The 55964-nt window shown below is 65.3% G+C and carries 51 protein-coding genes and 1 pseudogene (1 of these 52 running past the window's edge); 17 read left to right on the top strand and 35 right to left on the bottom strand.

The window, feature by feature from the left end; all coding sequences use genetic code 11:
- The 4 genes from FDW83_RS16815 to FDW83_RS16800 form a co-directional block, all read right to left on the bottom strand.
- Positions 1 to 1347, bottom strand: partial view of an amidohydrolase gene (locus FDW83_RS16815; protein ID WP_370281362.1) — the 5' portion only. The gene continues 327 nt to the left of window position 1, outside the view; only the first 1347 of its 1674 coding nucleotides appear in the window; it begins with the start codon at positions 1345 to 1347; its stop codon lies off the left edge, out of view.
- 32 nt (positions 1348 to 1379) lie between these two features.
- On the bottom strand, positions 1380 to 2603 hold the full coding sequence (locus tag FDW83_RS16810) for an MFS transporter (protein ID WP_138139233.1): 1224 nt from the start codon (positions 2601 to 2603) through the stop codon (positions 1380 to 1382).
- Positions 2604 to 2708: 105 nt separating this feature from the next.
- Positions 2709 to 3323: a TetR/AcrR family transcriptional regulator C-terminal domain-containing protein gene (locus FDW83_RS16805; RefSeq protein ID WP_138139232.1), complete on the bottom strand. Its 615-nt coding sequence runs from the start codon at positions 3321 to 3323 to the stop codon at positions 2709 to 2711.
- 41 nt (positions 3324 to 3364) lie between these two features.
- The gene (locus tag FDW83_RS16800; protein WP_138139231.1) at positions 3365 to 4078 is read right to left on the bottom strand and encodes an alpha/beta fold hydrolase; all 714 of its coding nucleotides are present in this window, start codon (positions 4076 to 4078) and stop codon (positions 3365 to 3367) included.
- Between the two features lie 220 nt (positions 4079 to 4298).
- Here FDW83_RS16800 and FDW83_RS16795 point away from each other — a divergent pair, with 220 nt between their 5' ends.
- Complete coding sequence (locus FDW83_RS16795) at positions 4299 to 5870, top strand: sodium-dependent transporter (RefSeq protein WP_138139230.1); 1572 nt, start codon at positions 4299 to 4301, stop codon at positions 5868 to 5870.
- Entirely contained in the window at positions 5867 to 6004 is a 138-nt protein-coding gene (locus tag FDW83_RS16790; protein ID WP_138139229.1) for a methionine/alanine import family NSS transporter small subunit, read from the top strand. Before FDW83_RS16795 ends, FDW83_RS16790 begins: the two co-directional genes overlap by 4 nt.
- Before the next feature lie 9 nt (positions 6005 to 6013).
- On the opposite strand, the gene FDW83_RS16785 is transcribed toward FDW83_RS16790, so the two are convergent.
- The 4 genes from FDW83_RS16785 to FDW83_RS16770 all read right to left on the bottom strand — a co-directional run bounded on the left by FDW83_RS16785 (position 6014) and on the right by FDW83_RS16770 (position 9292).
- Positions 6014 to 6214, bottom strand: a complete 201-nt coding sequence (locus tag FDW83_RS16785; RefSeq protein ID WP_138139228.1) for a hypothetical protein — start codon at positions 6212 to 6214, stop codon at positions 6014 to 6016.
- A gap of 322 nt (positions 6215 to 6536) precedes the next feature.
- Positions 6537 to 7577: a hemolysin family protein gene (locus tag FDW83_RS16780; protein WP_138139227.1), complete on the bottom strand. Its 1041-nt coding sequence runs from the start codon at positions 7575 to 7577 to the stop codon at positions 6537 to 6539.
- The gene (locus FDW83_RS16775) at positions 7570 to 8928 is read right to left on the bottom strand and encodes a hemolysin family protein (protein ID WP_138139226.1); all 1359 of its coding nucleotides are present in this window, start codon (positions 8926 to 8928) and stop codon (positions 7570 to 7572) included. The genes FDW83_RS16780 and FDW83_RS16775 overlap by 8 nt, the downstream gene beginning before the upstream one ends.
- A gap of 127 nt (positions 8929 to 9055) precedes the next feature.
- Entirely contained in the window at positions 9056 to 9292 is a 237-nt protein-coding gene (locus FDW83_RS16770) for a zinc-ribbon domain-containing protein (RefSeq protein ID WP_138139225.1), read from the bottom strand.
- Positions 9293 to 9444: 152 nt separating this feature from the next.
- Here FDW83_RS16770 and FDW83_RS16765 point away from each other — a divergent pair, with 152 nt between their 5' ends.
- Positions 9445 to 10596 (top strand): GGDEF domain-containing protein, encoded by a 1152-nt coding sequence (locus tag FDW83_RS16765; RefSeq protein WP_138139224.1) that lies wholly within the window; start codon positions 9445 to 9447, stop codon positions 10594 to 10596.
- A gap of 51 nt (positions 10597 to 10647) precedes the next feature.
- Here FDW83_RS16765 and FDW83_RS16760 read toward each other — a convergent pair whose 3' ends face one another.
- On the bottom strand, positions 10648 to 11664 hold the full coding sequence (locus tag FDW83_RS16760; RefSeq protein WP_138139223.1) for an SIS domain-containing protein: 1017 nt from the start codon (positions 11662 to 11664) through the stop codon (positions 10648 to 10650).
- Between the two features lie 43 nt (positions 11665 to 11707).
- Positions 11708 to 12544 carry an ABC transporter substrate-binding protein gene (locus tag FDW83_RS16755; RefSeq protein WP_240721027.1) on the bottom strand — a complete coding sequence of 279 codons (837 nt, stop codon included), beginning with the start codon at positions 12542 to 12544 and terminating at the stop codon, positions 11708 to 11710.
- A gap of 204 nt (positions 12545 to 12748) precedes the next feature.
- Between FDW83_RS16755 and FDW83_RS16750 the strand changes: the two genes are divergently transcribed.
- Both FDW83_RS16750 and FDW83_RS16745 read left to right on the top strand, forming a co-directional pair.
- A complete protein-coding gene (locus FDW83_RS16750; RefSeq protein ID WP_138139221.1) occupies positions 12749 to 13633 on the top strand; it encodes a PfkB family carbohydrate kinase in 885 nt (294 codons plus the stop codon).
- A gap of 91 nt (positions 13634 to 13724) precedes the next feature.
- Positions 13725 to 14819 (top strand): LacI family DNA-binding transcriptional regulator, encoded by a 1095-nt coding sequence (locus FDW83_RS16745; RefSeq protein ID WP_138139220.1) that lies wholly within the window; start codon positions 13725 to 13727, stop codon positions 14817 to 14819.
- A gap of 97 nt (positions 14820 to 14916) precedes the next feature.
- Here FDW83_RS16745 and FDW83_RS16740 read toward each other — a convergent pair whose 3' ends face one another.
- The 5 genes from FDW83_RS16740 to FDW83_RS16720 form a co-directional block, all read right to left on the bottom strand.
- Positions 14917 to 16095, bottom strand: coding sequence for an FAD-binding oxidoreductase (locus FDW83_RS16740; protein ID WP_138139219.1), 1179 nt, complete (start codon positions 16093 to 16095; stop codon positions 14917 to 14919).
- A gap of 80 nt (positions 16096 to 16175) precedes the next feature.
- Positions 16176 to 17219, bottom strand: a complete 1044-nt coding sequence (locus FDW83_RS16735; protein ID WP_138139218.1) for a Gfo/Idh/MocA family oxidoreductase — start codon at positions 17217 to 17219, stop codon at positions 16176 to 16178.
- Positions 17219 to 18001 (bottom strand): amino acid ABC transporter ATP-binding protein, encoded by a 783-nt coding sequence (locus FDW83_RS16730; RefSeq protein WP_138139217.1) that lies wholly within the window; start codon positions 17999 to 18001, stop codon positions 17219 to 17221. Before FDW83_RS16730 ends, FDW83_RS16735 begins: the two co-directional genes overlap by 1 nt.
- On the bottom strand, positions 17998 to 18786 hold the full coding sequence (locus tag FDW83_RS16725; RefSeq protein ID WP_138139216.1) for an amino acid ABC transporter permease: 789 nt from the start codon (positions 18784 to 18786) through the stop codon (positions 17998 to 18000). Before FDW83_RS16725 ends, FDW83_RS16730 begins: the two co-directional genes overlap by 4 nt.
- Positions 18787 to 18881: 95 nt before the next feature.
- On the bottom strand, positions 18882 to 19715 hold the full coding sequence (locus FDW83_RS16720) for an ABC transporter substrate-binding protein (protein ID WP_240721030.1): 834 nt from the start codon (positions 19713 to 19715) through the stop codon (positions 18882 to 18884).
- A gap of 213 nt (positions 19716 to 19928) precedes the next feature.
- Here FDW83_RS16720 and FDW83_RS16715 point away from each other — a divergent pair, with 213 nt between their 5' ends.
- Positions 19929 to 21074 (top strand): LacI family DNA-binding transcriptional regulator, encoded by a 1146-nt coding sequence (locus tag FDW83_RS16715; protein ID WP_138139214.1) that lies wholly within the window; start codon positions 19929 to 19931, stop codon positions 21072 to 21074.
- Positions 21075 to 21077: 3 nt separating this feature from the next.
- Here FDW83_RS16715 and FDW83_RS16710 read toward each other — a convergent pair whose 3' ends face one another.
- Positions 21078 to 22544, bottom strand: a complete 1467-nt coding sequence (locus tag FDW83_RS16710; protein ID WP_138139213.1) for a SulP family inorganic anion transporter — start codon at positions 22542 to 22544, stop codon at positions 21078 to 21080.
- A 312-nt stretch (positions 22545 to 22856) separates the two neighbouring features.
- On the opposite strand from FDW83_RS16710, the gene mptB reads away from it, so the two are divergent.
- Positions 22857 to 24521 carry a polyprenol phosphomannose-dependent alpha 1,6 mannosyltransferase MptB gene (mptB, locus tag FDW83_RS16705; RefSeq protein ID WP_240721026.1) on the top strand — a complete coding sequence of 555 codons (1665 nt, stop codon included), beginning with the start codon at positions 22857 to 22859 and terminating at the stop codon, positions 24519 to 24521.
- Here the strand turns inward: mptB and FDW83_RS16700 are convergent.
- Both FDW83_RS16700 and FDW83_RS16695 read right to left on the bottom strand, forming a co-directional pair.
- Positions 24518 to 25741, bottom strand: coding sequence for a glycosyltransferase 87 family protein (locus FDW83_RS16700; RefSeq protein WP_171027596.1), 1224 nt, complete (start codon positions 25739 to 25741; stop codon positions 24518 to 24520). The genes mptB and FDW83_RS16700 overlap by 4 nt on opposite strands.
- A gap of 61 nt (positions 25742 to 25802) precedes the next feature.
- Positions 25803 to 27110, bottom strand: coding sequence for a glycosyltransferase family 87 protein (locus tag FDW83_RS16695; RefSeq protein WP_138139249.1), 1308 nt, complete (start codon positions 27108 to 27110; stop codon positions 25803 to 25805).
- 337 nt (positions 27111 to 27447) lie between these two features.
- Here FDW83_RS16695 and FDW83_RS16690 point away from each other — a divergent pair, with 337 nt between their 5' ends.
- A complete protein-coding gene (locus FDW83_RS16690) occupies positions 27448 to 27651 on the top strand; it encodes a hypothetical protein (RefSeq protein ID WP_138139211.1) in 204 nt (67 codons plus the stop codon).
- A 25-nt stretch (positions 27652 to 27676) separates the two neighbouring features.
- Here FDW83_RS16690 and FDW83_RS16685 read toward each other — a convergent pair whose 3' ends face one another.
- Entirely contained in the window at positions 27677 to 27931 is a 255-nt protein-coding gene (locus FDW83_RS16685) for a DUF3072 domain-containing protein (protein WP_138139210.1), read from the bottom strand.
- A gap of 257 nt (positions 27932 to 28188) precedes the next feature.
- Here FDW83_RS16685 and FDW83_RS16680 point away from each other — a divergent pair, with 257 nt between their 5' ends.
- The 3 genes from FDW83_RS16680 (at position 28189) to FDW83_RS16670 (ending at position 31508) form a co-directional block, all read left to right on the top strand.
- On the top strand, positions 28189 to 29541 hold the full coding sequence (locus tag FDW83_RS16680) for an MFS transporter (protein ID WP_138139209.1): 1353 nt from the start codon (positions 28189 to 28191) through the stop codon (positions 29539 to 29541).
- 126 nt (positions 29542 to 29667) lie between these two features.
- The gene (locus FDW83_RS16675; protein ID WP_171027595.1) at positions 29668 to 30333 is read left to right on the top strand and encodes a GntR family transcriptional regulator; all 666 of its coding nucleotides are present in this window, start codon (positions 29668 to 29670) and stop codon (positions 30331 to 30333) included.
- The gene (locus FDW83_RS16670) at positions 30330 to 31508 is read left to right on the top strand and encodes an MFS transporter (RefSeq protein ID WP_138139207.1); all 1179 of its coding nucleotides are present in this window, start codon (positions 30330 to 30332) and stop codon (positions 31506 to 31508) included. The genes FDW83_RS16675 and FDW83_RS16670 overlap by 4 nt, the downstream gene beginning before the upstream one ends.
- Positions 31509 to 31518: 10 nt before the next feature.
- Here FDW83_RS16670 and FDW83_RS16665 read toward each other — a convergent pair.
- From FDW83_RS16665 to FDW83_RS16645, 5 genes and pseudogenes are all read right to left on the bottom strand, one after another.
- A pseudogene (locus FDW83_RS16665) lies at positions 31519 to 32357 on the bottom strand (tellurium resistance protein TerC).
- Positions 32358 to 32524: 167 nt separating this feature from the next.
- Positions 32525 to 33130, bottom strand: coding sequence for an MOSC domain-containing protein (locus FDW83_RS16660; protein ID WP_138139206.1), 606 nt, complete (start codon positions 33128 to 33130; stop codon positions 32525 to 32527).
- Positions 33123 to 35513, bottom strand: a complete 2391-nt coding sequence (locus FDW83_RS16655) for an excinuclease ABC subunit UvrA (protein WP_138139205.1) — start codon at positions 35511 to 35513, stop codon at positions 33123 to 33125. The genes FDW83_RS16660 and FDW83_RS16655 overlap by 8 nt, the downstream gene beginning before the upstream one ends.
- A 71-nt stretch (positions 35514 to 35584) precedes the next feature.
- Positions 35585 to 36004, bottom strand: a complete 420-nt coding sequence (locus tag FDW83_RS16650; protein WP_138139204.1) for a VOC family protein — start codon at positions 36002 to 36004, stop codon at positions 35585 to 35587.
- Complete coding sequence (locus FDW83_RS16645; protein WP_138139203.1) at positions 36001 to 36447, bottom strand: helix-turn-helix transcriptional regulator; 447 nt, start codon at positions 36445 to 36447, stop codon at positions 36001 to 36003. The genes FDW83_RS16650 and FDW83_RS16645 overlap by 4 nt, the downstream gene beginning before the upstream one ends.
- Before the next feature lie 219 nt (positions 36448 to 36666).
- Between FDW83_RS16645 and FDW83_RS16640 the strand changes: the two genes are divergently transcribed.
- From FDW83_RS16640 to FDW83_RS16630, 3 genes are all read left to right on the top strand, one after another.
- On the top strand, positions 36667 to 37092 hold the full coding sequence (locus FDW83_RS16640) for a YgjV family protein (RefSeq protein WP_138139202.1): 426 nt from the start codon (positions 36667 to 36669) through the stop codon (positions 37090 to 37092).
- Positions 37093 to 37352: 260 nt separating this feature from the next.
- Entirely contained in the window at positions 37353 to 39767 is a 2415-nt protein-coding gene (ppsA, locus tag FDW83_RS16635; protein WP_138139201.1) for a phosphoenolpyruvate synthase, read from the top strand.
- Complete coding sequence (locus tag FDW83_RS16630; protein ID WP_240721025.1) at positions 39768 to 40616, top strand: pyruvate, water dikinase regulatory protein; 849 nt, start codon at positions 39768 to 39770, stop codon at positions 40614 to 40616.
- A 9-nt stretch (positions 40617 to 40625) separates the two neighbouring features.
- Here the strand turns inward: FDW83_RS16630 and FDW83_RS16625 are convergent, their stop codons facing one another.
- From FDW83_RS16625 to FDW83_RS16575, 11 genes are read right to left on the bottom strand one after another with little or no spacing between them, the layout of a single operon-like run.
- Positions 40626 to 41615 carry a 3-hydroxyacyl-CoA dehydrogenase family protein gene (locus FDW83_RS16625; RefSeq protein WP_138139200.1) on the bottom strand — a complete coding sequence of 330 codons (990 nt, stop codon included), beginning with the start codon at positions 41613 to 41615 and terminating at the stop codon, positions 40626 to 40628.
- 2 nt (positions 41616 to 41617) lie between these two features.
- Positions 41618 to 42112, bottom strand: a complete 495-nt coding sequence (locus FDW83_RS16620) for a ribose-5-phosphate isomerase (RefSeq protein WP_138139199.1) — start codon at positions 42110 to 42112, stop codon at positions 41618 to 41620.
- Complete coding sequence (locus tag FDW83_RS16615) at positions 42109 to 43887, bottom strand: dihydroxyacetone kinase family protein (RefSeq protein WP_138139198.1); 1779 nt, start codon at positions 43885 to 43887, stop codon at positions 42109 to 42111. The genes FDW83_RS16620 and FDW83_RS16615 overlap by 4 nt, the downstream gene beginning before the upstream one ends.
- A 52-nt stretch (positions 43888 to 43939) precedes the next feature.
- Positions 43940 to 44941, bottom strand: a complete 1002-nt coding sequence (locus tag FDW83_RS16610; RefSeq protein WP_138139197.1) for a sugar phosphate isomerase/epimerase — start codon at positions 44939 to 44941, stop codon at positions 43940 to 43942.
- 2 nt (positions 44942 to 44943) lie between these two features.
- Positions 44944 to 46068: a Gfo/Idh/MocA family protein gene (locus tag FDW83_RS16605; protein WP_138139196.1), complete on the bottom strand. Its 1125-nt coding sequence runs from the start codon at positions 46066 to 46068 to the stop codon at positions 44944 to 44946.
- Positions 46053 to 46751 (bottom strand): ThuA domain-containing protein, encoded by a 699-nt coding sequence (locus FDW83_RS16600; protein ID WP_138139195.1) that lies wholly within the window; start codon positions 46749 to 46751, stop codon positions 46053 to 46055. Before FDW83_RS16600 ends, FDW83_RS16605 begins: the two co-directional genes overlap by 16 nt.
- A 52-nt stretch (positions 46752 to 46803) precedes the next feature.
- Positions 46804 to 47808: a sugar phosphate isomerase/epimerase gene (locus FDW83_RS16595; protein ID WP_138139194.1), complete on the bottom strand. Its 1005-nt coding sequence runs from the start codon at positions 47806 to 47808 to the stop codon at positions 46804 to 46806.
- A 38-nt stretch (positions 47809 to 47846) separates the two neighbouring features.
- Complete coding sequence (locus FDW83_RS16590; RefSeq protein WP_138139193.1) at positions 47847 to 49037, bottom strand: Gfo/Idh/MocA family protein; 1191 nt, start codon at positions 49035 to 49037, stop codon at positions 47847 to 47849.
- Positions 49038 to 49074: 37 nt separating this feature from the next.
- The gene (locus tag FDW83_RS16585) at positions 49075 to 49980 is read right to left on the bottom strand and encodes a carbohydrate ABC transporter permease (protein WP_138139192.1); all 906 of its coding nucleotides are present in this window, start codon (positions 49978 to 49980) and stop codon (positions 49075 to 49077) included.
- Between the two features lies 1 nt (position 49981).
- Positions 49982 to 50920 (bottom strand): carbohydrate ABC transporter permease, encoded by a 939-nt coding sequence (locus FDW83_RS16580; protein ID WP_138139191.1) that lies wholly within the window; start codon positions 50918 to 50920, stop codon positions 49982 to 49984.
- Entirely contained in the window at positions 50917 to 52245 is a 1329-nt protein-coding gene (locus tag FDW83_RS16575; RefSeq protein WP_138139190.1) for an extracellular solute-binding protein, read from the bottom strand. Before FDW83_RS16575 ends, FDW83_RS16580 begins: the two co-directional genes overlap by 4 nt.
- A gap of 237 nt (positions 52246 to 52482) precedes the next feature.
- On the opposite strand from FDW83_RS16575, the gene FDW83_RS16570 reads away from it, so the two are divergent.
- The 3 genes from FDW83_RS16570 to FDW83_RS16560 are packed head-to-tail and all read left to right on the top strand — an operon-like array spanning position 52483 to position 55900.
- The gene (locus FDW83_RS16570; protein WP_138139189.1) at positions 52483 to 53532 is read left to right on the top strand and encodes a LacI family DNA-binding transcriptional regulator; all 1050 of its coding nucleotides are present in this window, start codon (positions 52483 to 52485) and stop codon (positions 53530 to 53532) included.
- An 8-nt stretch (positions 53533 to 53540) separates the two neighbouring features.
- Positions 53541 to 54740 (top strand): mandelate racemase/muconate lactonizing enzyme family protein, encoded by a 1200-nt coding sequence (locus FDW83_RS16565; RefSeq protein WP_138139188.1) that lies wholly within the window; start codon positions 53541 to 53543, stop codon positions 54738 to 54740.
- Positions 54737 to 55900: a fumarylacetoacetate hydrolase family protein gene (locus tag FDW83_RS16560; protein ID WP_138139187.1), complete on the top strand. Its 1164-nt coding sequence runs from the start codon at positions 54737 to 54739 to the stop codon at positions 55898 to 55900. Before FDW83_RS16565 ends, FDW83_RS16560 begins: the two co-directional genes overlap by 4 nt.
- Positions 55901 to 55964 lie beyond the last annotated feature (64 nt).

The raw sequence follows: 55964 nt of genomic DNA, 5'->3' as shown, positions 1-55964 counted from the left end.
GTACATGTTGGGCAGGGGCTGGTGCGGCGCCGTCGGCGCGTCGGTGCTCAGGGCCAGGGTGGCGCCCGCGTTCGTGAACTCGGTCCAGGGGAAGGCGCGCTCGCAGCGGTGGTCGCCGAGGACGCTCCGCCAGTTTTCCTGGATGGCCGGGTCCGCGTGGACCGGCTGCATGGACGCCACAACACCCAGGGCCGCAAGCCGCTTGACGTTCGCCTCGGTCACGGTCTCCAGGTGCTCGATGCGGTGCCGGCGGTCGCGGGGGCCGTTGCGGCGGTACGCCTCTTCAAGCGCGTCGAGGGCGATGTCCGAGGCCTCGTCCCCGATGGCGTGCAGGGCTATCTGGAGGCCGGCGGCATCGGCTGCGGCCACCACGGGGATCAGGGATTCGCGGTCCCAGATGGGCTCGGCGCTGCTGCCGTCGGCATAGGGTTCCTTCATGGCCGCGGTGCAGCTGTCGATGACGCCGTCCACCACCAGCTTGATGCCGCAGATCTGCAGCCAGTCATTGTGCAAATCGGCCGCGAGCCACGCCGCCTTGGCCACCTGAACCAGGTTGTCGGCCTCCGACTCGTGCCGCGCCACCAGCAGGTGGCCCTTGACCCGGATGGGAAGTGTGCCGTTCCGGCGCTCCAGGGCGCGGCGGAACGCGGCGAGGTCGTCGTCCTGCACGGCCATGTCCACCGCGCTGGTGACGCCGACGGCCAGGTAGTTGGCGAACGCCTCCTCCAGCTGGGCGTCCCGGTCCTCGTCCGTGGCGTGCGCGGCAAGGGCCGGCCAGATGATCTGCTGGGCGGCCGTTTCGTAGAGCATTCCGTCCGCTTCGCCGGTGTCCGGGTCGCGGCCGATCCGTCCGCCGATCGGGTCCGGGCTGTCCCTGGTGATGCCCATCTCGGCCAGGGCGGCGCTGTTGACCCAGACGGAATGCAGGTCGTTGGCGTCCAGGTAGACAGGCCGGTCGGGAACGGCCTCGTCCAGCAGCCGGCGCGTGGGCTGCCGGCCGGCCAGGGTGCTGTAAAGCCAGCCGGCGCCAAGGATGCGGGGTGCGTCCGTGGCCGAGGCGGCGTCCCGGAGGCGCTGTTGGAGGTCCGCGAGGTCCGCGGCGTCCCGCAACTGGACCTTCTGCAGGGCCTGGCCCATCATCAGCAGGTGCGTGTGGGCGTCCACGAAGCCGGGCAGGACAAAGCCGCCGCCCAGGTCCACCTCCGTGGCGCCGTCGCCCGCCGCGCTGCGGGCGCCCGCCTCGTCGCCCACGTGGATGAACTGGGAGCCTTCCACCACAAAGGCGTCGGCAGGGGAGCCGTTGGCGGTGAAGACGGTGGCGTTGGTGTACAGCGTGCGTGGAGCCAAGGTAGTGCTTTCTTTCGGGATGGAGCGGGACATCAGACGATCGCCGCCTTATTGATCTCGGCGGATACCTGGCCGGCGGCCGCCTGTTCGGTCCGGACCGAGATGCGGGAGATGGCGACCAGCGGAACCATCAGGACCAGGGTCATGCCGCCAAGGACATAGCCCAGGACGTCGTAGCCTGCCGCGGCAGAGACGAAGGTTCCGAAGAACGGGGCGAACGAGGAGCCCACCAGGTAGACGCCCAGTACCGGCGCGGACCAGCGGCCGGACGCGTCAAGGGCGGCGGCAGCGGCCACGATGTAGATGAAGGACAGCATGTAGATGGTGTTCCAGGCGATGATGACGGCCATGTACAGGCCGGGATCGGTGACGACGCCGGAGAGCATCTTCAGTACCGCGCCTGCGGCCAGGGCGACGGCGAGCGGTACCGTCCGGCCAAGCCGGCGCCCGGCGACGCCGATGAGTCCGGAAGCGAGCAGGCCGCCCAGGGTGGAAAGGCTCAGGACCAGGCCCATGCCTGTTTCGTCGAGTTGTGCCTGGTCCGCGCCCATGGTGCCCGCAACAGCCCAGAGTGAGTCTTCGCTGAGGGCCCACAGGGCGAAGCAGGCGAGCAGCCCGAAGCCGGCGATGGTTGTCTTGCCGGACACTGCTTTCGGCGCGGCAACGGCCATGGCAGGGGTTGCGGGGGCAGCGGGCTTGCCCGGCAGCCAGGAGGTGGTGAAGAGGGCGGCCAGGGCAAGGCCGGCCAGCAGGCCGAAGGCGCTGCCCATGCCGGCGCCCAGCGCCGGAATCACGAAGAGGACCACGGAGACGATGGCGCGGTTGGTGAAGCCGCTGATGCCGGAGGCGCGGTCCGGGTTGCGGAGCGCGCCCAGGGCGGCGCCGCCCGCGGAGACGGCCCCGCCGGCGCCGAGGCCGCCGACCAGGACCCCTGCGACGACGACGGGTGCGGACGGGATGAACGCCGCGGCGCCGAAGCCTGCCGTCGTGAGTACCAGGCCGGCGCGTGCCACCAGGTACCTTCCGTTGCCTGCCGCCAGCCGGGAGGTCAGCAGGCAGGCGGCGGCACAGGCGAGCAGCGATCCGGTCATCAGGGTGCCGGCCGCGGTATCGGAGAAACCACGTTCGCCGGTCAAGGCGAAGATCATGACCGGCACAAGGTTGGCCGTCATGAAGCCGACCACGCTGATGCCGAAGACGGAGACCGCCCGGGTGGCGGTCAGGGGAACGCGCCCTGTGGTTTCGTCCTGGAACATGGACTTCTCCTTGCTGGGATGGAGTGAATGCCGTCACAAAATGAATGACCTTCATTTATTATGGTGATGCACCCCGGCCAGCACAAGGGTTTTAGTGAAAGCCTTTCAGGAACGTGCTTTTGTTACCTCCCGGATTCCTGCCAGCAGTGTTTCCAGCCCGAACGCGAAGGCGGTGTCCGACCGGTCCGCGGGCGGGCCCAGGTCCCCGATGGCCCCGGACAGTGCGGGAAACTTCCCCTCCGGGGGAGACCACACCACTGCCGGGGCGGTCAGTTCAAGGGCGGAACCGAGGACCAGGTAGTCCACAGTGGTAATCGCCGGAACGATCGTGGCCCGGTCCAGGCCCGCCCGGCCCAGCACCTGCGCCATATCCTCGTAAATGCCCATCACACCCAGGTCCCGCACGGTCTGCGCCACCAGGTAAGGCACCAGCCGGGGGTGGTCCACCAGGCAGTCGCGGTACTCATGGGCCAGGGTGCGCAGTGCCTCGTCCCACGGCATGCTGTGGGTATCGATGTGCCGTATTTCCGAGAAGACCAGCCCGCGCATCAGTTCGATGATGTGTTCGCGGTTGTCGATGTGGTTGTACAGGGCCGCCTGGCTGACCCCGAGTTCCCTGGCCACCCGGGGAAAGCTGAAGTCACCGGTGGCATCCACCAGGGCCAGGGCCGCACGGACAATGGTATCGGCGGACAGCAGCGGCGAACGCGGACGCGGCACGGTGACTCCTTGGATCGGGCTGGTCCGTTCAATCTAGCCGTTCAGCCTGGCTGTCCCGTCCGGTCCACCGCGGCCAGGATGGCCCGGGCCAGTTCGGCAGGTTTGGTGAACTGCGGCCAGTGGCCCGTGGGCAGGTCCACGTATTCCACGTCCCGCATGCGGGCGAGCTCGGCAACAAAGGGGTGGCCGGCGGCAATCCACTCCTGCAGCAGCTTGGAGGGGAACTCGCAGGCGATGATCGTTGCCGGGACGTCGTAGCGCCGCTCGTCGTGGAGGTGCTGCTGGTCAAAGGCGACGCCCCGCGGCTCCGGGATGGCCCGGGCACGGAACTTGGCCCGGAGGGAGTCGTCGAGGTCCACCAGGTCGGCCTCCTCGAACCCCTCCCACGGCGGCAGTGGAACGTCGTCGCCGTCGGCCTGCAGTTCGTCGTTGATCACTCCGCCCTCACCCAGGGGGCCGCTGTCCACATAGATGGCCCGTTCCACCCGGTCAGGCCGGGCGTCGATCACGCCATGGATGATTGCGCCGCCGCCGGAATGGCCCACCAGGACAGGCTTGCCATCCAGTGCATCCACTTCCGCCACCACGGCGTTGATGTGCGTGCGCAGGCCGATTCCTGCCCGGCTGGTTTCCACGGACTCCAGCCCGGGCAGGGTGAGCGGATGCGCCCGGTGCCCTGCCGCCTCCAGAGCCGGCACCACCTCCTCCCACGAGGACGCATCCAACCAAAAACCGGGAACCAGGATGATGTCCATGACCGAACCCTACGCCTCGCCGGTGCCGGCCAGAAGGCCGTGTCGGGAAGGGATACAGGCCCGGGGGCTTCCGCGGGATTGCAGGCAGCAGTAGAGTCCGGAGGAGCCGTGCACTCACCTCCACCGCAAGCCGAGAGGGGCATCACATGAACCGGGCCGAATCCAGCTGCCAGGGCGACCTCCCTGGAGAAGCCAGGGCATGCATCCAGGAGCTCGCGCAATGACGCGGCCCTCAGCAGCCCGGTCTGCAGCGCCGAAGCGGGAGACTTTCTCCTCGCGCCGCTTGTTCATTCTCTCGGCCATCGGTTCGGCGGTGGGATTGGGAAACATCTGGCGGTTTCCCTACATTGCGTACGACAACGGTGGCGGGGCGTTCCTGATCCCCTACCTTGCTGCGCTGCTGACCGCCGGTATCCCGCTGTTGTTCCTGGACTACGCGGTGGGGCACAAATTCAGGGGTTCGGCGCCTTTGGCCTATCGCCGCCTCCACCGTGCCGCCGAACCGCTTGGCTGGTGGCAGGTTCTGGTCTGCTTCGTGATCGCGGCCTATTACGCCGTGATCATCGCCTGGTCATTGATGTACACGGTCTTTTCGTTCACCGAGGCCTGGGGCGACGACGCCGAAGGTTTTTTCTTTGGAAGCTTCCTGAGCGTAGCTGAAGCCCCGGGGCTGGGATTCAGCTACGTGCCATCAGTGTTCTTTCCCCTGCTCATGATTTGGGCCGCGGTCATCGCCATCATGGTTGCCGGGATCCGCAAGGGCATTTCCCGGGCCAACGCCGTCCTCTTGCCGCTCCTGGTGGTGATGTTCGTGCTGCTGGTGCTGCAGTCGCTGTTCCTTCCCGGCGCCGCGGAAGGCCTGAACGCGTTCTTCACCCCCGACTGGGCCGCGCTCGCGGATCCGGCAGTCTGGGCAGCTGCCTACGGGCACATCTTCTTCTCGCTCTCCGTGGGTTACGGCATCATGGTCACGTACGCTTCCTACCTGAAGCGCCGGACCGACCTCACGGGCTCGGGCATGGTTGTAGCTTTCTCCAACTCCGGATTCGAGATCCTTGCGGGAATCGGCGTCTTCGCCGCCCTGGGGTTCATGGCGCAGGCGGCAAATGCCGAAGTGGACGAGGTGGTAACGCAAGGCATCGGCCTGGCATTCGTCGCATTCCCCACCATCGTGTCGCAGGCCCCCCTAGGAGCCTTTATGGGGGTGCTGTTCTTTGGGTCGCTGGTCTTTGCAGGCATCACCTCCCTGATCTCGGTGCTCGAAGTGATCGTTGCGGCGGTGCAGGACAAGCTCGGCTGGGGCAGGGTGCAGGCCTCCCTGGTGGTCAGCGTACTGGTGGCGGCGGTGTCGCTGGGGCTCTTCCCCACCGCTACCGGCCTTTACCTGCTGGACACCTCCGATGCGTTCGTCAACAGCTTTGGAATTACGCTCGGCGCCCTGGTGACAGTGGTGGTGCTTGCCTGGTTCCTGCGCAAGCTTCCCCTGCTGTCCGCCCACCTCAACGGGATTTCCACCATCAAGATGCGGCGGATCTGGATGGTGCTGGTAGCCGGCGTGGTTCCGCTGGCCCTGATCTACATGGTGTCCAACGAGTTCATCAGCAAGATTTCCACCACCTACGAGGGCTACCCCGCCTGGTTCGTTGGCATCTTCGGCTGGGGCATGGCCGGAGCCCTGGTGGTCCTGGCGCTGGTGCTGACATCCATTCCCTGGAGCAGCAGGTCCAAAGCCCACCATGATCCCGAGTACGACGCGATGGTGGCGGCGGAAGCGAAGGAGACCCCGGCATGACACCCGTTGCCATCATCATGATGATCATCGCAATTGCCACCGTCTGGGGCGGCCTGGCGCTGGCCCTGCTTAATTTGAGGCGGCACCCCGAGGATGAAGGCGCGCTGCCGGAGGAGCCTGCCCGGGAGCTGTAAACCACCAGGTCACCGCGGGCGCTTACGCTTCTTGCCGCCTCGGTCCACACGGACCACCCGGCCCCTGCCGGTTGCGCCGGGCAGCGGATTGGCGTCGAAGTGCCGGGCTACGGCCGGGGTGTAGCCGTACGCGAGGGGTCCGGTGGTTGTGGAAGGAGCCGGGCTGTTGAGGGTACTGCTGTCCAGGTCGCTGCCTGAAGAGGGATTCACAATGGTTACCTCGGTAACGTCCCCGATGCACCAATGCAGCCCGGCGTGGCCAGGACGCTGCCGCTTTAGAAGAGTCAGGCAGAGATGGTGCCGTCGAGGGGGATGGTCTGATTGATGGATGCGGGGCGCTCAGGGCGCGTGGCAACAACAATCATCAAAACCACCTCCATTCCTCACGGCGTCCCGCTGGCCTGCCGGGGACGGCAGCAAGGGAACGCGTCCTACTCTAGCCGCGGCCGCCGTCGTCGGCCAGGGCAAAGGAAGCCGCAACGGAAAAAGGGGTGCGGCCTCCAAAAAGAAGCCGCACCCCCAGCAGGATGAATCAGACGCTGGTGGCGTCCTGCACCTCGCCCACCAGTTCCTCGATGATGTCCTCCAGGAAGAGCACGCCCGTGGTCCGGCCCTGCGCGTCGAAGACGCGGGCCACGTGGGCGCCGGTGCGGCGCATGGACGCCAGGGCGTCCTCCAGTTCCGCCTCCGCGAAGGCCGAGGCCAGCCGGCGGATCCGCTTGGCAGGCACGGGACGGTGGAACTTTTCCGGCGAGGTGAGATCCATGACGTCCTTCAGGTGCAGGTACCCGGCGGGTTCATGGTCGTGGTTGGTCAGGATGTAGCGGGAGTAGCCGTGCCGGGACACGGCCTGCTGGATGTCGGCCGGAGTGGAGGACTCCGGCAGCAGCACCAGGTCCGCCAGCGGAACCTGGACGTCCGCCACCGTCTTGGCGGTGAACTCGAATGCGGCAGTCAGGGTGCCGCTGGTGTCCGTGAGCACGCCGTCCCTCGTGGACTGTTCTACGATATTGGCCACCTCGTCCAGGGTGTAGGCGCTGGTGGCCTCATCCTTGGGCTCAACCCGGAAGAGCCGCAGAATGGCGTTGGCTATCCCGTTCAGGGTCCAGATCACCGGCTTGAAGATTCGGGCCACCATCACCAGCGGGGGAGCCAGGATCAGGGCGGCGCGGGTGGGCACCGAGAACGATATGTTCTTGGGCACCATCTCGCCCAGCACCACGTGCAGGAACGTCACCAGCAGCAGGGCGGTGACGAACGCGATGATGCCGATGGCGTCCGGGGAGAGCGGCGTCAGCGCCAGCGGGATTTCCAGCAGGTGGTGGATGGCCGGCTCGGACACATTCAGAATGACCAGCGAGCAGACCGTAATGCCCAGCTGGCTGGTGGCCAGCATCAGCGTCGCGTGCTCCATGGCCCACAGGGTGGTCTTTGCCGCCTTGCTGCCGGCCTCGGCTTTGGGTTCGATCTGGGACCGGCGGGCGGAAATCACTGCGAACTCGGCTCCCACGAAGAAGCCGTTCACCACCAGCAGCACGGCCAGCCAGATGATGCCGGGAAGGTATTCACTCATGGGTCAGCTCCCGGGTAAGGGTGTCGATGATGCGGTCATGCGGGCTCTGCGGGGGTTCGCCGGATTCGGCAGGCGTATAGCGCAGCCGCTCCACGTACGTACCGGACACTCGCTCCACACGGAGCGCGCCGCCGTCGACCTCCACCTCGTCCCCCAGCTCGGGCAGCCGATCCAGCTGGTCGGTGACGTAGCCCGCCACGGTGTCGTACTCGCCGTCCGGCACCTGGATACCTGTGCGATCCAGAAGTTCGTCAGGGCGGAGGGCGGCGTCGAACGTGACAGACCTGCCCACCCGGACCACGCCGGCACGGGCACGGTCGTGCTCGTCCTCCAGTTCGCCCACGATCTCCTCAACCAGGTCCTCGAGGGTGACAATTCCCGCTGTGCCGCCATGCTCGTCCGAGACGATGGCCACCTGCAGGCCCTGCCGGCGCAGCAACCCCAGGAGGGTGTCCACGCCCATGCTTTCCGGCACGCGCAGGGGCTGGATCATCAGGTTTTCCGCTGTCACGCGGCCGCGTTCATCCAGGTCCACCGCGAATGCCTGCTTGACGTGCAGCACGCCCAGGACGTCGTCCCGGTCCCGCCCGATCACCGGGAAACGGGAGTAGCCCGTGGCGGTGGCCAGGTTGACGATGTCCTCCGCCGTGTCAGCGAGTCCGACGGCGGTCATCCGCACGCGCGGAGTCATCACGTCCACGGCGCTGTGCTCCGAGAACCGGAGGGTGCGGTGCAGCAGGGTGGCATGATCCGGGTCCAGGACGCCTTCGACGGCAGAGCGGCGCACCAAGGAACTCAGCTCTTCCGCAGTGCGGGCTCCGGAGAGTTCCTCCTTGGGCTCGATGCCGAAGGAGCGGATGATCCGGTTGGCCGTGTTGTTGAACAGCAGGATTACCGGCTTGAACACGGCGGTGAACAGCGCCTGGAACGGCACCACCACTTTGGCTGTGGCCAGCGGCAGGGCGAGGGCAAAGTTCTTGGGCACGAGTTCGCCGATCACCATGGAGAAGACTGTGGCCAGGAAGATGCCGGCCACGGAGCCGACAGCGGGAACCACGGCTTCCGGTACTCCCGCCGAGGTGAGCGGTCCATTGAGCATCCGGCTGATCGCGGGCTCGAAGGTATAGCCGGTAAGGAGCGTGGTGAGCGTGATTCCCAGCTGCGCTCCGGACAGGTGGGTCGAGGTGATTTTCAGGGCCTTGATGGTAGGCCCCAACCGCTTCTCGCCGCGGGCCTGGCGGGCTTCGAGGTCATGCCGGTCAAGGTTCACCAGGGCGAACTCGGAGGCGACGAAGAAGCCGGTGCCGACAGTCAGGACAAGGCCGATGCCGAGCATGATCCATTCATACATCGGGGCGCCCCTCTCCAATCGTGGCCGGTAGTCCGGTCAGGTGGCAGAGGGGCCTGGGCATATGTGAAGGAGGGTCGTCCATAGTGCGTTCAACTCTACTTGGATCTGGTTAAGTTCCCGGCGCCCGCTACCGCTGCAGTTCGAGGGCCCGCTTCTGGCGGGCGGAGATGGACGAAACGTAGCCGCAGTTGGTGCAGGTGATGGTGTATTTGCGGGACGTGGTGAACACCGGAATGAAGAACAACGTGAACTTTGTGGCCCTTTCCTCCAGCCGGTGGTGGACGAACTGGCGGCAGTACTGGCAGGTGGCGGCCTTGCCGGGAAGCGCCTTGAGTACCGTTTTCAAGCCGAAGAGAAGGAACATGGGATGCCTTTCGGTGGTGCTGTCCTGGCGGTCCTTGCGTACAGACCACCCTAGGCGGTTTCCGGGCTGCCATGCACGGTTACTGCTGCAGGAGCGGCCGCGGTGCCATACTGGGGGCAAACCGGGTTTGGCGCAGGGGGTCTTCCGAAGACATGGTTCTGGACACCACGACCCTTCGCATCGCCTTTGCCCTGATGGCCCTGGTGCTGGTTTTCCTGTTCTATTTCTCCGCCTACCGCGTCACGCGCTCGCCGTACAGCGGCTGGTGGTGCCTGGCCCTCATCTTCTTCCTCACCGGGTCCGCCTGCTTCCTGCTGGACGGGACCAGCCACCAGGTGTGGGCGAATCCGCTGGGGAACGTGCTGCTGGTGCACGGCGGCGTAGCGGTCTGGGCCGGCGCGCGATCCCTGCGGACAGTGGCGCCGCCCAAGTGGGCGTTCACGGGCATCCCGCTGGTGGTCCTGGTGGCGTCCGTGCTGGACAATCCGGCCACCAACACCTGGTCCGGCGGCCCGGTGTTCCTGGCGGCCATGAGCGTGAGCATCGGTCTTGCGTCGCGTGAGCTGTGGCGGCTGGAGCCGGGCTATTCACGGGTACGAATCCCCATGGCCGTGTCCGCCGGCGGCCTTGCGGGTTTCTACTTCTTCCGGTGGGTGGCGTTCATGCTGGAGGGGCAGCACGGGTCTACCTTCACCACCGTGTTCGGCTCGGCGGTCACCACCCTGGTGACCATGGTGCTGCTGGTGGTGGTCTCCTTCAGCATGGCCGCCCTGAGCAGTGAGCAGCAGACGCGCGCCCTTCGCGTGGTGGCCTCCCGCGACGACCTGACCGGCCTCCTCAACCGCAAGGCCTTCCTGGACCTGGCCGCCGAGCTGTTGTCCGACCGTGCCATCACCCGCGGCTCCGGCGCCCTGATCCTGGCCGACCTGGACCACTTCAAAGCCGTCAATGACACCTACGGCCACGCCGCCGGGGATACGGCCCTTCAGCGCTTTGCCGGGGCCTGCACCGAAACGGTCCGGTCCACGGACCTGGTGGGCCGGTACGGCGGCGAGGAGTTCGTCCTGCTGCTGCCCGGAGCCAGCGCGGAGCGCGCTGAACTGATCACCAAGGAGATCAGCCGCCGCCTGGCTGCAGCGCCCGGCGTGGACGGGATGCAGATGCCGACCGTCAGCTACGGGATTTCCATATACGACGCCGATACCTCCAGGGTGGACGACGTCATTGCCGCCGCCGACGCGGCTTTGTATACGGCAAAGTCACTGGGAAGGAATCGCGCCGCCCGCAGTGACCGGATGCTCTAGGCGCGGTGCTGTCCCCACGTGCTGGTTTCCCGTCTTGCTCCTTACGTCCTGCTAATACGCGAACTGCCACATGTAGCGGCGTCCTTCCAGTGAGTAGCCCCGTACCGCTGCATAGTGGGCTGCAAGCCGGAAGGCGAGGGGGTAGAAGACCAGCGGGGCGACGAAGGCACGCAGTTTTTGGGGAATCCCCGGTAGTTCGAGGTCGCGGCTGTCCACCCGGTATGTTTCGCCGCTGTGCTCCTCGAGGAAGCGGTCCGCGCGTTCCGCCATGGGACGGGTTTCGTCCTCGGGCAGGTACAGGATGCTTTTGGTGTCTTTGTCGAAGACCTCGAAGGGACCTTGGAAGAATTCGTTCGCGTTGATGGTTGCTGCATGCATCCACTGCATTTCCTGCAGGAAGCAGCTGGTGAAGGTGCTGCCCATGCCCTGCAGGGATCCTGAGGCGATGAGGTACGTCACGGGTACGTCCTTCATGTTTTCGGCGATTTTGGCGGCGCAGGGTTCGAAAGCGTGCACCGCAGTTTCCGTGGCGGCCGGCAGCGCGTTGAGGGCCGAAAGCTCCGCGGCCACTCCCTGGCCTTCGCGTTCCAGGATCGCGAGGGCAAGCAGCTGCAGGAGGATCTGGTTGCCGTCGCCGGTTTTGGCAACGAACGCCTTGGTGACAGCGTTTGCCAGGGTGCCTTCTGCGTTAAGGGTCACGGCCGCGACTGAGGCTCCCCGATCCTGTGCCCAGGACGCTGCCTGTGCTGTTTCAGGGGTCATGCCGGCAGCAGAAAAGGCGATAACGAGGGCGCCCGGTCCCACTCCCGGCGAGGCACGATGGTAGAACTCGTCAGAGTTGACTGAGGTCACCGGCGTGGTGGCCCGGCGGTCGAGGAAATACTGTGCCGCGTGCAGTCCGGAAAGGGAGCCTCCGGCGCCGACAAGATAGACCCTGCTGAGCTCGGGCAGGCCCAGTATGTAAGACCTGATTTCAGACCAAAGGGTCAAGGCGTGCTCCTGCGATCCCCGGATGTTGCCCGGAATTTCCTTGACAGGCTGTATCCCGATGAAGGTGCCGTCGGTCATTGTTATTCCTCTACTTTCGTGGGACAGAGACTTGGTCAGTTGCTTACTTGGTTGCGGCCGGTGCCGGTGTTGCTGTTTGCTCGGCTTTGGGCAGGTACTGTTCGGGCATCGGCGAGCCGGGGAACCACTTCTGGTAGAGGGTTTTCCAGGTGCCGTCTTCCATGGCTTCTGCCAGGGCCTTGTTCAGGGCTTCCTTGAAGGCGGTCTTGTCCTTGGCGACGGCGAAGCCGGCCGGGGCGTCGAAGGACGGGATGTCGGCGACGCTGACCAGGCCGTGCTGTTCCGTGTAGTCCTTGGCCGTTTCGTAGTCGAGGAAGTGGGCGTCGGCCGATCCGCTGTTGACGGCTGCGATTGCCGAGTTGTTGTCCGGGAACCGGACCAGGCTCGCGGTGGTGAAGTTCTTGACGGCGTAGGCTTCCTGCAGGGTTCCCTGCACCACGCCGAGGCGTTTGCCGGAGAGGCCGTTGGTGTCCTTGATGCCGGAGTCCTTGGTGGTCAGGACGGTCAGGTAGCCGGCGAGGTAGCCGTTGGAGAAGTCCACGGTTTCCTTGCGTTTGTCGGTGATTCCGATTGCTGCCACGCCGGCGTCGAACTGGCCGTTGGCCACGGCGGGCAGGATCGCCGAGAAGTCCTGGCCGGTGAAGACGACGTTGTCCACTCCGGCCCGCTTGGCTGCGTCCTTGAACAATTCCACGTCAAAACCCGTGAAATTACCCTGCGCATCAGTGAATGCGTAGGGCTTCAAGTCGCCGACGCCGGCCACCCGGACGGTGCCCGGCTGGATGAGGTCGTAGGGGTTGTCCTCCGAGGGAGCTGACGAGGGAGTGCCGGCGCATGCCGTGACGAGGCTGGCGATTATTGCCGCGGCCGCCATTGCCATGCCTGGACGGAATTTTTTTGAGCGGTGGGCGTGCATGGTTTATCCGATCTGCGAAGAAGCTGCGTCACTCTCAGAAAAATGTGAGAGCGTTTTCATAGTTTGCCAAGGTACAGTTCGGGAGCTTGATGGTCAAGGGTGGGTTTTTGGGCTCGACAATCTGAGAACGTTCTCTTATTGTTTGGGAATGATTACTCGGGAGGCGTCATGGTTTCGATACTGACAGCCAGGGACAACGTCATTGACTGCTATATGGATGAGGGGCAGGTTTTCGCAGGGGGCAATGCGGTGAATGTGGCGGTTTTCGCACGCCGCGCTGGAGCCAAAGCGGCCTATGCCGGGACAGTGGGCACGGATTCTGCAGGTGCTCTCATCCTGAACTCTTTGACACTTGAAGGGGTGTCCACTGACATGGTGCAGGTCCGGCCCGGCAGCACCGCCTACTGTGTCATTGGCCGGAACAACGGGGACAGGGTGTTCCGGGAAGTCGGCCTGGGAGTCTCCCGCGCCGAACTTGATGGTGGCTTCATTTCGTCGGCGTCTGATTTTGATGCCGTCCACCTCAGCGTCTCCAGCCTGCTCCAGGGTGTGGTGCCGGACCTTGCAGCTGTTTCAAGGTTGTCCTTCGATTTTTCAACCAACAGGGACATTGGTTTCTTGGCCACGGTAGCCCCGCACTGCTACCTCGCCTCCTTCTCGGGAGGAGATCTCACCGGCGCAGCAGCGCTTGATCTCGGCCGGCAGGCCGTCGTCCTTGGCGCGACCTGGGCGCTGGTGACGCGTGGAGCAGATGGAGCCGTTTTGGTAGGAGAAGAAAACACCTATCAGGTCACTGCGGCGAAGACCGCTTTGGTGGACACCCTGGGCGCCGGTGACACATTCATCGCCAACGTGTTGACAGGCCTCCTGGCGGCAGGACATCCCCAGGAAGTGATGGCCATGGCCTCGGAAGCCTCCGCCCTCACGTGCAGCAGGCTCGGGGCCTTCGGAAGGGGGGAATCGCTCACCGCTATCCCCCTGCCGTCACCAACGGATCCTAAAGGACTGTCCCCGGGGCCCTCGCTCCGCCGCGGAACCCGCCAGCTTGGGTGACGGCGTGGACAGTTACATGTGGAAGGTAAGCTACTGACCCCGGCTCCGGGCAGACACGCACAGACTGGAACACTTTCACGGAAGGACTGTTATGACGCCACCCCCCAGGGTGACTATCACCCAGGTCGCGGCTGAGGCTGGCGTCAGCACGGCTACCGCCGGGAGGGTCCTTGGCGGTTACGGTTACGCCAGCAGCGAGGTGGCAACGCGAGTTGAAGCTGCGGCCCGCAAGCTGGGCTACAAGCCAAATACCCTCGCCCGCGGCCTTGTCACTGGCAGGAGTCAAACCATAGGGGTAGTAGCCGCTGACATCGACAACGCCTTTTATGCCCGGGTCCTGCGCGGGATCGGCGACGTGGCAAGACCGCGCGGATTCGGTGTTATTCTCACCAACAGTGACGAGAACCTCGAACGTGAGAGGGAAGCTGTCCAACTGCTCCTGGAAAAACGCGTCGACGGACTCATCATCAGTCCCTGCGACGTCCAGGGGCCGGAACATCTGCGCAGTCTCATAGCCGGTGGTATTCCGACAGTCCAAGTAGACCGGGCAGCCTACGATTTGGCGGCAGACTCAGTGACTGTGGACAACCGTGGCGCCGCCCGTGAAGCAATCGCGCATCTGTTGGAAACGGGCCACAAACGAATAGGCATCATCGCTGAGCTTGAGCAGACGGAGAGCGCCAGCCTGGAGGACTTTGTTGCCCAAGCGCCATATTCCCCTGTCGCGGCCGAAACGCTCTATCCGAGCTGGCAGCGGCTGCTCGGATATCTCGACGCTCATCGAGACGCCGGCGTCCCCGTGCAGACCCGCCTCATTCGCCGCGCCGGCGCGTACTCCTCGGAGGCTGCACGCAGTGAAGCCATCCGGCTTCTCGAGTACGGGCACCGTCCGACGGCCGTCTTTGCCGCGGACGGGACCATGGCCCACGGACTCATGCAGGCCATAGCCAGCCTCAAGCTCAAAGTCCCTGACCAGCTTTCCGTGGTCTGTTTCGATGACCTTGAGTGGATGACATTCATGCAACCGGCGATAACAGCAATCCACCAACCGGTGCACCGCATCGGCTCGCTGGCAGCGGAACTTCTCCTTGCCAGGATCGCCGGGGAGGCATCCGTTCCGAAGCACAATGTATTGGAGGCGCGGCTTAACAAGCGGGACTCCGTCGGTCCTCCTCCCCGTATGTAGCAAGCACCGTCGCCCACAGGGCCAGGGTGGTACGGGCACGGGGAGCGGTGGGCAGGTTGCCGTCACTCCCCGTGCCTGTTTCCTGGCTTCGCGATACCTAGCTCTGGGATACAGGGGCCCAGGCGCCTGTGCTCACGGTCTCCGTGGCGGCACCGGTGTTGAAGCGCTCGAGGCGGAATGCCTTAAGTACGGGAGACGGGTTCCCCGTGATGATCTCCTCGGCGAGGAGTTCGCCGAGGATGAGCCCGAGCGTTGCACCTGAATGGGTGAATACCGTGTGAAGGCCTGCGATCGCGGGGACCGGGCCCACAACCGGTTCACCGTCGCCCGGAATGGGTTTCAGTCCAGCTCCCACTTTCTGCGCGGTAAGCCGCGGGTTGCCGGCAAGCACCTTTGATGCTTCGTCAAGCAGACCCCGTACCGATCCCTCCGGAATGGTGAAGGAGCCGTCGTCCTCAACAATCACCGACTGCTCTGCCCAATCGGCGTCGAGTACGAGGCGGCCGTCGGGGGTGGGGCGTACGGCGACCCGCGGGGTGTTGAGCACCGTTTTCACTTCGAAGTCGATCGGATCGGTGAACAGCACGAAGGCGGCCGGGGTGGCGTCTGGCACCGTTACGCCCAAGGCGGCAAGCTGGGCAGGGACTTCACCACCGGTGGCGAGCACTACCTGATCTGCAGCCAGCCGCATCCCGTCGCCGAGGATCACGCCGACCGCGGCGCCGCCCTGAACGTCGACCCGCACGTCGCCGGCATTCTCGATGATGTTCGCGCCGCAGGCTGTTGCTTCAGCCACCAGGGCCGGGATGAAGTCGGGCATGTTCACCCACCCTTCCCCCGGATTGTAAATTGCTCCTTCTTCCGCCACTGCCTCTGCATTGACATCGGACGCGAGCCGGGCCACATCTGCGCGGTCGACCCAAAGGGAGTGGTAACCGGTTGACCGCTCGAAGGCGAAGGTATCCCGGAAGGTTTCCCCGGGGCCGGCCCACTTCAATGCGCCGTCGAAGCGGATGTAGCTGCGGCTCTCGGGATGGTGCGCACTCCAGGTGCGGTATCGGTCGATGGCGAGCATCCGCAGGTAGTGGTATTCAGCCGAGCGGGCGCCCGATGAGTTAAGCCACGCGATCGAGCGGCCGGAGGCCCCGTTCGCGAGCGGGCCGGCTGTCACGAGCGTCACTTCCGCGCCGCCCCGGGCGAGGTGCATGCAGGTCGACGCGCCGAGGATGCCGCCACCGATGACAACGACGTGTTTGGCTGGGGGTGTGGAGGACATGGTTCTCCCTTTCTGGATGTTCTTGGAACGATCGTTGCGGCAGGGGTCTGTGCCACTGCTTTTGCGTTGCCTGGTTGCGCCTAGGCGAAGGCGTGGATCTTTTCGATGATTCGAAGGACCTCAAGGGACTGGGCCGGGTCGACGGGCACGTTGCCCTCGCCGCGAAGAGCGGCAGCCAGCGCGGCGTAAAACCGCGGGTAGCCCCCTGTTTCTGCTTGGACCGCCATGGTGTTGCCGTCGATTCCCAGGACCCCCCAAGCGTCCTGGGGCTCCACTCCATAGGAGGCATCAAGCGGCGACATACCCGCTGCGAGGACCGGTTCCTGGGTGTCCAGTCCCCATTTGGTATAGCCGGCCCTGGAACCGAGAACGTGGAAGCGAGGTCCTACCTGCGCAGCCATCCCGTTCATCCACAGCCTGGATCGGACACCTGATTCATGGAGCAGTGAGACGAAGGCCTCAGTGTCGGCTGCGTCCGGATGAGGGCTGTGGTTGGCCGTCTCGCCGTAGGTCTCCTCCACAGGACCGAACAATTGGATGGCCTGGTCGATCAGGTGGGCGCCCAGGTCGTGGAGGATTCCGCCGCCCTCGGCGAGCGGAGCCGTGTCGCGCCAGTTCCCGAAGCCCTCCGGCCGCCACCATTCAAACCGGGATTCAAAGCTGCGGACTTCACCCAGCAGGCCTTCTCCCAGCAGCCTTTCAAGCGTCAGGAAGTCCGCGTCCCAGCGCCGGTTTTGGAAGACCGTGAGCTGGACACCGGCTTCACCTGCCCGGGCAATCAGGGCTTCGCCTTGGGCCGACGCGGAGACAAACGGCTTGTCCACAACCACATGAAGCCCGCGGGCGATCGCTTCCGAGGCAAGATCAAAGTGGGTAAGGGGCGGCGTTCCGAGGATTACGAGATCGAGGTCGTTGCTGAGGGAGAACAGGGCCTCCGGCGTTGGAAGGATCCGGGCAGTGGGGTAAACCCTGGCCGCTTCGGCCGCACGGGCGGTGTCAGCTGTGACGATAACGTCCAGGGAGTAGCCGGGAGCGGCTGCGATCAGCGGCGCGTGGAAGACTTTGCCGGAGACACCGAAGCCCACCACTGCGGTGCGTATTGGGGATGTGGTGACGCGGCTCATCAGAGGACTTCCGAGAGGAAGCGTTGGAGGCGTTCGCTCTTTGGATTATCGAAAAGATCGGCGGGGGTGCCGGCTTCGACAACTTCGCCTTCATCCATGAAGACGACCTGGTCCGCCACCTTGCGCGCGAATCCCATTTCGTGGGTAACCACAACCATGGTCATGCCCCGCTTGGCGAGTCCTGCCATCAGGTTCAACACGCCCTTGACGAGCTCGGGGTCGAGTGCGCTGGTGGCTTCGTCGAACAGCATGACTTCGGGCTCCATGGCCAGGGCCCGGGCGATCGCAACGCGCTGCTGCTGCCCGCCTGAGAGGTCCCGCGGGCGGTGGTCTGCCCGTTCGGCCAGCCCGACTTCGGCGAGGCGGCGGCGCGCGCGTTCCCGCGCTTCTGCCTTCGGCATTCCCTTCACGCTCCAGAGGGCCAGAGCCACATTTTCCAAAGCGGTGTGATCCGGGAACAGGTTGAAGTGCTGGAAAACCATGCCGATCCGCGCCCGCAGAATGTCAGGGTTGACCTGCAGCGCGCTTTTCCCGGCGAGCAGCACATCCCCGCTCTTGGGTTCGTGCAGGCGGTTGATTCCCCGGAGGAGGGTGGATTTGCCTGAACCGGAAGGTCCGATGATGCAGGTGGTGGTCCCTGGCGCCACGGTGAGGTTGACGTTCCGGAGGACTTCGATGTCCCCGTAGGCCATGGTGAGGTTCTTCAGTTCCAGGCTGGAGCCGTGGAACGTCTCGATATCCCGGGCTGTGGCGGGGGTTGCGGTGTTGTTGGTGAGGCTCATGTGTTGCTCCCGGTGATGAGCGGCGATGCCGCATCGAGTTCTTTGACTTCCTTCAGGCCGCTGGTGGGCGGTGCTGGGCGGCGCCGGCCGGTGCGGAACCTGGCATCGAAGTAGTTGACCAGGTGGGTCAGGGGCACTGTGATGATCAGGTAGAAGATGCCTGCGGCCACCAACGGAGAGAGGTTACCGGAGAGGACAGCGGCATCCTGGCCAACGCGGAAAAGTTCCCGTTCGCTCACCAGCAGGCCCAGGAAGTAAACGAGTGAGGAGTCCTTGACGATGGCGATGAACTGGTTCACCAGGGCGGGCAGGACGCGGCGGATGCCTTGCGGGATAACCACCAGGGCCATGGACTTGGCGTAGGTCATACCCAGGGCGCGGCAGGCCTCGCCTTGGCCTTTGTCGACGCTTTGGATGCCGGCGCGGAAGATTTCACCGATGTAGGCGCTTGCGATCAGACTTAATGCGATGATGCCCAGCGGGTAGGGTGAGGGCCCGAAGACCGACTGGCTGAACCGGGCGAACCCCTGGCCGATCAGCAGGATGGTCAGGATTGCGGGAAGGCCGCGGAACAGATCGGTGTAGATCCGGGCCGGGACGCGCAGCCATTTGGAGGGGGAGATGCCCATCACGGCAATCACCATGCCCAGGACCACGCCGAGGATGGTCGCGGCGATGGAAATAATCAGCGTGTTGACGAGCCCGACCCCGATGAGTTGCGGGAGGACTTCGGCCATCGCATTGAAGTCGAAAAAGGTACGGATGATGGTGTTTAACCAGTCCATGGGATGCTCTCAGACGTAGTTGGCTTGTGAATCCCGGGCGGACCGCGTGGTTGCGGTCCGCCCCGGAGGGTGCAGTCGGATGGTGTCCGGCTTGCTTACTTGGTTGAGGCCGGTGCCGGTGTTGCTGTTTGCTCGGCTTTGGGCAGGTACTGTTCGGGCATCGGCGAGCCGGGGAACCACTTCTGGTACAGGGTTTTCCAGGTGCCGTCTTCCATGGCTTCTGCCAGGGCCTTGTTCAGGGCTTCCTTGAAGGCGGTCTTGTCCTTGGCGACGGCGAAGCCGGCCGGGGCGTCGAAGGACGGGATGTCCGCAACGCTGACCAGGCCGTGCTGTTCCGTGTAGTCCTTGGCCGCCTCGTAGTCCAGGAAGTGGGCGTCGGCCGATCCGCTGTTGACGGCTGCGATTGCCGAGTTGTTGTCCGGGAACCGGACCAGGCTCGCGGTGGTGAAGTTCTTGACGGCGTAGGCTTCCTGCAGGGTTCCCTGCACCACGCCGAGGCGTTTGCCGGAGAGGCCGTTGGTGTCCTTGATGCCGGAGTCCTTGGTGGTCAGGACGGTCAGGTAGCCGGCGAGGTAGCCGTTGGAGAAGTCCACGGTTTCCTTGCGTTTGTCGGTGATTCCGATTGCTGCCACGCCGGCGTCGAACTGGCCGTTGGCCACGGCGGGCAGGATTGCCGAGAAGTCCTGGCCGGTGAAGACGACGTTGTCCACTCCGGCCCGCTTGGCTACGTCCTTGAACAATTCCACGTCAAAACCCGTGAAATTACCCTGCGCATCAGTGAATGTGTAGGGCTTGGAATCACCCAGGCTGGCGACCCGGACAGTGCCCGGCTGGATCAGGCCATAAGGGTTATCAGCTGAAGACTGGGCGGGAGTGGACCCCGCGCAGCCGGACAGTGCCAGGACAGCTGCGACGGCGGCAGCGGCCATGGCCGCCGGGCGGAACTTGAATCGAGTGCTCAAAGTTTTTCCTATCGTGGGAAGAGGGTGGCCGTCGGCCTTCAATTGCATCTGCTTGTGATTGCATTCGCTTGCTGAGTCCGGTCTCATTCGCTAGGGTTGAGACCGGGCTCACATCGGGGTTGGTAAAGAATGTAACGCAAGCCACATGGGCCGTCAAGGCCACCGTTTGGAAAGGCAGAAATGAGCAGCAACAATTCGCGGCGCCGCGACGTCACCGTAGCTGACGTTGCCCGGGCAGCCGGCGTCTCCAAGGCCCAGGCTGCCCGCGCACTTGGTAATTACGGGGCCGTCAGCGACGACGTCCGGGAGCGGGTCCTGGCGGCTGCCGAAGAACTGTCCTACCGCCCCAACGAACTCGCCCGCAGCATGAACACGGGAAAATCCCACACCATAGGCGTGGTGGTCGGGGATATCGAAAACCCCCACTTCGGACTGGCCACCAGGGGAATCACGGACACTGCGAAGAAAGGCGGCTACAACGTCATCCTGGTGAATACCGACGAGGAGCAGGACGCGGAAATCGATGCCGTCCAGGTTCTGCTGGACAAGCGGGTCGACGGCCTTATTGTGGCTCCTGCTTCATCGGCAGAGACACAACATCTGCAGCGGGTTTATGAAACAGGGCGGCCCTTGGTCCTGCTTGACCGGGCCGCGCAAGGACTCCCTGTTGAGACCATCGCCGTCAACACGACAGGCATCTCCCACGTGGCGACCCAATACCTCTTGGACCTCGGCCACCGAAGGGTTGCCTTCATTTCCACCTTGAAGGCGGAATCACCGTTCAGCGAAGCAACGCAGGTCGATTCATCGCAGATCTCGGAGCGCCTGGAGGGGATGAAGCGGGCGTTCTCGGATAACGGGCTCCCATTTCCCTACGACCTGGTCCGGCTTAATGCCGGAGACGCAGACTCCATCCGAAACATCACGCGCGAACTCCTCTCCCTGCCCGACCCGGCTACCGCCGTCGTGGCGTCGGACGGGCTCATCGCACTCAGCGTGCTTGGGGCTGTCCAGGAACTTGGCCTCTCAATCCCCGAGGACGTTTCGTTCCTGATGTATGACGACTTCGCCTGGACGCGCCTCACCACGCCTCCCCTGACAGTCATAGCCCAACCTGTCTATGACATGGGCGTGGCCGCTGCCACCGCTCTGATTCACCAGATTCAAGGGCGGAAATCCGCCAACGGCTCACCCGTCCTGGAAGCGCAACTTATCCACAGAGGATCTGTGGGGCCGCCACGCGCACGGCCGAATCATGGTCCGGGAGCAATGGATGGCGATGCTGCTCCGGACTACATTCTTTCGAGCGCGTCTGAACTTAGTTAGGAGTCATCCGTCAGCGCTGAGATGGCCGCTGAGCCGGCGGTGGAAGGCAGTGCTGCGCTGGTCAAGGCCCTGGATGGTCACCGTGGCGCCGTGGGAACCGTACTTCGCTTCTATGGAGTCAAGGGCGGCGACGGTCGAAGCATCCCAGATCTGGGCCCGGCCGAGGTCGATCGTCACGGACTCCGGGTCATCGGCGTAGGCGAAATGCTCCACCAAGTCGTTGCTGCTGCCGAAGAACAATGGCCCCACCACCTCGTAGCGCACGCTCCGGCCATCCGCCGCCACGGTCCGTTCAACGTTGATGACGTGCGCCACCCGGCGTGCGAACAGCACCATCGCGAGGACAACGCCCACCAGGACGCCGTAGGCAAGGTTCCCGGTGAGGACCACGACGGCCACGGTCATACCCATAACGATCGTCTCCGGCAGAGGCATCCTTTTCAGCGTGGACGGCTTCACGCTGTGCCAGTCGATGGTGGTAACAGCAACCACCATCATCACCGCGGCAAGGGCGACCATGGGGATCTGGCCCATGACCGGACTAAGGCCCGTCACCAGGGCCAGCAGGAACACCCCGGCCACGAGGGTTGAGATGCGGGTGCGCGCCTGGCCCGTCTTCACGTTGAGGACGGTCTGGCCAATCATCGCGCACCCGGCGATGCCGCCGTAGAAGCCGGCAAAGATATTCGAGACGCCCAGGGCCCACGATTCGCGTCCCTTGTGGGAGGGGGTGTCCGTGATGTCGTCGACGAGTCTTGCCGTCAGGAGCGTTTCCATCAGGCCGACAAACGCCACGCTGAGCGCGGTGGGCAGGATCAGCTTGAGAGTTTCAACGTCGAGCGGAGCAAGGAAAGGCGTGATCCCGGGCATCCGGCCCGTGAGCGGGCCCTCGTCCGAAACGTTCGGAACCGTGAGGCCGGCGATGATGACGATCGCTGTGACGACGACGATCGCCGCCAGCGGGGAGGGGACCACCTTGGTGAACCGCGGCAGGAGGAAAATAATGGCCAATGTCAGGGCGAACAGGGCGTAGGCAATCAACGGGACGTTGAGCACGTGCGGCACCTGTGCCATGAAAATCAGCACACCCAGGGCGTTGACGAAGCCGATCATCACGGACCGCGGGATGAACCGCATCAGGCGCGCCAGGCCTGCCAAGCCAAAGACGACCTGGATCACCCCGGCCAGGAGGACCGTCGGCAGGACATACTGGACCCCGTGTTCGTGGACCAGTGGCGCGATGACGAGGGCAACGGAGCCGGCCGCCGCCGTCACCATGCCGGGCCGGCCGCCCAGGACCGACATGGCCACAGCCAGGACGATGGAGGCGACAAGGCTTACCATCGGATCCACTCCGGCGACGACCGAGAACGAGATGACTTCCGGGACGAGGGCGAGGGTAGTGACCATTCCGGCCAGTACCTCGCGCGAGAGCTGCCGCGGAGAGCGCAATGCTGATAAAACGGTCATCGGTTGCCGAAGAGGGCGGGGGCGGTCGGCGACGGCCAAGGATCAACTCCAGGGATTTTGGCTCTTGGCGGAAGAGCAGGTGGGCAACGTTCTGCGCGCCGTGTTGCGCACAGGTCCAGCCCCGGTCGTGGAGGCAGTTGGGTGGAGAAAACATGCGCCGGTGGCTCTCGGCTGCGCATGCAACACTACCGGACGGAAGATTGCGCCGGCCCCGGCGGCCTGGAGGCCTGCTGATAAAATAGGCGGGTTGCAGGGCGGCCTTTCTTGCTGGTCCAGCCAGCGCCGTAACGAAGTAGGGGACCAGACACAATCATGACTTCAGGCGGGCCATACGTCGGGACTTCGGAGAGCGCGCCGGCCGCGCCGGTAAAGTCGTCCGCGCCCGCCACAGGCCGCGCCTACCTGGCCACCATCGAAGGATTCATCGGCGCCCTCATGATGTTCGTCGGCTCGATCGGAACCGGCTGGATTGCCCCGGGGTCACCCATGATCCGCCAGCCGGTGGTCATCGCGCTCCGCACCGAGGGCTGGGGCGTCACCGTCTCCACCGTCTTGCTGACTGTTGGCGCCATGGTGCTGATGCGGTCCTGGCTGCGGCTGGGGCAGCGCCTCGCGGAGTGGGGAAAGTCGTCGCTGCGGTCCGTGGTGACCGCCATCTCCGCGTGGTCCCTGCCGTTGCTGTTTTGCGTGCCGGTCTTCTCCCGGGACGTCTACGCCTACACCGGACAGGGGCGGCTGGTCCAGGAGGGCCAGAACCCCTACGAGGCGGGCATCTCCACGCTCAGCAACTGGTTCTCGCTGGGCGCCGACCCTGCCTGGGCGGAGAACCGGACCCCCTACGGGCCGTACTTCCTGTGGCTGGCACGGGCCGTGGTGGGCTTGACCGGTGCGCAGCCCGATATTTCCGTCCTGCTCTTCCGCCTGCTGGCCGGCGCAGGAGTCCTGTTGTGCGTCATTTACGTGCCCAAGCTCGCCGAGCTGCACGGTATCAACGGAGCGCGCGCCTTGTGGATCGCGGTGGCCAACCCGCTGTTCCTGATCAGTTTCATCGCCAGCGCCCATAACGACGCCCTGATGGTGGGCCTGGCCGTGGCCGGTGTCTACCTGGCCGCCACCCGCCGGTACATCCTGGGCATCCTGCTGGTGACGGCATCCATCGGGATCAAGCCCATTACCGTCCTCCTGCTGCCGTTCCTCGGTGTGATGTGGGCGGGACCGTACGCTTCCTGGCCGCGCAGGTTCCTGATGTGGGGCGCGACGGCGGCCCTCAGTTTCGGCGTCCTGCTCCTGAGCGGCATTCCCTACGGCCTGGGCATTGGCTGGACGTGGGCCATCATGGACCCCACCCCCGGGTATACGGGCTATTCGCCGTCCGGGTTCCTGGGCCAGCAGGTGGAGATGCTTGCCAACGCCCTGGGGCTTCCCGGCGGTACGCTCGCCACCTGGCTGCGGACCGGCATGAAGTGGACCGCCATCGCGCTGGTCCTGCTGCTGATGTTCCGCGGTGACTACTCCCGGGCGGTGCGCCGGATGGCCCTGGCGTTCACCGCCGTCGTGATGCTGTCGCCCATCATCCAGCCCTGGTACATCCTGTGGTTCCTGCCGTTCCTGGCCGTAACCGGTATCCGGGACGACTGGCAGATCCGGTCCCTCTACGTGGGCGTGACGTTCTTTGTGGTGTTCGGCGCCCAGGACCAGCTCTCGGTGTGGGGCTTCGTGGAACTGCCTATCGACGCCTCCACCTTGGCGTTCTTCACTGCGCTCGCCTTCACGTTCTACCTTCTATTCCTCGACGTGCATACACGGAAGCTGCTGATCGAGGGCAGGCCGCTTGACCTTGCCAGGAGGGGCTGGCAGTGGGCGCTGGAGTGGCGTGCCCAGCGGGCAGAAGCAGCCCGCCGGGCAGCCGCGGGCGGCCCGGAAGGTGCGCAGGCCGTCGTCGGCAAGGACGCGGTGGACCAGGCCGAAACGCGCTAGGCCCCGGCCGGAACCTGCGCCGGAGCCTTGCGGCCCAGCTCTGCCGTCCGTTGTACCGACCACCACAGCAGTACCACCAGGAGCACGTTCCGGGTGGTCAGGATTGCTGCCATAACCGGGTGGGCATGGATCAGCGGGGTGTAGAACAGCGGGTAGATCACGAAGGTGGTGATGGCGATGCCCATCAGGAGCGCCGCCGGGACCTTCCACCGTTCCCAGTCGTGGGTGAGTCCGGCGATGATCACGGGCGCCAGCCAGATGATGAACTGCGGCGACCCCACCTTGTTGAAGACGATGAACGCGGTAACCATCATGAGGGAACCCTCGAGGAAGAGTTCCTCACGCTCGGCACCGCGGTTCAGTGCGCGGACCAGCAGGATGGCGGCCCCGATGGCTGCGAGGATGAGGAGCGGCTGCATCAGGAACGCTGCGGTTCCGGCGCCCGGCCCGTAGACCTCGGTGGAGTTGATGGCTGTGTTGTCCGCCATCCTGGAGCCGGCGATGTTGAAGACGCTCAGCCACACCCAGGGCGTGGAGAACGTCGCCTCGAGCTGCATGCCGCGTTCGCCTTGGTTCAGGAGGAAGTCGAGGATGTGCGGCAGGCCGCCAGAGATCCAGGTCCCGGCGGTAACGACGGCGGTCACGGCCACGCCGGAAAGGACCACCTGGACGCGCTTGCCGCTCGCGATCACGATGGGCGCCAGCACTGCGGCCGGCCACACCTTGATCCACGTGGCAATGCTGAGCAGGACGCCGGAGACGACGGGCCGCTGGGCGGCGTACAGGAGCGCGATCAGCACGACGGGTGCGGTGATGCCCTCCACCCGGGCGAAGCTGAGGTAGCCCATGAACACGGTGAAGAACAGCCACCACCAGGCAGGGGCGATGCCGCTCACCTTCCGCGGTCCGCGCGTCAGGAAGGCAAGCCCGACCGCGTTGAGCGCTGCGATGATCAGGAACCACACGAGCAGGTAGAGGTTCGGCCCGGCGATGTTGGCGAGGAAGATGGGGATCTGCGCCAGCACCGGATAAACCCAGGGGCTGATCTTCCCGGTCAGGTCCTCCGGGTTGTAGCCGGCCAGGGCCCACTGACGGTACTGCTCCGTGTCACTGAAGGTATCGCCGTGCAGGAAGAAGGATGCCATCCAGCCCAGGAAGTACAGGTGCACGACGGCGAATCCCCACCACACACTGGAGGGGCGGGCGAACCAGTCCACCACCTTGGCGGGAAGGACTTTGCTGCGGACGCTGACCAGGCGGTCAAAGAACCTCGTGGAAATCTCAGGACTCCTTGAGCGCGGGGGCGGCCGCCGGGGCCTTCTTGCCGAGGAAGTACAGCCGGCGGACGCTCCAAAGGAACAGGACCACCAGCAGGACGTTGCGGATGGTCAGCACCAGGGCCATCCAGGGGTTGTTGTGGCTGAGGGCGTCGTAGAACAGGGGATAGATGAAGTACGTGGCAACGGCAATGACGATCAGCATGGCGGCCGGGACCCGCCAGTCCCGCCAATTGTGGGCCAGGCCCACGGCAACCGCGGGGGCGAGCCACACCATGAACTGAGGGGAACCCACCTTGTTGAAGACGACGAACGCGGTGGCGAGGGTCAGTGCACCGGCCAGGAGCAGTTCGGTCCTGTCCACGCCGCCGCCCAGCTTTCCGTTGTGCAGCGCCCAGAAGGTCAGGCCCGCCACCAGCAGGGCGGCGAGGATCAGCAGTGGTTGCATCAGCACGGACATGACCCCGGTGCCCGGGCCGTCCACCTGCATGGAATTGATGTCCGTGTTCATGTACATGCGTGAACCGCCCACGTTCAGAACCGACAACCAGAGCCAGGGCGTGGTGAACGTGGCTTCCAGCTGCATGCCGCGGTCGCCCTGCTGCGTGAGGAAATTCAGCAGCTTGGAAACGCTGTTCACGGCAGCGGCCAGCGCAACGACGCAGGCCGTCGTCGTAATCCCTGCCAGCACCACCAGCAGACGGTTCTTCAGGACAGCGAAGAGGGCGAGCATTACGGCGGCGGGCCAGACCTTGATCCAAGTGCCGACGGCGAGCAGGACGGAGGCGATAAAGGGCCGGTTCACGCCGTACGCGAGGGCGACGAGAACCAGCGGCGCGGTGAGGCCGTCCACCCGTGCGAAGCCGAGCCAGCCCATCAGGAAAGTGAAGATGAGCCACCACCAGCCGGCCGGAATGGCTTCGGTGTGACGGCCACGGCCCGTGAGTTTGAGGAGTGCCCAACCGTTCAGGAGCGTGGTCATCAGCACCCAGAGGAAAAAGAACGGCCCCGGGCCGGCCATACCGGCAATGGCCATGGGAATGAGCGCGAGGATGGGGTAGACCCAGGGGCTGGGGCCGCCGGACAGGTTGGCGTCGTCGAAACCGGCCATGGCCCAGTCGCGGTAGATGAAGGTGTCGCTGAACGCTTCTCCGCGGAGCGAAAGCGAGGCGGCGAAGATGAGGAAAACGAGGTGGACCACGATGAAGCCGCCCAGCAGCCCGCGGCCCGTGTTCAGCCGGGAGCGGGCGGGAGAGGGGAGGATGACATTGCGGATCCTGGTGAGGTTGCCGAAGAAAGCGTCGGTGGAAATGGCGGGATCCTTGTCAGTCGTGGCACACGGATAGTGTTGCGCAGGTGCCGGGTTCTGCCGCGGGGCGGGTGTTTTGTGGCGTTGGAGCCATCTGAAACCAGCCTTCGCCCCGGGTTCAACTCTAATTGACCGCCATGATGGACCGTAATTCGAAAGCGGCTGCAAGGCGTGCGGCCCCGCTGACCTGCGGTTACTCGGCAGTAGGTTTTTCAAGTTGCTGGGGTTGCAGCGCTGGCGGACCATGAGCTGGGCGCAAAAGTGCCTTACTGCATCTGCAGCCAGGGGGAGCGCAGGTGGTTGTACTCACCACTGACCCCCGTCGCCAAAGGCTTTACCCATGAACTTCCCGCTCACCCTGACCGTCGCCGACCGCCAGAGCATGGACAGCGAACTCGACGCCGCCGTCACCGCCGCCAAGGCACATGCCCTCGCCGACAGGCGGAACGGCATCCTGGTCACCCGGCACACTGCCAACACGTTTACTGTGGCACTGAGCGAGACCGTTCCCTTCGGGCTCACACGGGAACACCAGGCCTGGTAGGCTACTTTCCTTTTATGCCGGCGGTTCAGCCGCCGGAGCTCCCGCCGTCCCCTGACACCCTGCCGCTTTTCTGTTGCAGCCGGTCGATGTGTTTGGATGCCTCAGCCTTGCTGAGATCCGCCGGCAGTTCTTCCCCTGCTTCGCGCGCCAGTGTATCGAGGTAGCTGCGCTGCGCCGCTGTCATGGGTTCGTCGCCAGTGACCCAGTCCTCGGGGTCACGGTTGAGGCCTGCATCCGGTTCCGGTGTGGGGCTGCCCAGGGTTTCATTGTTTTCGGTCATGCCACCGAGTCTAGGCCCGCCCGCCGACAAAGCGCTGCGCCCGCCCGCTTTCGGTAGCGGGGGACGGACAGCCCCGGGCCTTCCGGAGGCCTTGCAAAGTGATGCGGCGCTACCGCTTCAACATCGTGGCTTCGTGTGCACACATTGGGATAGCGCTTGCCCATTGACGTAACCGGCGTCACCTCCTAGACTGGTGAATCGATTCAAAAGCCGGCCTGCTCCGGTTCCTTGCCAATGAAGCCGAAGGACATCTGCCCATGAGCATTACCCCAACCAGCATTGCCAGGCCAAGCACGGCTGGAAGTGGTGCGCGGGATCCGCGGAAGGCCGCCATGAGCGGCTGGATCGGAAGCGCCCTCGAGTACTACGACTTCGCGCTGTACTCGCTGGCGGCAACGCTGATCTTCCCCACCATCTTCTTCCCGTCCGAGAACCCGACGGTTGGCATCATCGCCTCACTCGCCACCTACGCCGTCGGTTACGTTTCCCGCCCCGTCGGTGCCGTGGTCCTGGGGGCGTACGGTGACCGGCACGGGCGCAAGAGCGTGCTGGTCTTCGCGATGCTGCTGATGGGCTTTGCCACCTTCGCTGTGGGACTTCTGCCCACGTACGGCCAGGTGGGCATCCTGGCGCCGATCCTCCTGGTGATCCTCCGCCTGGTCCAGGGCTTTGCGGTGGCGGGCGAGCTGGGCGGCGCGAGCGCCATGATCGTTGAGCACTCACCCGATGCCAAGCGCGGTTTCTTTGCCAGCTTCAGCCTGCAGGGCACCCAAGTGGGCTCGATCCTGGCCACCGCTGTGCTGCTTCCGCTCGCCGCGATTCTTCCCGCCGACCAGTTCGGCGCCTGGGGCTGGCGCCTCCCGTTCCTGCTCAGCGCCGTCGTGATCCTTGCCGGCTACATCATCCGGCGCCGGGTGCAGGAGCCGCCCGCCTATGCCGCCCAGTCCGGCGAGGCTGAAGTGAAGCAGCGGTTCCCGCTTATTGACCTGCTGCGCACCCGCCCGGGCGTCCTGGTCCGGTGTGTTGCCATGACTTTCACCAACGTCATCGGTATGGCCACCCTCATCTTCGGTGTCTCCTACGCCACCCAGGAAGGGTACGGCAACGGCTTCTCCAGCAGCGATTTCCTTTGGGTAACCCTGGTGGCCAACCTTGCTGCAGTCGTCACCATCCCGCTGTTCGGGGCACTGTCGGACAGGATCGGTCGGCGGACGCTGATGGCAGCCGGGGGTATGGCCGGCGGCCTCCTGGTGCCGGTGTACCTGTGGGCGATCGAACAGGGCAGCCTGCCCCTGGTCTTCGTCTGCGTCGTGATTGTGCAGGGCATTTTCTTCCAGATGTGGAACGCCACGTTCGCCACCTTCTTCCAGGAGCAGTTCCCCATGCGGATCCGCGTGACCGGGTTCGCCGTCTCGCAGAACATCGGCCTGATGATCGCCTCGTTCTTCCCGAGCATCTTCACCGCCATCGCCCCTCCCGGCTCGGCGAACATCCCGCTCACCATCGGCCTGGTCACCTTGGGCATCTGCCTGGTTTCGACGGTGGCTACCCTGATGTCCTCGGACACCAAGGGCAAGTCGCTCGAGGACCTTGAGGCGCGCAAGGCCTGACTGCTCCGCTCAACTGGGCTTGAATGAAGAAGGAGGAGACCGCGGCCGCGGTCTCCTCCTTTCGTTATCCCCGCAACTCGTACTGTATATATGTATACAAGTATTTTTCTTTCGGAGGTCGCGCCCGTGCCTGATACCCCCGCCCGGAACACCGGTGCCCACGTGGCCTACGTCGAGCTGAAACGGCAGATTCTGACGCTCCAACTGAAACCGGGGGAGCGGATTTACGAACCTGCCATGGCGACGGCGCTCGGTGTCAGCCGCACGCCATTGCGGGAGGCCGTGCGCCGGCTCATTTCCGAGAACCTCCTGGAGCAGCAACCCACCGGCGGTGTGCTGGTTCCGGTGCTGGACGAGAACGTGATCTCCGAACTGTACGAGGTCCGGGCCGCTATGGAGTCCCTGATGGCGCGCAACGCCTGCCTGAAAGCAACGGCGGCGGACATTGAAGCGCTCCACGGCATCCTTGCCCGTAACGCCGCCGTGGTGGAGTTCGCCGATGACGCGATGCAGCAGGGAATGGCGCTGCACGCAAAGATCGCCGGAACCGCCGGGAACTCCTGGGCCCGGCGGTTCCATGACCAGGTCTCCAGCCAGATGGAGCGGTACCGGCACTTCACCAACAGCACCCAGGAGCGGCGGGACCAGGCCCTCAGCCAGCACCGGACGCTGGTGGAAGCCGTGGCGGGCGGCAATCCGGAGAAGGCCGCCAAAATTGCCTTCGACCATGTCATGGCCGCCCGGGACGCGGCCCTGCGCGCCATGTCCGGCAACGGTCCCGGAATTTCATGATCGGTGAACTGGGGCGCCGGTCTTCTGCTGCCCTCCTCACACACTCCGCCCTGATCCAGGCCGTCACGTTCCTCGTCCGTCCGGCCGCCACCTACCGGGCCCTCGAGCTGGACGTTCCCGGCTTTGCGCTGGGGCTTCTGGCTGCCAGCTACGCCGTCTTTCCCCTGCTGCTCGCCGTGCCCACGGGCGGCCTGGTGGACCGCCTGGGTGAACGCCGGCTGATGGCGATCGGGTCCGCCGTCGTCCTCGCCTGCTCGGCCTTCCTCCTGTTGGGGGGTTCATCGATCGTCGCGCTGGTCATCGGAACCGCCCTGCTGGGCGCCGGCCAGCTGGCCTGCGTGGTGGGACAACAGGCTGTGGTGGCCAATAACGCAGCTTCCTCCCGGATGGATTCGGCCTTCGGGTACCTGACATTCGCGGCATCGCTGGGGCAGGCGCTTGGACCGATGGCAATTTCCCTGGTCGGCGGCGCTTCAGTCCGCCCCGACACCCAGGCGATCTTCCTCTTGTCCGTCGGCATGAGCCTGGTACTTTTTGTGACTACCTTCGTGGTCTCCGCGGAGGTCAGCGCAGGCAAGCGAAAGGCTGTTGCAGCCGATGGTGGCAAAGCCAGTGCTCTCTCATTGCTCAAGGCTCCCGGTGTTGCCCGCGCTTTGGCCACCAGCGCCACCGTCCTGGCCGTGGTGGACCTGACCATGGTCTATCTCCCGGCGCTCGGCACCGACCGCGGCCTGACCGCCGCCACAGTCGGCGCCATGCTCACCGTCCGGGCGGTGTTTTCCATGGTCTCCCGGCTCCTCCTCGGCCGGATTTCCCGGAGGATCGGCCGTATGCGGCTGCTGGTGGTGAGCCTCGCAGTGTCCACCGTCGCCTTGGCGGCGGCCGCGATTCCCATGCCGGCCTGGCTGCTGTTTGTTGTTATGGCCGTCCTCGGGCTGGGCCTGGGCATCGGCCAGCCCCTCACCATGTCCTGGCTGTCGGCCCAGGCTCCGGCAGGACAGCGTGGCCGTGCGCTTGCCCTGAGACTGGCCGGGAACCGGGTGGGGCAGGTGGTGCTGCCGAGCGCGATCGGTATTGTCGCGGCAGGGCTTGGTGCCGCCGGGGTTTTCCTTGCCTCAGCCGTCGTGGTGGGCGGGACGATGGCGTTGCTCCGTGGAGTGCCGCTGGACGGTTAGCTGCGACCGGCTACTTCAAGGTCTCTTCCCCTACGCTGCGTGCCCTGCCCCATAGAGGCTCCAGCTCGCGGAGCTCCTCCTCGGTGGCTCGGCGGAACGGCGGAACAGCGGGTGCGGGCGGCTCATGCCGGACCTGGCCGCGCGTGGCAACAAGGCTCGCCAGGATGGAGACCGCCAGGATCACGGTAATGACGGCGAGGGATACCGGCGTCGGGATGTAGTAGACGTCAATCTTGAGCGCCATCTTGATGCCCACCCACACCAGCACCAGTGCAAGCCCTGCCTTAAGGTACACGAAGCGGTGGATGAGGTCCGCCAGCAGGAAGTACATGGCGCGGAGCCCCAGGATGGCGAAGGCGTTGGCGGTGAACACGAGGAAGACCTCGTCCGTCACGGCGAAGATGGCTTGAGCATCCGGTACCCCGTGAAGAGCAGGAATGCCGCGAAAAGGTAGAGGACCCAGCCGGCGCCGGCGGTGATCGCTGAGCCCGCCGCAATGAACACGCCGCGGAAGACCAGCGCGCCGAGGACGCCGAGGAAGAGGACCCGGTGCTGGTATTCGCGTGGAACAGCGAAGAAGGAGAAAATGATCGCCCAGACAAAGACGTTGTCCACGGCGAGTGATTTCTCGATCAGGTAGCCGGCGAAGTACTGCTGCCCGGGCTCTGCGCCGTACATGCTCCACACCACGCCGCCGAACGCCACCCCGAACAGCACCCAAACTGCGGACCAGGCCGCGGCTTCACGGACGGAAATGACGTGGGCGTGCCGGTGGGCAACGAGGTCCACAACGAGCATAAGGAGGATGAATCCGACGACAGCGAACCACATCCACAGGGGGACATTCATGGAGCACCTGCTTCCAGTCAGTAGTTACCAACTGGAGGTCTCTCCCGGCCATCTTCTGGCCGGTCCACCGGAAAACACTGGGGCCTTCGTATTGACGGTGGACGGGGGTCGGGGATACTCCCCTCCGGGAAGACAGATTAAGCAATCTGCTCCCGCTTGCGCAAGAGTTACGGCAGCCGGCTGGGCCGGAGCAGGCTGGGTACACCGGCCCGCTCCGCATCCAGCGGCACCGGGCTGACCAGTACGGCAGGGCCGCGGTGCAGGACACCGCTGGAAAGGGCACGGCAGCGGATGCCGCCCCGTCCGCGCATCGCCGGATGGGCGCCCGGGGCAAGCATCTCGTTCATCCAGGCACAGGGCTGGGCGTGACGCCCGCCGTGGAAACGCACCGCATCCCCGCCCGACTCGAGCACGAAGTCCTGTCCCAGCAGCGGGGCCAGCTGGGCACCGCGCAGCACGACGTTCCGCCGGGTCAGCAGGGGATCAAAGGGCCCGGCACCAAGTTCGGCGGCAATGGCTTCAAGCGCTTCGACGGCGAACAGGCTCACCGCCGCGTCCATGTGCGCAGCCTTGCCGAAGAACCGGTCACCCACGATGCCCTTGCCCTCCACCACCTCCACCTGCGAAGCATCGGTGGTGGGTACATCCGCTGCGCCGTCCCTCGCCCGGCCGAAGTAGGCGTGGGCAGGGGACACGAGCAGGTGGAGGATTTCGACGCCGTAGCGGAAGGTTTCGACGGGCTGAACCACGGGGGTTTCGGCAGGCTCAACCATTGACGTACGCCGCCAGGTGCTGCCCGGTGAGGGTCGCCCGCTGGGCCACGAGGTCAGCCGGCGTTCCCTCGAAAACCACCGTGCCGCCGTCGTGCCCTGCTCCCGGCCCGATGTCGATGATCCAGTCCGCGTGCGCCATCACCGCCTGGTGGTGCTCGATGACGATCACGGACTTGCCCGACTCCACCAGCCGGTCCAGCAGGCCCAGGAGCTGCTCGACGTCAGCCAGGTGCAGGCCCGTTGTGGGCTCGTCCAAAATGTAGACGTCGCCCTTCTCCGCCATCTGGGTGGCCAGCTTCAGCCGCTGGCGCTCGCCGCCGGACAGCGTGGTGAGGGGCTGGCCGAGCGTGATGTAGCCTAGCCCGACGTCGGCGAGCCGCTCGAGGATCTTGTGCGCGGCCGGGGTCTTGGCCTCCCCGATGGCGAAATACGCCAGCGCCTCCTCGACGGACATCGCCAGGACCTCGGCGATGTTGCTGCCGCCCAGCGTATATTCCAGCACCGCGGGCTGGAACCGGCGGCCCTCGCAGTCCTCGCAGGGCGACTCCACCGTGGCCATGACCCCCAGCTCGGTGAAGATCACGCCGGCGCCGTTGCAGGTGGGGCAGGCACCCTCCGAGTTGGAGCTGAAGAGGGCAGGCTTCACGCCGTTCGCCTTCGCAAAGGCCTTGCGGACCGGCTCCAGGAGCCCGGTGTACGTGGCGGGGTTGCTGCGCCGCGACCCCTTGATGGCGCCCTGGTCGATGACGATGATGCCCTCGCGGTCCGCCAGCGAGCCGTGGATCAGAGAGCTCTTGCCGGACCCCGCCACACCCGTCACCACACAGAGCACACCCAGCGGCACATCCACATCCACGTTGCGCAGGTTGTTGGTGGAGGCGCCGCGCACCTCCAGCTCCCCGGTGGCTTTCCGGGGCGACTCCTTCAGCCCTGCGCGGTCGTCCAGGTGGCGGCCGGTGACGGTATTGCTGGACCGCAGCCCGTCGACGTCGCCCTCGTAGACAATCTCGCCGCCGCCGGAGCCGGCCAGGGGGCCGAGGTCGACGACGTGATCGGCGATGGCGATCGTCTCCGGCTTGTGCTCCACCACCAGGACGGTGTTGCCTTTGTCCCTCAGCTGCAGCAGGAGGTTGTTCATCCGCTCGATGTCGTGCGGGTGCAAACCGATGGTGGGCTCGTCGAAGACGTACGTGACGTCGGTCAGCGACGACCCCAGGTGCCTGATCATCTTGGTACGCTGCGCTTCGCCGCCGGACAGGGTGCCGGCTGGCCGCTCCAGCGACAGGTAGCCCAGCCCGATCCCGGTGAAGGAATCCAGCAGGTCCCGAAGCCCGGCCAGCAGCGGCCGGACCGAAGGTTCGTCCAGTTCCCGCACCCACTCCGCAAGGTCGCTGATCTGCATGCTGCAGAGGTCCGCAATGTTCTTGCCCTTGATCCTGGACGAGAGGGCTTCCGGCGTCAGCCGGGTCCCGTTGCAGTCCGGGCAGGTGGCAAAGGTGACCGCACGCTCCACGAAGCGGCGCACATGCGGCTGCATTGCCTCAACGTCCTTGGAGAGCATCGACTTCTGGATTTTGGGGATGATCCCCTCGAAGGTGAGGTTGACGCCCTCCACCTTGATCTTGGTGGGCCCGGCGTACAGCATCGTGTCCAGCTGCTTGGCCGTGAACTTCGCGATGGGCTTGTCCATCGGCAGGCCCATGCCCTCGAACAGGCGGCCGTACCAGCCGTCCATCGAGTAGCCGGGCACGGTCAGGGCGCCTTCGTTGAGCGACTTCGAATCGTCGTAAAGGGCGGTCCGGTCGATGTCGCTGATGTTGCCCATGCCCTCACACCGCGGGCACATTCCGCCGAGGTAGGTCACCTGCCGGACCACGTTCTTTTCCACCCGGCCGCCCTTTTCGGTGCTCATGATGCCGCTGGCCTTGCGGGTGGGGATGTTGAAGGAGAAGGCGGTGGGCGGGCCGACATAGGGCCGGCCCAGGCGGCTGAACAGGATCCGCAGCATCGCGTTGGCGTCCGTGGCGGTGCCTACCGTTGAGCGCGGGTTTGCGCCCATCCGCTCCTGGTCCACGATGATCGCCGTCGTGAGTCCTTCGAGCCGGTCCACGTCCGGGCGGGCGAGGCTGGGCATGAACCCCTGCACGAACGCGCTGTAGGTTTCATTGATCATGCGCTGGGATTCGGCGGCGATGGTGGCGAACACCAGGGAGCTCTTACCCGAGCCGGACACCCCCGTGAACACCGTCAGCCGGCGCTTGGGCAGTTCCAGGCTGACGTCCTTGAGGTTGTTTTCGCGCGCACCCTGCACCCGGATGAGGTCATGGCTGTCGGCGGCGTGCAGGCCTTCCTGCCGGGTGTCCGTACTCGTGTCCGTGCTCATCGGGCCTCCATCTGTAGGAAATGGAAGGAGGCGCCGCGCCCGCAGCCCCTCCCGCCGTCGTTGTTCTGTTCTTAGGGCTGCTGGTTGATGCGGACGGTGTTGCCGGCGGGGTCGCGGAAGGCACAGTCCCGGATGCCGTACGGCTGGTCGATGGGTTCCTGTACGACGTCGGCCCCGCTCGCCTCCACCTGGGCGAAAGCGGCATCCACGTCGGGGGAGGAGAGGACCACGGTGGCGAAGGTGCCCTTGGCCATCATTTCGGCGATGGTGCGGCGTTCGTCGTCGGTGATGCCGGGGTCGGCCGTAGGCGGGTAGAGGACGATGGAGACGTCCTTCTGGCCCGCCGGGCCAACGGTGACCCAGCGCATGGTGCCGCGGCCAACGTCGTTGCGGACTTCGAAGCCAAGGGCGTCCCGGTAGAACGCGATCGAGGCGTCGGGATCGGTGTGCGGAAGGAAGCTGGAGGAGATGGTGATGTTCATGGCAGTCATGCTAGTAACGCCCCGGCAGCCGGTGCTTCTCGATTCCTGACCGGTCTGCTGACCTGTTTTTCCACGCAGGCGGGGATGCCCGCCGTCGAGCCTTCCGCCTCCTGTTTGTAGGCGCGGGGCGGCATGCCCACCAGTTCGGTGAAGCGGGTGCTGAAGGTGCCCAGCGAGGAGCAGCCGACGGCGAAGCACACCTCGGTGATGCTGAGGTCGCCTTTGCGGAGGAGCGCCATGGCACGTTCTATTCGGCGGGTCATGAGGTAGCTGTACGGTGATTCGCCGTAAGCGAGCTTGAAGCGGCGGCTGAAGTGGCCGGCGGACATGTGGACGTCCCGGGCGAGCGATTCGACGTCAAGCGGCTGGGCGTACTCCCTGTCAATCCGGTCCTTAACGCGCCTTAGCCGGGTCAGCTCGCGCAGGTACGGGTCGGCAGGAGGGGAGGTCACACCTCAGATCGTGCTACGCGGCAAGGGTCTTGTCCAGACGTGCGCAGCATCACGCTTCCCCGGGCCAAAACCGCGCCGCCATGCGGTTATGATTGTCCCGCCGGCCGGCAGTCCTCGCCCACAATGGGCTCGAGCAAACGCAGCATCAGGCGAAAACACACCTTCATCACTATCGACATCCCTGCCCGATTACTGCGCGGGGAACCTTGAAAGGACGCCATGGAACTGCTGTGGGAAATCGCCGGCTGGGCAGGGGCGGTTGCGATTCTCAGCGCGTATTTGGCTGTTTCCATGGGCTGGCTGAAGGCCGGCAAAGGCTCCCAGGTCGCGAACCTCTTCGGCTCCGTTGCGTTCATCATCAATGGCTCGTTCCACGGGGCGTGGCCTTCCGTGGTTACCAATGTGGCCTGGTTCCTGATCTCAGCCATCGCCCTGGTCCGCATGCGGAAGACGGACCAGCCTGTGGCACCGGCCGGGGAGCCCCAGGTTCAATACCCCGGTGTGCCGGACACCACCGGCCAGTTGGCTGTTGTTGAGGTACTGACCGGCTCCATTCCGGCGGTCGCGCCCCGGCCTGCCGTGGCTTCCGTACATGCCGTTGCTCCAGTTCATGCTGTTGCCGAGAAGCAGGCACTCGCCGTCTGAGCGGCCCGCCTTCCACTCCAGATCGTCCGTGAGCCCGGACCATGGCCTGGAGTACGCCACGGACAGGGTAAGGCGCCACGGACAGGGTAAGGGCAACATGGTTGGCAACCATGCATCCAGTGTCTTGGTGACTTTTCATTACTTTCATTACGTGTTGCACACATCACATCCGTTTGCTTCTTCGGTGCACTCCTGACAAACCTTGCATCACAACTTTTTGCAGCGCTTGTCAGCGCGTGCCCAATGGAGGAGCACCACCTATGACTGACGTTCTCTGGTTTTCCGACCTCGGCCTGTCCGACCTCGACCAGGTTGGCGGCAAGAACGCTTCGCTTGGAGAAATGGTCCGGAACCTCGCCTCGGCGGGGGTAAAGGTACCGGGCGGTTTCGCCACCACAGCCGATGCCTACCGGCGGTTCCTTACCGAATCCGGCCTGGACACCCGCATCGAAAACATCCTGGCAGGCCTGGACAGCGGCGATGTTGCCGCTTTGGCCGTCGCCGGGCAGCAGATCCGGGACCTGATCCGCGCCACCCCGTTCCCCGCCGGGTTCGAGGAGCAGATCCGCACCGCCTACAGCCGCCTCACGGACGAGCACGGCGGCGATGTGTCCTGGGCGGTACGCTCCAGCGCCACGGCCGAGGACCTGCCTGATGCCTCATTCGCGGGGCAGCAGGAGACTTTCCTGAACATCCGGGGCATCGACAACATCCTGCTCGCGATCAAAGACGTTTTCGCCTCGCTCTACAACGACCGCGCCATCGCCTACCGCGTCCACCACGGCTTCACGCATTCGGAAGTGGCACTCTCAGCGGGCGTCCAGCGCATGGTGCGTTCCGACGTCGGCGCGTCCGGCGTGATGTTCACGATGGACACCGAGACGGGCTTCACTAACGCCGTCTTCATCACCTCGTCCTACGGCCTGGGCGAGGCCGTGGTCCAGGGCGCCGTGAACCCGGACGAGTTCTACGTCCACAAGCCGGCCCTGGCTGCCGGCCGGCCGGCAGTCCTCAAGCGCGGACTCGGTGAGAAGGCAGTGCAGATGATCTACACGGAGTCCGAGGAAGTCGGCAAGACCGTGGACTTCGTCCCCGTACCGGCGGACCTGCGCCGCCGCTTCAGCCTCACCGACGCGGAGGTCGAGCAGCTTGCCCGGCACGCCCTGGCAATTGAGGCGCATTACGGCCGCCCGATGGACATCGAGTGGGGCAAGGACGGCGTGGACGGGGAACTGTACATCCTGCAGGCCCGGCCCGAAACTGTCGAGTCGCGCAAGCCCTCCGGCACCATTTCCCGCTACACCCTCACCGAGCGCTCGGCTGTCCTGGCCGAGGGCCGGGCCATCGGCCAGCGCATCGGCGCCGGCCAGGTGCGGGTACTCACCTCCATCGACCAGATGGCTTCGTTCCAGGAGGGTGATGTCCTGGTGGCCAACATGACCGACCCGGACTGGGAGCCGATCATGAAGAAGGCAGCCGCCATCGTCACGGACCGCGGCGGGCGCACCTGCCACGCGGCGATCATCGCCCGCGAACTCGGCATTCCGGCCGTCGTCGGTACCGGCAACGCCTCACGGGTCCTGGCCGACGGTGCACCGGTCACGGTGTCCTGCGCCGAGGGCGAGGCGGGATTCGTGTACGAGGGGCTGCTGGGCTACACACTGCAGGAGACCAGCCTGGAGACAATGCCGCCGGCGCCGGTGAAGATCATGATGAACGTAGGCACCCCCGAGCAGGCCTTCAGCTTTGCCCGGCTCCCGCACCACGGCGTGGGCCTGGCCCGGCTCGAGTTCATCATCAACCGCCAGATCGGCATCCACCCCAACGCCCTGCTGGCCGTGGCGGGAGAAATCGAACGCCCGGCTTCGCTCTCTGACTACACCGTGCGGCAGATCCGGGAGAAGACCGCAGCCTACGACGGCCCCCGGGACTACTACGTTAAGCGCCTCGCCGAGGGGATCTCCACCATCGCCGCGGCCTTCGCGCCGGAACCGGTGATCATCCGGCTCTCCGACTTCAAGTCCAACGAGTACGCCAACCTGATCGGCGGCCCGGCATTCGAGCCGTCCGAGGAGAACCCGATGATCGGCTACCGGGGCGCGTCCCGGTACCTCTCGGAATCGTTCCGCCAGGCCTTTGAACTCGAGTGCGAGGCCCTGAAGTACGTGCGCAACGAGATGGGCCTGACCAACATCAAGATCATGGTTCCCTTCGTTCGCACCCTGGACGAGGCCCGCGGCGTGACCGAACTCCTCGCCGCCAACGGACTGCGCCGGGGCGGGAACGGGCTGGAAATCGTGATGATGTGCGAGCTGCCCGCCAACGCCCTGCTGGCCGATGAATTCCTGGACTACTTCGACGGCTTCTCGATCGGCTCCAACGACCTGACCCAGCTCACCCTGGGCCTTGACCGTGACTCGGCCCTGGTGGCCGAGGGCTTCGATGAGCGCAACCCCGCCGTCACCCGGCTGCTCGAAATGGCCATCGCCGCCTGCCGCGCCAAGGGCCGGTACGTCGGGATCTGCGGCCAGGGCCCGAGCGACCACCCGGACTTCGCCGAGTGGCTGCTGGACCAGGGCATCAGCTCCATCTCGCTGAACCCTGACGCCGTCACCGAAACCTGGTTGCGCCTGGCACGCACCAGCCCCCGCTCCGGCAACCGCTCAGCCGTCTAAATGGCAGAAGCCCAGATGGATGCCGTGGGGGCGGGCAGCCTGCCCGCCCCCACGGTGTTCTTCCTCTCGGACAGCACCGGCATCACGGCCGAAACGCTCGGCAACACCCTGCTCACGCAGTTTCCGTCGAGGCACCTGGAGCGCCGGACGATTCCGTTCATCACCACTGTGGAGCAGGCGCACGAGGTGGTAGCCGTCATCGACCGGCTCGCCGCCAGCGGGCCACGGCCCATCGTCTTTTCCACCGCCGTCGGCCCTGACATCCGCTCCGTCCTGGCCCGCAGCCGCGGGCACTTCTTCGATCTGTTCGGCGCGCACATCGGGCAGCTGGAAGGGGCGCTTGGATCCTCCGCCAGCCGCCAGCCGGGCCAGGCCCACGGCGTGGGTGACGCTGTCCGCTACCAGTCGCGGATGGCCGCCGTCGAGTACGCAATAGAACACGACGACGGCCAGTCGCTGCGTGCCCTGGAGCGCGCCGAACTGATCCTCATCGCCCCGTCACGCTGCGGTAAAACCCCCACCACCATGTACTTGGCGCTGCAGCACGGCATCCTCGCCGCCAATTTCCCCCTGGTGGAGGAGGACTTCGACACCCTGTCCCTGCCGAAGCCACTGCTGCCGTTCGCGCACAAATGCTTTGGCCTGACCTCCCAGCCGGTCCGGCTCAGCCAGATCCGCCAGGAGCGCCGCCCCGGGAGCAACTACGCATCGCTGACCCAATGCAGCTACGAGCTGCGCAACGCCGAGGACATGTACCGGGCCAACCACGTGCCCTACGTGAACTCCGCCTCGATGTCCGTCGAGGAAATCTCCGCCACCGTTCTGCAACGGATGCAGCTGCACCACTAAGTACGGTTGTCAGCCAAGCGGGGCAGGCCCGAGATCCTCGAGCAGTTTCTGCATGGCCACGTACGCCTTGTTCCGGTAGGCGATCAGTTCAGGGATGCGCTCCGCCGGGACGTTGAGGAAACCTGCCCCGGTCTTGGTGCCCAGCTTCCCGGCGTCCACCAGGTCGGAAAGGATTTTCGGGGTGGCGAACCGCTCCGGGAATTCCTGCTGCAGTGACTGGTAGCAGAAGCTGTACACGTCCAGGCCGGCCATGTCCGCGATGGCGAAGGGGCCGAAGAACGGCAGCCGGAAGCCGAAGGTGGTGCGGACCAGGGTGTCCACATCATCCGCCGTGGCAATGCCCTGCTCCACCAGCTGCGCTGCCTCGTGGAACAGCGCGTACTGCAGGCGGTTAAGCACGAAGCCGGTGACGTCCTTGACCACCGCGGTCTGCTTGCCGGCCGCATGCACCAGCTCCCGGACAGCGGCCACGGTGGCGGCAGAGGTACCGGCATGCGGAATGATTTCCACGCCCGGGATGAAGGGTGACGGATTGGAGAAGTGCACTCCGAGGAACCGTTCCGGCTGCGCGACCGGCCCGGACAGCTCCGCGATGGAGATCGTGGACGTGTTGGAGCCGATGATGGCATCCGGCCGGGCTGCCCCGCTGATGCGCGCGAGGGTCTGGTGCTTGATGGCGATGACTTCGGGGACGGCTTCCTCGATGAAGTCCGCGTCCGCCACTGCCTCCTCGATGTCCTTCGCGGCCCACAGGTTCTGCTTCAGGGTTTCCGTGGCTCCGGCAGGAAAGAGTCCGTCCGCCACGAACTGGTCGGACTCCCGCAGGAGCCTGTCGTAGTTGTCCCGGGCCACCTCGGCGGACACATCGGACAGTGCCACGCGGGCGCCGCCCAGGGCGAGGACCTGGGCGATTCCGCCGCCCATGTATCCGGAGCCGACGATGGCGATGTTCCGGGCGGTGCCGGCCGGCGGGGTGGTGTTGGTTGCTGGTTGGGTCATGGTCAGACTGCCTTCGTGGATTCGGGCTCGTAGGAGCAGATGGCGTCCACCTTGGCGGCGGAGGGTGAGGATTCGTCGAAGCGGTAGCCGAGCCAGTCGCCCACGAGTTTCTTGGCCAACTCAAGGCCGATGACGCGCTGGCCCATGGTGAGCACCTGGGCGTTGTTGCTCAGCACCGAGCGCTCCACCGAGTAGGCGTCGTGGGCGGTGACCGCGCGGACGCCGGGCACCTTGTTTGCCGCGATGGCCACGCCCAGTCCTGTTCCGCAGATCAGCAGCGCGCGGTCCGCTTCGCCGCCGGCAACTTTGCGGGCGGCATTGACGGCAACATGCGGGTAGGCAGTGGGGTCATCAGCACCGACGCCCACATCCACAACGGATGCGACGCGGCTGTCCGACTCAAGCAGCGCTTTCAACGCTTCCTTGTATTCGACGCCGGCTTCATCGTTGCCGATGACAATGCGCCATCCTGCCGCTGCCTGCTGTTCCGTACTCATGCGTTTGCTCCATCTCCGGCCACCGAGGCCAGCCGGGAATCATCAAGGGAAGAATCAAAGGCTTTGAGGCAGTCGGCCACCCTGCCCGCGATCAGGGCAAAGGACACCGCGCCGGGATCCGGGTGGCCCAGGCTCTTTTCTGCCAGCGGACGGGCCCTGCCCATCCGCGGCCGGAGCGAGGCGGTGGAGTCAGCGGCGGCACGCGCGGCGGCCGCCCCGGCGGCCAGGGCAGCAGCAACGGGAGCACCGCCGTTGAACGCCGATTGGAAGGCGCCGCGGAAGGGCAGCAATGCGTCCACCATGGTCTTGTCCCCGGGGACGGCCTTGCCCAGGGCAGTGACGGCGTCGGTGAAGGAGGTCACGATGGCGGCCGCGTCCTGGCGCCGGTAGGAGGCCTTGTTGCCGAAGGTCCTTCCGGCGGCCTGCAGGGCCGAGCCCCACAGCGCCCCGGAAGTTCCTCCGGCGCGTTCGCTCCAGGCTTCTCCGGCGGCGGTGAGGACCCGCTGTACCGATGCGCCGGCGGCCGAGGCATCCCGGGCCGCAGCGGCCGCCGCCTCGGCGCCGCGGCGCATGCCGATGCCGTGGTCGCCGTCGCCGGCGATGGCGTCAAGCCTGCCCAGTTCCGCTTCATGGTCCACGACGGCGTCCCGCACCTGCGCGAGCAGGGCGGCTGCCAGCCTGCCCAGCTCAGCCGCTGCCGCCGTCGTCTCTTCCGTTTCCAGCGCCGCAGCCTGCTCCGGCCTGGCCGTTTCCCGCCGTTCCCGCCGCTCCCGCGGAGCCATGCTGCCCTTGCGGTAGCCGGGGGTGTCAGCCGGGGCGGACCAGTAGTGCTCCAGTTCATCGTCCAGCCAGAGCAGCGTGAGGGAGAGTCCGGACATGTCCAGGCTGGTCACCAGTTCGCCGCATTCCGGCTCCACGATGGTCAGCCCGGCCGCCGTGAGGAGCTTTTCGATCTTGCCGTAGAGCAGGAACAGCTCCTCGTACTTGACCCTGCCAAGGCCGTTAAGGATGGCTGCCACCCGGTCGCCTGCGTCGTCGGGCTTGTCCTTGAGCAGCCGGGAGACGAGCAGTTCCGCGAGTTCGGAGGCCGTGGGGAGGGGGTGCTCCGAGATCCCGGGTTCACCGTGGATACCGAGCCCCAGCGACATCTGCCCGGCGGGCACGTGGAACAGCGGTTCTGCAGCGCCAGGAAGGGTGCAGCCGTCAAAGGCCACGCCGAGGGTACGGGTCCGGTGGTTGGCGCGCAGGGCGAGCTGTTCGACGGCGTCCAGGTCCAGTCCCGCCTCCGCAGCGGCACCGGCAATCTTGAAGACTGTCAGGTCGCCGGCAATGCCCCGGCGTTTGTCGAGCTGGTCGATTGGGGCGCTGGCGATGTCATCCGTGGCCAGGACGGTGCGGGTCTCGATGCCCTCCGCATTGAGCCGCTGCTGCGCCTCGCCAAAGTGGATCACGTCCCCGGCGTAGTTCCCGTAGCTCAGCAGCACACCGCCACCGGCGTTCGCGGCCCTGGCCACCCGGTACACCTGACCTGCCGAGGGCGAGGTGAAGATGTTCCCGCACACCGCGCCTGCGGCCAGGCCCGGCCCCACCAGTCCGGCGAAGGCGGGGTAATGGCCGGAGCCGCCGCCGACCACCACGGCCACCTGGCCCGCGGGCACCTCGGTGGAGCGGACCACGCCTCCGTCCACGCGGGCCACGTAGGCGCGGTTGGCCGCGACGAAACCGGCCAGCGCCTCGTCCACGAAGTCGGCGGGGTTGTCGTAAATCTGCGTCATGGTTTCCTCAATGAATCCTTGCTGGAAAGGCGGTGCTGCGGGCAGGTGACGGCTACACCTTGGCGAGTGCCGCCGTCGGCTGCTGGCGCCCCTGTAACACCTGGCTCTCGCCGAGTGCATAGCCGTCCCGCTTGGGAAGGACATGGCGGCGCAGGTATTCCTGGTTGCTGGCTGACACGCTCAGGCCGTCCCCGCCGTAATGCTCAGTGCAGAGGATGCCCTGGAAACCGGCGGAGAGGGCAACCTTGAAGGCCTCCCGGTAGTTGATGAGGCCGCTTTCCATCGGAGCCGGCATGGTCACATACGTTCCGCGGGCAACGTCCTCGTCGCGGTAGTAGTTCTTCATGTGCCAGTAGTTGGCGTAGGGCAGCGTCTTGGCTACCAGCTCCCGCCAGTCCTCAACCGGCCGGTGCAGCCGGACCAGGTTGCCCAGGTCCGGGTTGAGGCCCACGTTCGCCAGGCCGATGTCCTGGACGAGTCGCACCGATGAATCCGCTGTGCCGAGGTAGGTGTCCTCGTACATCTCAAGCGAGAGCAGGACACCCACCTCGGCCGCGTGCCGGCCCAGTTCCCGGAGGCGGACCACTGCGTTGCCCCAGCTTTCCCTGTCTCCCGCCGGGTCCTTGTGGCCTTCCACAGTCCAGAACCACAGCTGTTGCTGCTGTTCCGGGGTGATGGCCTGGTGGAGTCCGACCGAGACCACCTCGCAGCCCAGTTCCGCGGCGGCATCGATGGTGCGGTGGCTGTACGCCAGGTTGGCTTCCCAGTTGCCTTCCTCGATGACGCTTCGCCGGATGGCGGAGATGGCCGGGAGGCCGATGCCTACATCCGCCGCTGTCTGCTTGAACTCGGCCAGGCGCTCCCGGCTGAGGTCACCGGGGCGGACCCAGCTGTCCGTCAGGTCCGCGTTGGCAAACCCGGAGTCCTTCACCTCCCCGAATGCTTCAGCCCAGACGGAGGAGTCCGCGTCGTTGGCGTGGACTCCTCCGGTGCCGGTACCGGGGAACGGCAGCATGGCCGCGGCGATGGGCCAGTTGTCGGCTGTATAGGCCATGCTCAGGAAGCTTCCTGGGCCTGCAGCGCGTCCACATCTGCCGTAAGCACGGTCAGTTCCACGCAGTCGGGCCGTTCAACGGTGCTGCCGATGCGGACCGCCGAACCGCTCTGCGCTGAGGCCAGGACGGACTCCATGACCTCAAGGGCGTGGTAGGCGAGTGCGCCGCCGGCCCGCGGCTCACTGCCGGCCGGGGTGGTGGCCAGGTCCGCGATGCCGAAACCGCGCCCGGCGTCGACGTAGCCGGCCGAGACGGGAAGGGTCTCCCAGGCGTCGGCGCCGAGGGAGAACAGCTGGACCTCGCCGTCGAAGTGGTTGGGGTCCGGCACCACCAGCGATCCGCGTTCGCCGTGGATTTCGATGTTGGGGGACTTGGACTTCACGGCGTCGAAGCTCATGAACAGGGTGGAAAGCGCACCGGAGGCATGGGTCAGGACGCCGGTCACGTGGGAGTCGGTGGTGACCGGGATCTTCTCGCCCTGCCGCGGTCCCGAGCCGATGGTGCGTTCGTTCCGCGTGTGGCTCCCGGCACCCACTACCGAGACCACCGGGCCCAGCAGGGTCACCAGGGCGGTCACGTAGTAGGGGCCCATGTCCAGGAGGGGCCCGCCGCCGGGCTGGTAGTAGAAGTCCGGGTTGGGGTGCCAGCGTTCATGGCCCGGCGTCACCATGGTGGCGCTCGCCGAGATGGGTGCACCGATCAGGCCGTCGTCGATCGCCTTGCGCGCGGTCTGGATGCCGGTGCCGAGGACAGTGTCAGGAGCGCAGCCGACGACGACGCCGGCCTCCTTCGCAGCGTCCAGCACCTGGCGTGCCTCCTGCGTGGTGGCCGCCAGGGGCTTTTCGCCGTACACGCTCTTGCCCGCGGCGATTGCCTTGAGCGCCACCTCGGCGTGGGCGGCCGGGATGGTCAGGTTCAGGACGAGTTCGACGTCGTCCGCTGCGAGCAGCTCGTCCACGGACAGGGCGCGGACGCCCTCGTACTGCCCGGCCACCGCCTGGGCGCGGGCCATATCCAGGTCCGCCACCGCCACGAGTTCGAGGTCATTGAGCTTACGGAAGTTTGCAAGGTACTGCGCGATGATGGCGCCGCAACCGACGATCCCTACTTTCAACGGCTTGCCCACAGCAGGCCCCTTTCAATGATGGTGCGGACGTTTTCGTCCTGGAGGATTTCCACGCGGTGGCCGGGCGTGGTGACGAAGATGCGGCCTTTGCCCCACTGGCGGGTCCAGATGGCAGGGGAGGTGACTTCACGGTTCCAGGGGTCCCACTCGCGGACTTTCTGGGTTGTGGTGGCCAGGACATCGATGTAGTCATCGGAGAGGACCCAGTACTGCTCGGTCACCAGGTCGAAGTCCTTGATGCCCTGGGTGATGGGATGCTCCGCTGCCGCGGGCAGCATGTTCACCGTGTACGGCACGTAGTTGTCCGGCTGCTCCCCGGTGCACTCGTCCGGGTGCTTGCCCGGATGGCAGGCGAACTGGCCGCCGATCAGGTGCAGGTAGTCCGAGTTGTTGCGGTAGGAGTCGGCGATGCCGCCGTGCCATCCGGCCAGGCCGGTGCCGTTTTCGACTGCAGCGCGCAGGCCGGCGAACTCGTCCTTCTCGATGGTGCTCATGGTCATGCACTGCAGGATCAGGTCCACGCCGGCCATGTATTCGGCGTCGGCGTAGACCTTGGGGGATTCCTCGACGCGGACGTCGTAGCCGTTGTCCCTGAGGTAGGGGATGAAGAGCTCGGTGGCCTCGTACGGCTGATGGCCGTCCCAACCGCCGCGGACAACAAGGGCGCTCTTGGATTCAGTCATGTGTGGGTTCCTTTTGTTCTGCAACCGGCAGTTGTTGGCCGGCGGGTAAGGGTCAGCTGCTAGCGAAAGCGGCGTCGAAGGCGGCTGCGGGCGGAGCGATCCGGGCAAGCTCCTGCACCATGGCCAGTGCCTGCGGCGCACCGATAAGGCGGTCCATGCCGGCGTCCTCCCACTCGATGCTGGTGGGGCCGTCGTAGCCGATGGCGTTCAGGGTCCGGAAGATGCGATTCCACTGCACGTCCCCGTGCCCTGCCGTGACGAAGTCCCATCCGCGCCGGGGATCGGCCCAAGCCAGGTGGGAACCCAACCGGCCGTTGCGGCCGTCCAACTGGCGGACGGATTCCTTGACGTGGACATGGAGGATGTGTTCGGCGAAGTCCTGCAGGAACATCACCGGGTCCAGGTCCTGCCAAATGAAGTGGGAGGGGTCGAAGTTCAGCCCGAAGCTCTTCCGATGGCCGATGGCCTCCAAGGTGCGCTTGGCGGTCCAGTAGTCGTAGGCGATTTCGGACGGGTGGACCTCCAGGGCAAAGCGGACGCCCTCTTCCTCGAAGACATCCAGGATGGGGTTCCAGCGGTCCGCGAAATCCTGGTAGCCGGCGTCGATCATTTCCTGGGAAGCAGGCGGGAACATGGCCACCGCCTTCCAGATGGACGATCCGGTGAACCCGGTCACGGTCTTCACGCCCAGCCGGGCAGCTGCCCGGGCGGTGTCCTTCATCGATTCCGCGGCCCGGCGGCGCACTCCTTCGGGGTCGCCGTCACCCCAGATCTCCGCGGACAGAATGCCCTGGTGGCGTTCGTCGATGGGGTCGTCGCACACGGCCTGGCCGGTGAGGTGGTTGGCGATCGCGTAGACCTTCAGATGGTTCTTTTCGAGGATGTCCAGGCGGCCCTGGAGGTAGTTGTCGTCCTCGGCAGCCCGGCGGGGGTCCAGGTGGTCGCCCCAGCAGGCTATCTCCAGTCCGTCGAAGCCCCACTCGCCTGCGAGCCGGGCCACTTCCTCAAACGGCAGGTCGGCCCACTGGCCGGTAAAAAGGGTAATTGGTCGTGTCATCGGGTTTCCTTCGTTGTGCTGAAGCAGGCGGGCCATGTTCAGACCTTCTGCCACTGGCTCGAGTTGGCGGCGCTGGATTCGACGGCGGCGAGGACCCGCTGCACCTGCAGCGCGTCCGCGAATGACGGTTCCGGCTGGTTGCCCTGGCCGATCGCGGTGACGAGGTCCACCACCTGGTGGGTGAAACCGTGCTCGTAACCAAGCCCGTGGCCGGTAGGCCACCAGTTTCCGGCGTAGGGGTGCTCCGGTTCCGTAACCAAGATTTTGCGGAAGCCGGCGTCGGGGGATTCGGCGGCGTCATAGAAGCTCAGGACGTTCATGTCCTCGAAGTCGAAGGCCACTGAACCGCGGCTTCCGTTGACCTCCAGCCGCATGGCGTTCTTCCTGCCCAGGGCGTAGCGCGTTGCCTCGAAGACGCCGATGGCACCCGGAGCAGCGCCGCCGTCGAACCTTGCGCCGAAGATGGCCGCGTCATCAACGGTGACGCTGCCGCGCGGGGCGTCGGCGCTGAGGTCGCCGTGCCCGCCCAGGCCCACCATGTCGCCGGCCAGCGGACGCTCACGCACGAACGTTTCGAGCAGCGCGGACACTCCGGTGATTTTCTGGCCGGTGACCCACTGGGCTGCGTCGATGCTGTGGGCACCGATGTCCCCGAGCGAGCCGGACCCGGACTTGCTCTTGTCCAGCCGCCACGTCATGGGGGCGGTGGGATCGGAGAGCCAGTCCTGCAGGTACTGTGCCCGGACGTGCCGGATCTCGCCGAGCCTGCCCTGGTCCACGAACCGCTTCGCCAGGGCGAGGGCAGGGGTGCGGCGGTAGCTGAAGCCGCACATCGACAGGACGCCCCGCTTTGCCGCGGTCTCAGCGGCGAGGGTCATCCGCTCCGCTTCCTCCACGGAGTTCGCCAGCGGCTTTTCACACAGCACGTGCTTGCCGGCCTCGAGGGCAGCGATGGCGATTTCGGCATGGGTGTCGCCGGGGGTGCAGATATCGATCAGGTCGATGTCATCCCGCTCGATCAGGCGGCGCCAGTCCGTTTCAACGGAGTCCCAGCCCAGCTTGTCCGCTGCGGCACGCACACCTTCGGCGTTCCGCCCGGCAACCGCGGTGAGCCGGGGCTGCAGCGGAAGGTCGAAAAAGCGCGGCGCCGTTCGCCAGGCGTGGGAGTGGGCCGCGCCCATAAAGGCATAGCCAATCATGCCCACCCTGAGGGGCTTAGCTGCGGTCATGTCGATGTCCTTTCATGAAGTTCCTGGTCTTGGTGTCCTACTTGCTGAAGCCGGCGGTCAGGCCGCTGAGCAGCTGGCGGCGGCCGACGACGTAGAGCACCAGGATTGGCAGCGTGCTGAGCATCACCGAGGCGAGGACTGCCGGAATGTTCACGCTGTACTCGCCCTGGAAGGTCCACAACGCGAGGGGCAGGACACGCAGGTCGGGGCTCTGTGTGAGGACCAGCGGCAGCAGGAATCCGTTCCAGACGTGCAGGCCGTTGTAGATGGCAACCGTCACGATGGCCGGACGGGTCAGCGGGAGGGCCAGCCGCCACATGATCTGCCATTCGCTGCAGCCGTCCAGCCGCATCGACTCGAAGAGTTCGTTCGGGACGTCGCGGATGAAGTTGGACAGGATCAATACCGTCAGCGGGATGGCGAAGGCTATGGACGGCAGGATCAGTGCCAGCAGGCTGTCGTAGAGGTTGAGCCGGATGATCATGAGGTAGATCGGGATGATCGTCGCCTGGAGCGGGATCGCCAGACCCATCAGGAACATGCCGTTCACCAGCTTGAGGAACCGGCCGCTGCCCCGGACGATGGCGAAGGAAGCCATAAACGAGATCAACACGGCAGGGGCCACGGCACCGACGGTGACGATGGCGCTGTTCATGAAGTACCTGGCGAAGTTGGCCTCAAGAACCATCTGGTAGTTCTCGAGCGTGGGTGCCGTGGGAAGCGCCAGCGGGTTCTGGCCGAAGTAGCCCTCCTGCGTCTTCAGGCTGGTGATCACCACGTAGTACACGGGGATGATGATGATGGCGAGCCAGATCCACCCGCCCAGGCCGGCAGGTATGTTGAGCCGGCGCATCCGGGACCGCAGGCCCCGTGTGCGGGCTGCGGAGTGGGCTGGTGAGCCTGCCCCTGCTTCCGCGGTGCTGTTTTTCAAGACGGTGCTCACGCTACAGACCTTCCAACTGGCTGCCCTGCTTGTCCTTGCCGCCAAGTCGCTGGAGGAGCAAGGCAAGGGCAAGGCCGATGACTACGAGAATGACGGCGATGACGCTCGCCGGACCCATCAGGTTGGCCCGGAAGCCCCGCAGGTACATGTCCAGGGCCAGGATCCGTGTCGAGTTGCCCGGACCGCCGCCGGTGAGGACGAAGATCAGGTCGAAGTACGTCAGGGAGCCCACCACCATCAGGGTTGAGGAGGTGATGATGGTGTACTTCAACTGCGGCAGGGTGATGTGGAAGAACTGCTTGATGGTGCCCGCACCGTCAATCTCGGCCGCTTCGTACAGGGACTTCGGGATCTGCCGTACGCCGCCTTGGTAGATCAGCGTGTGGAAGGGCACGAACTGCCAGGCGATCACAAAGATGACCAGGCCCAGGGCCAGGTGCGGGACGCCCAGCCAATCCTGGGCCAGGAAGGGCAGTCCCAGCCCCGTGGCCAAACCGAAGTTCGGGTCCAGCAGGGCCTTGAAGGCAATGGCCACCGCTGCGGAGGAGAGCAGCAAAGGCAGGAAGTACAACACTGCCAAAGCGGCCCGGTAGCGCTGGCTTCCTGCCGTGAAGACCCCCAGGAGGAGGCTGATCGGCGTCTGGACGAGCCAGGACGCGATCATGATCAGGAAGGTCAGCCCCAGGGCGTTGTACAGGCCCGGGTCCGCGAGCACGGAGAACCAGTTGTCCATGCCGGCAGCCCCGATGGCGCCGATGCCGTCCCAGCCGGCGAAGCTGAGGATGAACACACCGGCCAGCGGCACCACGGCGAAGACCAGGAAGAAGAACAACGCGGGCACGGTCAGCCACCCAAGTGCGGCCTTCCGCTTTGCTGATTGCTCGGACCCGCCCCTGGCGGGGGCGGTGGTCCGCGGCGCTGTGGAAACTGCGTTACTCATTTTCCGAGGGTGGCATTCATGTTCTCGGCGAACTGCTGCGGGGTGATCGACTTCAGGAACAGCTGGTCGATGTTGTTAAGCAGCGCCTCGGCTGCGGTGGGGCTCAAGGCCTGGTCCCACGACTGCTGGAAGTTCGGGGCGTTCTTGGCCAGGTCGTAAACGAAGTTCAGGAAGTCCTTGTCCTCGGACGTGTTCAGCTTGTCTTCGATGCCGTTGACGATGGGAACCGATCCGGAGCTGATGTAGGTGTCGATGACCGTCTCGGTGAGGATACCGTCCTTGAAGAACTTCTTCGCCGACTCCTTCTCCTGCTCCGTGGCCTTGGATGAGATGGACATGTACTGGGCAGGGTTTCCGACGCCGTTCTTGGGGTCGCCCTTGCCGCCGGGGACCGTGGGGAACTGGACGAAGCCCAGCTTGCCGTCCTGGACGAAGTTCTGGCCGCCCTTCTTCATGGCGCCATAAGTCCATGAACCGTGCAGCATCATTGCCGCCTTGCCGGTGAACAGAAGTGCCTGGTCGGCGTTGGAGTCGGCAGCGATCGAGGAGAAACCCTTGATGAAGCCTTCCGCAGAGACGAGTTCCTGGATCTTGGTGCCGGTCTCAATGACGGCCGGATCCAGCCAGGCATTGGGCTTGCCCTCGAAGATGGCATTGAAGACCTCATGGCCGCCAATACGGTCCAGCAGGTATTCGAGCCACATCATGGAGGTCCAGCGTGACTGCCCGCCGAGCGAGAAGGGGGCCACTCCCATGTCGTTGAAGGTCTTGACCAGCGACATGACGTCGTCCCAGGTCTTGGGCGGCTGGACGCCGGCCTTTTCGAAGAGTTCCTTGTTGTAGAACAGGACGATCGGGGCCACGTACTGGTTGGGCAGGGCATAGATCTTCCCGTTCACGGTGGCTGCGCCAAACGATGCCGGGAAGAACTTCTCCTTCAGGTCCGGGTTCTCGTCAAACCAGCTGGTCAGGTCGTCCACCTGGTTCGCTTCCGCATACGTCTTCAAGGTGCCGCCACCCCAGCCGTAAATAATGGTCGGGGCCTGGCCGGCACCGATGGCGGTCTTGATCTTGGTCTTGTAGGCGTCGTTCTGGAAGTAGGTTACGGCGATTTTGTTGTCCGGATTCGCCGAATTGAAGGTGTCCACGGCTTTCTGCATGGTGGTCTGGTTCGGCTCGCCGGAGAGGTACCACATGCTGGCGCCCCCGCCGCCGCTGGAGGTACCGGGTCCCGACGTCCCGCATGCGCTGGTTGCCGCAACAGCGAACGGAGTGAGGGCAGCGAGGGCGAGGAAAGAGCGGCGGGAGGTCTGGGGCTGCTTCATTGCTTCTCCATCTGGAATTTGCTTCTTTGCAAGTGTTCGGAGCGGACAGCTCCGGACCTTTTTGCTCGAAACTTATCGAACAAGTGATTTCGGTCACTGCCTAAACTAAAGCCCGAGTTCGTGAAAGGTCAAGGGGGTTCAGCAAAGTTTCTGCTTGCTTCGTATCTACCCTTGACCAATCTGGGCCGGGCTCTGCAGAATGAGTCTCACGAAATTTTCGAAAGGTTGCGAGTCCCGATGTCAACGAAGATCTCCGAGCGGACGAAGCCGACGCTCGCGTCCGTGGCCCGCCAGGCTGGAGTCTCGGCTCCCACCGTCTCCAAGGTTGTGAACGGCCGCGAGGATGTTGCGCCGGAAACCCGGGCCCGCGTCCTCGCCGTCCTCGAGCAGGCGGGCTACCAGTCGCCCCTTCAGCGACGCTCCGCCGCGGATGTGGGGACTGTCGTCGAAGTGGTGATCGATGTGCTCGATTCCGCCTACATGGTTGAGGTCCTCAACGGGATCCTGCAGTTCGCCGCCAGCATGGACGTGGAGGTCCTCCTCAGCGTCACCGGCCAGGCGCCTTCCAATGTTCAAAGTCCGGAGCGCCGCGCCCAGCGCATGCTGGATGAGGGCCGGGCGGGGATGATCGTGGTCACGTCCGCCTTCAGCCAGTTGCAGGCATTCCGCCGGCGCAAGATTCCCCTCGTGGTCATCGATCCGCTCAACCCACCGTCAGCGGATGTGGTCAGCGTGGGAGCAACCAACTGGGCCGGCGGCAAGGCGGCAACCGAGCATCTGCTCGACCTTGGGCACCGGAAGATCGCCTACATCGGCGGCATTGAACGGGCGGAGTGCAATCAGGCGCGACTGCACGGCTACATGGCTGCCCTGATGGGCAGGGGAATTACGGTGGACCCCCGGTACATCGTCTCCGGTGGCAAATTCCGCAGGGAGAGCGGGATATCCGGGCTCCAGGCGCTGCTGCGGCTCGATGAGCGGCCATCAGCCATCTTCGCCGCGAGCGATGCCATTGCCCTGGGCGTTCTTGGCGAGGCGGGCAGGCATGGAGTCAGGGTGCCTGAAGACATCAGCCTTATCGGCTTTGACGGAACCCGGCAGGGCGCCGAATCCGTCCCGTCGCTGAGTTCCGTGGCGCAGCCGCTCGAGGAAATGGGGCGTGCAGCGTTGCGCTCGCTCCTTCGCCAGGTGCGCGGCGAAGTCCTGGATTCCCATCGCGTCGAACTCGCCACGCACCTGATAGTGCGTGACTCCACTGCTGTTCCCTCCGGCTCTGCTGAGGGGTGAGGGTTGCAATGAAGATCACCAGTTTCGACGCGGTCGTCGTCGATTTCTACCGGACAAACCTTATTTTTGTCCGGCTGGGCACAGACGCCGGTATTACGGGGGTGGCGGAGGCCACGCTTGAAGGGCAGGAACACGCAGTCCTGGGTGCCGTCGCTGTGCTCGCCGGTGCGGTCCGCGGTAAGGATCCGACACGGATTGCGCACACCATCTACGAGCTCAACCGCGATGCCTACTGGCGCGGCGGGCCTGTGTCGTCGACCGCGCTAAGCGCGCTCGAGATGGCGATGTGGGACGTCTCTGCGCGTGCCCTGGGCGTGCCCGTCCACCGGATGCTCGGCGGGCAGGTCCGTGACAGGGTGAGGGCGTATGCCAACGGCTGGTTTTCGGGAGCTTCCTCGCCGGAGGACTTTGCCGAGGCAGCAGTCCATACGGTTGCGCAGGGCTTCCGCGGACTCAAATGGGACCCATTCGAAGCAGCGGACCTGACGCTGGGGCCGCGCGATCTCCGCCGCATGCTGGAGCCGGTCGCCGCCGTCAGGGAAGCTGTGGGCAACGACGTGGAGCTGTTCATCGAAGGGCACGGCAGGTTCGACGTCCCCACCGCCGTGCGTGTTGCCCGGGAACTTGAGCCGTTCCAGCCGGTGTTCTTCGAAGAGCCGTGCCCGCCGGACGGCATCGACGCCCTTCTTGAGGTGCGCTCCAAATCCCCTGTGCCCATCGCTGCGGGTGAGCGGTGGATGGGGCGGAACACGTTCGTTCCCGTCCTTGCCCGGAACGCCGTGGACTACATCCAGCCGGATGTCACCCATGCCGGCGGCCTGCTGGAGCTGTCCTTTATCTCCACACTTGCGGCTGCCCACTACATCCCCTTCGCGCCGCACAATCCGAGCGGACCCTTGAGCACTGCCGCAACCCTGCAGCTGGGCGCGGCGCTGCCGAACTTCCGCTACCTCGAAATCATGGCCACGGATGTGCCCTGGCGCAGTGAAATCTCCAACGAACGCCTGCAGCTTACGGATGAAGGGGATGTGCTCATTCCTGGCGGCCCGGGCCTGGGAATCGAGTTGGATTTTGATGCAATAGCCGAGCATCCGTTCACGCCGCATCCGATGCGGATCTTCACGGACGCGGTTGCTGACATCCGGCCGCCGGACGCCCGTTCCTACTTCAACCTGGAGCCTGTCGCGGCGGGCCCGGACAGGCCATGACCGCCCCGGCAGCGCAGGGGGTCCTCCCCATTGGCCCTGCGGCCGCCGAGGCGGTCCTGGTGGGCCGCGTATGGGACCCGGTGTCAGGGGGTCCCCGGGTGGCAACGGTGCGTGGTGAAGAGGTTTTCGACCTCACGTCCTCCGTCCGCACCGTCTCGGAACTCATGGAACGCCAGGAGCCCGCGGCGTTCGTCCTGGAAAGCCCAGGCGTTCCCCGCTGGCGCCTGGTGGACCTGGTCGAGGCCTCGCTTGGCGGGGATCGAAGCCGGCCGCACCTTTTGTCACCGCTCGACCTCCAGGTAGTCAAAGCCTGCGGCGTGACATTCGTGGACAGCATGATCGAGCGGGTCATCGAGGAACGGTGCGGCGGCGACCTCAACCGTGCGGCGGAAGTCCGCCAAATGGTGGCCCAAGCCCTGCAGGGAAGCGTGCATGCTGTCCGCCCGGGGTCGGAACGGGCCCGGGAAGTCAAGAACGTGCTTGTGGCCCAAGGCCTGTGGTCGCAGTACCTTGAGGTGGGCCTTGGACCCCACCCTGAAATCTTCACCAAGGCCCCTGTGCTGTCCTCCGTGGGTTACGGCGCCGATGTTGGCATTCCCGGTTTTTCGTCATGGAACAACCCGGAGCCGGAACTTGTGCTCATCGCCGGCTCCGGGGGAGCGGTGAGGGGAGCCACCTTGGGAAACGACGTCAACCTCCGGGACGTGGAAGGACGCAGCGCGCTCCTCCTGGGCATGGCCAAGGACAATAATGCATCCTGCGCCGTTGGCCCTTTCATCAGGCTCTTTCACCAGGACTTCACGCTGGAATCCCTCCGGACGGAAGATATCGCCCTCACGGTTGAAGGGGCGGACGGCTACCGGCTCGAAGGCTCTAACAGCCTGGGGCGCATCAGCCGCCCCTTCGAAGAGCTTGTTGCCGCTGCTTACGGTATCCACCACCAGTACCCCGACGGGTTCGCCCTTTTCACCGGGACACTGTTCGCCCCCACGCAGGACCGCGACGATGAGGGGCTTGGTTTCGCCCACAAGCCGGGCGACGTCGTCACCATCAGCAGCCCGCTGCTCGGGACCCTCGTTAACCGCACACGGAAGACCGAAGACCTGGAGCCATGGTCGTTCGGAATTGGGGCTTTGTTCAAATACCTCTCCAGCTGTTGACCCCGGAACGCCGTGGCCATATAGTTCAATGCATAAACTAATTGGCGGTTTCGCCATTCCTCCT

This window comes from Pseudarthrobacter sp. NamE2, from assembly GCF_005796205.1.
Lineage (GTDB): Bacteria > Actinomycetota > Actinomycetes > Actinomycetales > Micrococcaceae > Arthrobacter.
Note: the sequence above shows the minus strand (reverse complement) of the source record. Positions and strands in the feature narration are given on the sequence as shown.

Coding starts and splice junctions, on each gene's coding strand:
- FDW83_RS16810 (WP_138139233.1), bottom strand. CDS start 2,603: ATGTTCCAGGACGAAACCACAGGGCGCGTTCCCCTGACCGCCACCCGG.
- FDW83_RS16800 (WP_138139231.1), bottom strand. CDS start 4,078: ATGGACATCATCCTGGTTCCCGGTTTTTGGTTGGATGCGTCCTCGTGG.
- FDW83_RS16795 (WP_138139230.1), top strand. CDS start 4,299: ATGACGCGGCCCTCAGCAGCCCGGTCTGCAGCGCCGAAGCGGGAGACT.
- FDW83_RS16790 (WP_138139229.1), top strand. CDS start 5,867: ATGACACCCGTTGCCATCATCATGATGATCATCGCAATTGCCACCGTC.
- FDW83_RS16780 (WP_138139227.1), bottom strand. CDS start 7,577: ATGAGTGAATACCTTCCCGGCATCATCTGGCTGGCCGTGCTGCTGGTG.
- FDW83_RS16775 (WP_138139226.1), bottom strand. CDS start 8,928: ATGTATGAATGGATCATGCTCGGCATCGGCCTTGTCCTGACTGTCGGC.
- FDW83_RS16770 (WP_138139225.1), bottom strand. CDS start 9,292: ATGTTCCTTCTCTTCGGCTTGAAAACGGTACTCAAGGCGCTTCCCGGC.
- FDW83_RS16765 (WP_138139224.1), top strand. CDS start 9,445: ATGGTTCTGGACACCACGACCCTTCGCATCGCCTTTGCCCTGATGGCC.
- FDW83_RS16760 (WP_138139223.1), bottom strand. CDS start 11,664: ATGACCGACGGCACCTTCATCGGGATACAGCCTGTCAAGGAAATTCCG.
- FDW83_RS16755 (WP_240721027.1), bottom strand. CDS start 12,544: ATGGCAATGGCGGCCGCGGCAATAATCGCCAGCCTCGTCACGGCATGC.
- FDW83_RS16750 (WP_138139221.1), top strand. CDS start 12,749: ATGGTTTCGATACTGACAGCCAGGGACAACGTCATTGACTGCTATATG.
- FDW83_RS16745 (WP_138139220.1), top strand. CDS start 13,725: ATGACGCCACCCCCCAGGGTGACTATCACCCAGGTCGCGGCTGAGGCT.
- FDW83_RS16740 (WP_138139219.1), bottom strand. CDS start 16,095: ATGTCCTCCACACCCCCAGCCAAACACGTCGTTGTCATCGGTGGCGGC.
- FDW83_RS16735 (WP_138139218.1), bottom strand. CDS start 17,219: ATGAGCCGCGTCACCACATCCCCAATACGCACCGCAGTGGTGGGCTTC.
- FDW83_RS16730 (WP_138139217.1), bottom strand. CDS start 18,001: ATGAGCCTCACCAACAACACCGCAACCCCCGCCACAGCCCGGGATATC.
- FDW83_RS16725 (WP_138139216.1), bottom strand. CDS start 18,786: ATGGACTGGTTAAACACCATCATCCGTACCTTTTTCGACTTCAATGCG.
- FDW83_RS16720 (WP_240721030.1), bottom strand. CDS start 19,715: ATGGCCGCTGCCGCCGTCGCAGCTGTCCTGGCACTGTCCGGCTGCGCG.
- FDW83_RS16715 (WP_138139214.1), top strand. CDS start 19,929: ATGAGCAGCAACAATTCGCGGCGCCGCGACGTCACCGTAGCTGACGTT.
- FDW83_RS16710 (WP_138139213.1), bottom strand. CDS start 22,544: ATGACCGTTTTATCAGCATTGCGCTCTCCGCGGCAGCTCTCGCGCGAG.
- mptB (WP_240721026.1), top strand. CDS start 22,857: ATGACTTCAGGCGGGCCATACGTCGGGACTTCGGAGAGCGCGCCGGCC.
- FDW83_RS16690 (WP_138139211.1), top strand. CDS start 27,448: ATGAACTTCCCGCTCACCCTGACCGTCGCCGACCGCCAGAGCATGGAC.
- FDW83_RS16685 (WP_138139210.1), bottom strand. CDS start 27,931: ATGACCGAAAACAATGAAACCCTGGGCAGCCCCACACCGGAACCGGAT.
- FDW83_RS16680 (WP_138139209.1), top strand. CDS start 28,189: ATGAGCATTACCCCAACCAGCATTGCCAGGCCAAGCACGGCTGGAAGT.
- FDW83_RS16670 (WP_138139207.1), top strand. CDS start 30,330: ATGATCGGTGAACTGGGGCGCCGGTCTTCTGCTGCCCTCCTCACACAC.
- FDW83_RS16660 (WP_138139206.1), bottom strand. CDS start 33,130: ATGGTTGAGCCTGCCGAAACCCCCGTGGTTCAGCCCGTCGAAACCTTC.
- FDW83_RS16655 (WP_138139205.1), bottom strand. CDS start 35,513: ATGAGCACGGACACGAGTACGGACACCCGGCAGGAAGGCCTGCACGCC.
- FDW83_RS16650 (WP_138139204.1), bottom strand. CDS start 36,004: ATGACTGCCATGAACATCACCATCTCCTCCAGCTTCCTTCCGCACACC.
- FDW83_RS16640 (WP_138139202.1), top strand. CDS start 36,667: ATGGAACTGCTGTGGGAAATCGCCGGCTGGGCAGGGGCGGTTGCGATT.
- ppsA (WP_138139201.1), top strand. CDS start 37,353: ATGACTGACGTTCTCTGGTTTTCCGACCTCGGCCTGTCCGACCTCGAC.
- FDW83_RS16630 (WP_240721025.1), top strand. CDS start 39,768: ATGGCAGAAGCCCAGATGGATGCCGTGGGGGCGGGCAGCCTGCCCGCC.
- FDW83_RS16625 (WP_138139200.1), bottom strand. CDS start 41,615: ATGACCCAACCAGCAACCAACACCACCCCGCCGGCCGGCACCGCCCGG.
- FDW83_RS16620 (WP_138139199.1), bottom strand. CDS start 42,112: ATGAGTACGGAACAGCAGGCAGCGGCAGGATGGCGCATTGTCATCGGC.
- FDW83_RS16615 (WP_138139198.1), bottom strand. CDS start 43,887: ATGACGCAGATTTACGACAACCCCGCCGACTTCGTGGACGAGGCGCTG.
- FDW83_RS16610 (WP_138139197.1), bottom strand. CDS start 44,941: ATGGCCTATACAGCCGACAACTGGCCCATCGCCGCGGCCATGCTGCCG.
- FDW83_RS16600 (WP_138139195.1), bottom strand. CDS start 46,751: ATGACTGAATCCAAGAGCGCCCTTGTTGTCCGCGGCGGTTGGGACGGC.
- FDW83_RS16595 (WP_138139194.1), bottom strand. CDS start 47,808: ATGACACGACCAATTACCCTTTTTACCGGCCAGTGGGCCGACCTGCCG.
- FDW83_RS16590 (WP_138139193.1), bottom strand. CDS start 49,037: ATGACCGCAGCTAAGCCCCTCAGGGTGGGCATGATTGGCTATGCCTTT.
- FDW83_RS16580 (WP_138139191.1), bottom strand. CDS start 50,920: ATGAGTAACGCAGTTTCCACAGCGCCGCGGACCACCGCCCCCGCCAGG.
- FDW83_RS16575 (WP_138139190.1), bottom strand. CDS start 52,245: ATGAAGCAGCCCCAGACCTCCCGCCGCTCTTTCCTCGCCCTCGCTGCC.
- FDW83_RS16570 (WP_138139189.1), top strand. CDS start 52,483: ATGTCAACGAAGATCTCCGAGCGGACGAAGCCGACGCTCGCGTCCGTG.
- FDW83_RS16565 (WP_138139188.1), top strand. CDS start 53,541: ATGAAGATCACCAGTTTCGACGCGGTCGTCGTCGATTTCTACCGGACA.
- FDW83_RS16560 (WP_138139187.1), top strand. CDS start 54,737: ATGACCGCCCCGGCAGCGCAGGGGGTCCTCCCCATTGGCCCTGCGGCC.